Origin of the sequence: Paenibacillus massiliensis subsp. panacisoli DSM 21345, from assembly GCF_000426545.1 — a bacterium.
GTDB classification, from domain to species: domain Bacteria; phylum Bacillota; class Bacilli; order Paenibacillales; family Paenibacillaceae; genus Paenibacillus; species Paenibacillus panacisoli.
Genome location: NZ_AUFO01000023.1, coordinates 1 through 57,671, shown reverse-complemented (window position 1 = coordinate 57,671; position 57,671 = coordinate 1). Strand labels below are relative to the sequence as shown.

The following is a 57,671-nucleotide window of genomic DNA, read 5'->3' as shown; positions in this document are numbered from 1 at the left end:
CATCAGCTAGTAATACCTCCAAAGCGTGGTTGATGTCGGTCGGAGTGAACGAGGACATTACCTATGAGGAAGTAAAGGCTGACCCGAACAAGCTGTTGTCCGAGGAGGGAGCGTTACAGGCTTTGAAGGAAAGCAAGGAACAGCCCATTACGTACACGGTTCGTGAGGGGGATACGTTGTCTTCCATTGCAAGCCAATTCGGAATGACAGCTTGGGAGATCAAGCAGAACAATCCGGGGACCCGGGAGAAATATTTGCAAATTGGGGATACTCTGCAGGTGACTGCACCTAAGGCTCCCTTAACTGTAACTACTGTGGAGAAGATCGTGGAGCAGGTCACGATTGAGCCGACGATCGTCACTCGTGAGAGTGATGAGCTCAAGGCCGGTACCTCCAAGGTCGTGCGCCCAGGCCAAAGTGGGCTGAAGCAGATGGACTTCCAGATTACGAAGGAAAATGGCCAGGTTATTAAAGAAGAATGGCTCGGTCAAAAGGTGATCAAGGAATCGGTCCCTGAGGTCGTACTCAAAGGAACCAAGGTTGTAGGTGAAGGAACAGGACAATTTGTATGGCCTGTATCCGGTGCAGTCCTGACGAGCAGCTATGGCAGCCGCTGGGGTCGAATGCATGAGGGGATCGACATGGGAGGAGGCCGTGATATTAAAGCCTCGGATGAAGGTGTCGTGACCTTTGCAGGTCAGCAGAACGGCTATGGCAATGTAATTATCATTGATCATGGCAATGGCTATCAGACCTTGTACGGGCATTTGAACAGTATTGGGGTTCGCTCAGGCCAAGTCGTTCGACAAGGAGAGTCGATAGGTGTCATGGGTAACACAGGACGCTCTACTGGCACGCATCTTCACTTTGAAGTCCGTAAAAACAACGTTCCTCAAAATCCCATGACTTATCTTCGATAGGGAGCAATGGGTCAATTTCACGATACGAGGAATTGGCATGAATCACACAAATCACAGTAATTACCCTAGTTAGTTGGACAATGTGCTGTATTCGAACTATATGTATCCAGCCATCCTACTCATGATCGGTTACGAAATTATACATTATAGCGTACACAATAAGACAAGCCTCTGAACGATTCCGTTCGGAGGCTTGTTTCTCGTTTATATTTAACGCTGCCAATTCGATTCCCCATTCGATATGCGTAGACCTGATCTCGTCTTTAGGCAATACAGGCTGTGTCCGGATTGGGCCTTACAATACATTAATTGTTACTTCGATGTTGCCACGTGTAGCACGGGAGTATGGACATTGCTCATGTGCTCCTTCAGCCAGCTTAATGGCAGTCTCGCGATCTACACCTTTGACGAGTACATCCAGATGTGCAGCGATGCCAAAGCCGCCGTCTTCTACTTTGCCGATGCTGACAGTTGCAGTAATCTCAGTACCCTCATGCTTAATACGTTGCATACGTGCTACCATGTTCAGTGCGCTATCGAAGCAAGCAGAGTATCCTGCTGCGAAGAGTTGCTCCGGGTTCGTACCTTCACCGCCAGCACCGCCCAGTTGTTTAGGTGTATCGATATCAAGACGCAATGCTGGAGATTCGGATTCTACGAAGCCATCACGGCCTCCTACAGCTTTTACAGTGGTATCATAAAGTTTTTGTTGAATTTTCATCATGGTGAAAACATCACCTTTCCAATTTATATTTTATACAATTTAATTTAGCACAACTTAATTTAAAAAGAAAGTCTTTTTTTGTTATAGGGAAAAATTTAGTTCATCCGTTGGCATGAATTGATCTCCGTGAGCATGTTGAACATTATTGAACATCAAGGAACATCACTGAACCTCGATGGACCTCAATGAACCTAGATGAATTAGCCTATAGCAGAAATCACCAGCGTTCAGCAAGAGTCTGTACTGGATGTATCCGCGGATGCACTATGTTAAAATGGGATGAGATATACTGAGCGGCTTACCGCTCTTCGAATCGGATAAGAGTCTCGCACAGGGATAGCTATATCTCGCACAGGGGCAGCCATATAAAGTGGATTATAAGAATGAGGTGAACACAGGTGAAGCAGGGAACCATTCTCGTAGTGGATGACGAACAACCAATTGCCGATATACTGAAGTTCAATCTGGAGAAGGAGGGCTACACGGTTCTCTGCGCCTTTGACGGCAATACAGCTGTGGATGTGGCCTTAAGCCAGCATCCTGATTTGATTTTGCTGGACTTGATGCTACCAGGCATGGATGGGATGGATGTATGCCGTGAGGTGCGCAGCCAACAGCTTCAGATGCCGATCATTATGCTGACTGCCAAGGATGATGAGATCGACAAGGTGCTCGGGCTGGAGCTCGGGGCGGATGACTACGTGACCAAGCCCTTCAGCACGAGGGAATTGCTTGCCAGAGTGAAGGCGCACATGCGGCGACAGCGTGGCAGTGCGATATCACAGGATAACAAGCCGCCTGAAGAGCGACAGGGCTTGCGGATAGCCAATCTGTTCTTCGACACGGATATGTATACGGCTTATAAGAACGGAGTGCAACTGGACCTGACCCATCGGGAGTATGAGCTGCTCTACTATATGGCCAAAAATGCCGACAAGGTCATGACTCGTGAGCATCTGCTGCAGGCTGTATGGGGATTCGAGTATTACGGAGATGTACGTACCGTCGATGTGACGATTCGGCGGCTGCGTGAGAAGATTGAGGAGAATCCCAGCAAGCCAGAGACAATCTACACAAGGCGTGGGCTCGGATATGTCATCCATAGCGGCAAGGGTGGAGGCTACGGATGAGCTGGCTGTCCTTCTTTCGGACGATTCAGGCTCGTCTCATCATCATCTACGTACTGCTGATTCTGGTCGCTATGCAGTTGATTGGCGTGTATTTTGTCAGTTCCATGAAGAATTCGCTAACGAGTAACTTCACACAGGATCTGCAAGCACGTGCGGAAATGCTGGCTGTATTGGCCGAGCAGGATTTGGCTGGTGGAGATGGCCAGACGGAGGAAGACAGTGTGGAGAGCTTGCGTGCACGGGTCGATAATCTCTTTGATTTCAGTGGAGCCGAGATTCAGGTGCTGGATTCCAGTGGCAGAGTCTTGATCACGTCACAGAACTCGCATGCAGATTATGTCGGGCGCAAGAACACGCAGACCGTGGTTAGCAGAGCTCTACAGGGTATACGCAATAATGAAGAATATATGATTGACGAGGATAATGTACGGAAAAAGGTCGTGGCCAAGCCAGTAATCAGCAGTGGCAAGATTGTTGGTGCAGTGTATATCGCTGCCTCCATGGCGGATCTGTACGATACGATGAAGCGAATCAACAGCGTGTTCATCTCGGGTATGCTGATTGCGCTGGGACTGACAGCTGTACTGGGTGTGGTGCTGGCGCATACCATTACTTATCCGATCAAGGTCATGACACGTCATGCTACTGCTGTTGCCGAGGGCAGCTTCGATCGGAAGATGCCTGTATTCGGAAGCGATGAGATCGGGCAATTGAGTCACGCTTTCAATTATATGACCAGTCGTCTGAGGGACGCACTGTCGCAAAATGAGGAAGAGAAGGAGAAGCTTGCCTCGATCCTCACCAATATGAGCGATGGTGTCGTGGCAACCGACGAGAATGGCCGGGTCATCCTGGTGAACCGCCGTGCCAGCACGATGCTGGGTATCAGTGATCGTGAGATTAGCGGCAGGCACATTGCTTTACTACTGGGGCTGGACCCGGAGGAGACGGATGCGCTGATTACAGGCATGCCGGCCTCTACGCTGCTTCAATTGGAGCCTGCAGGTCAGGGCGAGCCATTGGTCATTCGAGTGACTTTCTCACCTATTCATCGTCGAGAGATTGGGATTACGGGGACGATTGCGGTACTGCAGGATGTGACGGAGCAAGAGGAGATGGAGGCATCACGGCGGGAGTTCGTGGCGAACGTATCGCATGAATTGCGCACACCACTGACGACCATCAAGAGCTATGCCGAAGCACTGGATGATGGAGCCATGACGGAGCCTCAGCTAGGCGAGCGGTTCATTGGGGTCATTCGTAACGAGACTGAGCGCATGATTCGACTGGTGACAGACCTGCTGCATCTGTCTCGGCTTGATTCCAATGAGGCGCCACTCCGTATGCAGACAGTTGATGTCGTAGAGATGCTGGAGGACGTAGCAGACCGCTTCTCCTTCCAGATGCAGCAGAAGCATATTGAGTATCAGGTACAGGTCGAAGACAGCATCACTCAGGTCGTGGTGGACCGGGATCAGATGGATCAGGTGCTCGATAATCTGGTATCCAATGCACTCAAGTATACACCAGAGGGTGGAAGCATCCGTATGGAGGGTGTCAAGAGAGAGGGGCTGCTCTCCATCTCGGTACAAGATACGGGCATGGGGATTCCGAAGAAGGATTTGGATCGTATTTTTGAGCGGTTCTATCGTGTAGACAAGGCCAGATCACGTAATATGGGAGGGACTGGACTAGGCCTATCCATTGCCCGGGAAATTGTAAAAGCCCATGGTGGCGATATATACCTAGAGTCTGAACTCGATCAAGGTACCCGTGCGACCTTTACTCTGCCGATGCCGGGCGAAGGGAGGGAGTCCTCATGAAGGAGCAGCTTAAGTCTATGGTTCTGTTCCTGCTGGTCCTCAGCAGTCTGATTCAGAGCTACTTCCTGATCTATCGCCTCCCTGGCGGAGATTCAATCGTCAGCTCAGAGACCAATTATGTCAAGACCGACAGCATGGGGCAGGAGCAGCGTATTGAGCAGTTAATCTTCCCCAACAAAATTATCGTTCATATGGGCGAGGATAAGCACACAGTCTTTTATCCTGAGACGACCTTCTACAAGCTAATCTTCACCCGGCTAGAGAGCCGAAGCTTCCAAAGCTTCGAGCGTCGAAGTATTCAGTCGGCTAACTGGAGTGAGGTTCGTCGCAAGTATGAAGGGATCGAGATGGTGTTCAGCGGAGGCGTACCCGTCACGCTGTTGGAGCGAATGATGCGTTTGACGGCAGACCCCGTATTCCAGGCCGAGACGATTAACCGAATCTGGGTGTACACCGATGAGAAGGCCACAAGGACACATGCGCTCTTCTTCAGTGCGAGGGGAGACGTAGTGTACGAGGCTAATGAGGTTGATCTGACCGTACAGGATGTACAGCAGCATGTGAGCTTCGGACAGAATGCGACTCCGTATGAGCTGATATCGGGGCAATATTATATTCCAATGGACCATATAGAGATGCAGGAGCCGATCGTGAATTCGGGATTGTTCACGACAGAGCAAATGCAGCGGAATCTCTTCTTCGATCCGGGAATTACTCGTAATATTCAGGAAAAAGACGGCTCCGAGATCTATACGGACAGCAAGCGTAGTCTACAGGTAAAGCAGAGCCAGCGGTGGATGGGCTATACCGATCCAGCAGCACCTTCCTCAGAGCCTGGTAACCCGGTTAGGGATATTCTGGCTGCTGTAGACTTCGTCAATCAGCATGGGGGCTGGGATGGCGCCTATCGGCTCATCATGAATAACGCAAGTGATGTCTCGGGTGAAGAGTATCGAACGAATGTCTCTTTCCAGCAGTATTACGGGTCCTATCCTGTGTTGGACAGGCCATCATTCAGGTTCGGTACGATCCGGCTAGAGGTGCAGCAAGAGACAGCATCAGTCTATGAGAGGTCTCTGCTCTATCTGAAGGGTGGGGAACAATCGAATGCATCCATGCTGCTGCCGGGTGGAGAGGAGCTACGTGCCAGGCTGAAGCAGCTCGCTGGCAACAAGACTATTCTGGATGTCACACCTTCGTATTCACCTGAGCTGACAGAGGACGGCAGTCTGAAGCTGGTTCCTGTATGGCGTATTCAGCTGCTGAACGGTGGAATACAGACGATCCAGGCTACGCCTGCACCACAGCCGCCGGTGAGTGGTACGATCCCTTAAGCGAGAGATCGGTGTAGTGAAGGCTCGTAAATGAAGTACACACGAAGGACTGGAAAGGGAGGTAACGGGAATGGATTGGAGCCGCGCCAAGAATGTATTGATCTTCACCTTTTTCCTGCTGAATCTGGTATTAGCCAATCAGCTATGGAATGATGCGCGGGAGACGGTCGGACCGAATCTGGATTTCACTTCACTGGATGTAGGCACACAGCAGCTGATGGAGCAGAAGAGCATCCAGGTGCTGGCGCCCATTCCCGGCGATACCCCCGAGCTGTCCAAGCTGTCCTATACGTATCTGAATGGAGAGGCGGGCAAACGTACAGAGCTGGCAATGCCTGTCGATAGCCGACTCATGTTCAACCGCCCAGAGCTGATTCAGGAGCTAGAGGACGAGATTCAGGATATCCGCGATTACGAATATGATCCATTGGCAGAGCTGGAATTGGATGTGCAGTACGGCGTATTCGTGCTTCATCCACTCGTGGAGAACCGCTATCCTCTGTTCAATGTGAATCTGGAGCTGTATTATAGCAATCAGAAGATACGAGCATATCGTCAGACACCCGTAGAGATGCAGTCCTCGGGAGAAGCAGAGAAGGTGCTTCCGGCCTCAAAGGCCTTGGGAAGGTTAATTGATAATTTTCTGCCAGCTGGTGCAACAGTCAAGGATATTAAGCTTGGCTATTACGGTAGTGTATTTAATTCGGACAACCAGGTGGCGGCACCCGTATGGCGCTTCACGCTGGAAGACGGCAAGGTCTATTACGTTCAGATGAACGGGGATGTCATTAGTCCGAAGACAGAACAAACGGAGGGGTTATAGTTACATGGGCATGTCATTTACGGTCCTGTCGAGTGGATCGACAGGCAATGCCACCGTCATCAAGAATGAGGATACTGCGCTAATGATTGATGCAGGACTCAGTGCGAAGCGTATTGAGGAGCTGCTGAAGGAGCGGGAGCTAACCGGTGAAGATCTGAACGGCATTCTGGTGACCCATGAGCATTCAGATCATATTAAGGGTTTGGGGGCGATTGCCCGCAAGTACAAGCTTCCCATCTATGCTAATGAGAAGACTTGGGCGGCGATGAGCAAGCATGTAGGGACACTTGAGGATATTCAGCGTGTCATGCTGGAGACTGGAGCTACGCGTGAGTTCGGCTCCTTGCGTGTCGAATCCTTCGCGATCTCGCATGATGCGGCCGAGCCCGTCGGGTATAACTTCTATGACGGGGAGTCAAAGCTAAGCGTGGCGACTGATCTCGGCTATGTGAGCGATAAGGTGAAGGAGGCCATCTCAGACGCAGATGTGATGGTGCTGGAAGCGAATCATGATGTGAATATGCTGCGGATGGGCCGCTATCCATGGAATATCAAGCGTCGAATTCTTAGTGATATCGGGCATTTGTCCAATGAGATGGCCGGAGCGATCCTGAGTGAGCTGTTAACCGGAGTTACCAAGCGCACATACCTGGCTCACCTGAGCCTGGATCACAATATGATGGATCTGGCAAAAATGTCGGTCCGTAGTGCCATGGAGGACCGTGGATGCTTTTATAAGGACACGGAATTCCAGCTACGTGATACGTATTATGACCGACCTACACCGTGGGATAAGGTGAGTGAGTCATGAAGCTGTCGAGCTCGGCAGCTTTTTGCTCTAGCTCCTCGCGGGTAATCAATCCCTTGTCGGCAAGCAGCTCGATCAAGGTGCTGAGCGCAAGGGTATTGCGGTAATGCTCGTCCTTCAGATCGGCTAGCTTGGCGATCATGTCCACCTCTTGTATGGCTGAATAATGGGATTTCATCAGCTTCCTCCTTTTTGAAAAATCCTCTTCCAACGACAGGGCTTGTCCAGGAAAAAAACAAGGTCTGTCCTGCTCGAAGAGCTCTGCTCTTTTGACCTATCGTATGTTACAATACAGGTACTTCACATAGATACACGAAATGATACGCGAGCTACGGAGCATTCAACAGTTCGAAATTCATGGATACAAGGCTTGGGTTGTTCAGAAAGTAGCCTCCCTACCCCTGTATCATGTGCTATGCGAGTCGCATCATTCAACAAGACAATAACAAGCTGACAGGAGGAACTGTGAAGATGGCTCAGGTATGTATGGAGTTATCCGAGCCAGTCCTTGTGTCTTATTTATATTCTAGTCCACATGGGTTGAAATCATTCCTCTTATATCTACTTCTATGCGATATTCTATTCCCAAAAAGATTGAAAGGATGGCCGTGGATGAAGAGAACGTCGCAACTCTATGTAATCGTATGTAACCCTATGTAACCCATTCAAGGGAGGTTTTGTAATGCAGGAGCTTGCCGAAGCAGGGAGTCCGTTCACACTACATACGCAGCAGCTTCCTACTGGCATGCTGTTCACGATTCGACCGATAGCCGATGAGGTACCAAAGTTATCCCTGCATCGCAGTTCATCTGACCCGAGCAGAGGAGAGGTCCAGCTATGTATATACGAGTATACGGCAGATGGACTTTACCATGTACATTATGTGACCATCGACCGGATGGGTCAGCTTCTACAGGTCCGACGTGAGCAGGAAGGAGTTCTGCCAGCCTTTTTTACTGCGCCCGACGGTACTCGTTGGGTCTCTCTCTCAGACACGCAGTCGGAAGGGGCTAAGGAAATCGTATTGCCGCTGGACGGACGTGAACGCATTACCAAGCGAGTGACGAGCAGAGAATTCCCGGTCGATGCAGATTTATCCGTGCCTGGCAGCGTGTTGCTCTATAACTATGATATGTTCAACAGCAAGAAACCCCCTAGACTGTGCAGTCTGGAGTTCAATGATGAGGGGCTCTATCAGAAGCGAAAGATTCACAAGATACCATTGCCTTCCACGGATCTGGTCCTTCGAAATGAAGAAGGAATTCACCTGCTCTATGAGCAGGAAGGACAACTGCAGCATAGCATTGTGAACGAGACAGGCGAGGTGCTCCATACGAGAAAGCTGATGACAGATGAATTCATAGCCTATCCATTGAGCATCAGCATGCACCGTGATTCGATACTGCTATCCTATGAGGATGAGCGCGTGCGACTTATGGTGGCAGATGCGACGGGAGCGATCATCCGCTACCAAGAGCTGCTCGGGCTGGAGGAGGGGCAGGTAATATACTCGTTATTTCGTCCGGTCATGCTTGATGATCAGACATGGGTGGTTCGCTTCACCTCCGAGCAGGGAAATGGCTGGTTCGTGATCCATGGGGAGGAGCTTAAAGCTTGTTATGTACGCTCTCGGAAGCGGCATGCTTATGTGGAGCTTCTCAGTCAGGGAGAGCTACCGGTGCCGGCAGAGGATATGATCATTCATGACGTCGTGCGCTGGGATGCGTCTACCTATGGAATGGTTATGTACTCCAAAGTGAATCCGAGAGAAGCATATGTGCTGATCCCTTGACATGCAGCTATAGCGAGGCCTCCAATAGAATGCAGGGTAGAAGTTATCTAATAGCTCTGTCATGATAGCTCTATCATGATGGATACCTCCTCTTTTTTCCTCTACCCAGTGCTTAATTCGACGTGTATGCTGATACGTATAAGTCTGATATAAACGCTGAATGACATCTGTTCTGCCTGAACACTTATGAGCTTGCAGACTATGAGCATAATGATGGGTTAAGAGAAAAGTCTGGTGACTTATTTTTCACAGAAGACAGCCTGTGTTTAGCTAATGTTTCTCGCAATAATTGTATTATTCAGCTTGGCTGAATACTTATACACTCTGTTATCCTAAAAAATGATAGACAACGGGCCGCTTGGGTGACCTGTTTTGTGGTGATTAATATAGTAGGTTGTTGGTTTGGTTAAGAGCATGTAGCTCATAAATTGTGGGAGAACAGGCGGGGCTCTGGTGTGTGAAATGAAGGGAAGTGGATCAGCATGGGGTTGTTTGACGATGATTTCTATTCGACAAAGGTATCGAGTCGCACGACAGATATCACTCCGAGCCAAGGACAGGAGCGGCAACAAAGCAGATTCACGAGAAGGCGCCGTCCACTGCCCACCTTGTATGTGGCCATCATTAGTGGTCTAGTGGGAGCTGTAGTGGCTGTGTTGCTATTTAGCTTCATCTCAGGTGTGCCTGGCAGTACAGCCTCCAGAGCAGCGAAAGACTCGAGCTCCAATCTGATGTCTGGTGATCCGTATGAGAGAATTGTGCAGGCTGCAGCCAAGATTCGACCATCGGTAGTCAGCATTGTGAATCACCGCTCAGAAGGTGATCTGTTCGCGATGCAGGAGTCCGCACTGGGTTCAGGTGTCATCTTCCGCCTACAGGGCGGAAAGGCATATATTATGACGAACAACCATGTCGTCGAGGGCTCCAATCAACTGGAGGTAGTCACCGTGGATGGTGAGACCAAGAAGGCGAAGGTCATCGGCAAGGATCGTATTACCGATATTGCCGTCTTGTCGGTGGATGATAAAAATATTCGCACGGTAGCCGAGATCGGGGATTCCAACAGGCTACGGCTTGGAGAGACTGTCATAGCCATTGGTAATCCGCTGGGACTGGGAGATACTCTTACCTCAGGTATAATCAGCTATACGAACCGTATTATTCCGGTCTCCATCAATCAGGATGGAGTCTACGATTGGGAGCAGCGTGTCATTCAGACGGATGCAGCTATTAACGAGGGGAATAGCGGTGGAGCACTGGTGGATCTGAATGGGCGCGTCATCGGGATGAACACGATGAAGATTGCGGATATGGGCGTCGAGGGATTGGGCTTCGCTATTCCGGCCAACGAGCTCATGATCACGGTCGATGATCTGATTGATGATGGCAAGATTGAGCGTCCTTACCTAGGGGTCTACACCGTTGATCTTGAGAATCCTTATGCTCCGCTGGATGAACAGCAGCGTAAGGAGCTGGAGCTGCCGGATCACGTGGAGAATGGGGTTGTCGTCTTGGAGTCGCATGGTCCTGCGAAGGAAGCAGGGCTCAAGCTCAATGATGTCATCGTCGCCTTCGACGGTGAGCCGATTGACTCTACGCTGGCACTGCGCAGATATCTGTATAACGAGAAGAAGATTGGTGATTCACTGGATGTTACCTTTTACCGGGCAGGCAAAGAGCAGAAGGTGACACTTCAGCTGAGCGATAAGCCGGAGGAATAAGTGCAGTGATCAAGTATTACCACGAATCATCGGGATACACAGGAAGAGGCCTATTCCGGGCGACCGGATAGACCTCTTTTTTGTGTGAGGATGTGTACGCTCTATGCAAAGTAGTATGAAAAGCCAATAGCTCCTGCTCCGGTATGTGTGCTGATAATCGGAGATGTGTAGTTAATGACCGTATCCGTGTAACCGCTGGCCTCGGCGATGGTGTGGTGGAGCGACTCTGCCAGCCGCAGCCCCTCGGCATGAGCGATGCCTGCGCCTTTGACTGTCTTGCCCTTGGTGTCCTCCAGCCATTGCTTGGTCAGGTATTTGACGACCTGAATGTGACTTCTCATATTGGTGGCAGGCACAAGCTCGCCTTCACGCAAAGCTGCGATCGGTTTAATTTTCAGCAGGGTGCCGATTAAGGACTTGGCCTTACCAATTCGCCCGCCCTTGACGAGATTCTCCAGTGTATCCACCATGACGAACAAGCGAGTATTACGACGGATCTCGTTCAAGCGGTGAATAATCTCCTCAATCGCTATACCCTGACGCGCCATCATGCTGGCCTCTACGACCTGGAAGCCCAAGGCATGGGAAATGAATCTGGAATCGACAACTGTAACATCCGTGTCAGTCATGGCTGCAGCCATCTCGGCCGCTCGGACAGTACCACTCATGTTGCCGGTCATATGAATGGATAAGACCGTATAGCCTTCGCTCCCCAAGCGATCATACAATTCTACGAATCGGCCCACAGCCGGCTGTGAGCTGGTTGGTAGCGTAATCGCTTTCTTCATTTGTTGGATGAATTGGGCAGGTGTAAGGTCTACACCATCCAGGTAATCGGTTCCGTCGATGGTGAACGATAGAGGAATAATCTCGATGCCATACTCCCGGATCAGCTCTGCGTCTAAGTCCACGGTTGAATCGGTTACCACTTTAATTTTGGTCATTCTACACTCTCCTACTTCACTTCGTGAGCCAGTGCTATGCTTATATACTGTCCATAAGTCCAATCAATGAAGCTCGCATGGGATCTTCCGCAAGTCACTTGTTGGGCTATGTCTGAGCCGTCTAATTTCTACTATATATTGCACTACCAGCGGTATTAATCAGATTATGAAAAAGTGCTAAAATATATGGTTATAAATGTCTGGAATGGCTTCTATATCAGCAAGACAGAACATGTGCAGCAGCATGAATCAATTGGCTTTCGTCTAGTATAAACGCTGGGGAATACGCATTCAAATAAGCTCCCTTTCTGGATGTGAACAGCGTGTGACAATGTTAGGATTTGACGGCAGGTAAAATTTGTTATAACATTCACTTAATATAATTAATGGAAGCATGATGATGGTGTTTGTTGAAGTAATCAAGGGATGTTCCGGGGAAGTCTATTCACTGGATTAGGTAGCATTAGCTCTGCACCGTCCTAGCTGCATCATGAAGTATCTCTCTATTAAGCATAGGATCAAGAATCGCTGTGTTTGCTGCTGTATCTGGCTCAACTATCATTCATCCTATAAGTAACAGGTGTTCATCTGGCGGCTGACTAGGATGGTAGTGGAGAAAGGGTGGATGGAGACATGATGGGATTGAACTTAAGTGAGCTCAGAGAGTTAGATGGATTCGAGAAGCTGCTAATGATGGCCTATTCCTTGAAGAATTGGGAAGAGGTCGTGGAGATTGCAGATCAGATGTTCAGGGCTGTCCATGAGACGCTGGGAGATTTGCGTACAGGGTATGATCTGGGCAAGTCTCGCACACTTCCGCGTACGAAGCGATCATTGGTCTACTATTATGGCTATAGCCTGATGATCAAAGGGATGGCTCTACGTCGACTGGGTCGTGTCGAGGAGGAACGAGTATGCATTCAACATTATCAGGATCTGGGGTGGCTGGTAGCTCTGGTCTCTGAGGGCCAGAAGGATGCAGACGAGCTTAGAATTCTGGCAGAGGGCAATCGGTATGCGCTGGATATTCTTCAGAATCAGTGGCACATCCTGCCTCAATACGTCAAGTACATGGAGGCCAATCCTCAAGAGACGGTGCCTGTGATCCGTACCATACTGGAGGCAGCTATCAAGCATGAATATAATGTAGATGCTGTGTTAATCCGCTTCGAGGATCATCTTCATCAGATTGACCTTATGGACACTTCGCTCAAGATGTCCCAGTACACGACTGTGCTGAATCTGCTCATGCTGTACTATTTCCACAATGAGAATTACGGCAGAGCGATCGATTATACATTGCATACGCTGGAGCTATTCATTCGCTATAATGAGTCCGTTGGCTTCCGGAAATGTGTAGCTTTCATGGAGTCATTCCGTACACATGCTTCACCAGTACAGCTCGAACGATATGCTCATCTGCTGACATCACTATTGTCACGGGAGCTTGATGAGGACGATGGTGTTGTCTTCGACGGCCAAAGGCTGCGAGCATTATAAAGTCATTAAAGCAAGCTGGGATTCGGCACCAAATTGGTGCCGGGTCTTTTCTTTCTGGGGCAGGTATGGTAGAAATGAGAGGTAGCAGGTTGGCATGGCTGCCACATATCTGTAATGATGTGCTGCTATGAAATGAGGTATGGAATACAGAAAGGGATGCTAATATGTACGTCGTATGTAAAGAACACTTGGAGCAGGCACTGGATGACTTTGTGGATGAATATGAGGATGCCCCGGACGTGGTCGATCTCAAGGAGACGGAATTCTCCGATTGGGACCCTCCTGTTCAATGTGCACATTGTCAGAATAAGGGCGAGTATCTGGTAGTATGACGGGCCGTAGCTAACGGCGAATTGGGATGGTTACAGGCGAGATGAGATCTATGAATGAGGAACGGTTCATATAGATAGAAGAAGATATAAGCCAGCGTGTGGAATGACGAAGGGGAGCGTAAGCAATTACGCTCTTTTTGTTCCATAGAGGCTGGTTAGTGCCTTGACTAGATCAAATAGGAGTGTAGAGTCACTCCAAGCGGGGAGTCCTGTCGACCACTGTTAAGCTTGCTGTTCTTTTGACCAAAGTTGATAAGCAGATGAACAGCAAGCTTAAAGGCGGACACTCCGTTTCTCTAGGACTTCCCCGCTTTCCGCTAACGATGTTCTATGTAGATCATTAAAACCCGAAACCTTATTTGGTCAAAGTACCAGGCTAGGCAACTCACTTTAGTTGCTAACCTGAGGTGCTGCCTAGGTGAGGGTCTGCTCGGTATGCATGATGTTATAATTCAAACATACATAATAAGTTATAGATAAATCCACAAAAGCGGGGGAGAAGCAAATGGAAGCAGGAGCACTGGAGTGGCGGGAGTTCCCGGAGCTGGAGACACCTCGTCTGCGGCTACGTCCAATCACGGCGCAGGATGCGGAGCCCTTGTTCGGCATATTTGGATCGGAGCAGGTCATGCGTTATTACGGACGTCATCCCATGATCGAGCTGATGGAGGCCGAGGAGATGATTGAGCGTTTTCGGCTGCTGTACCTTGAGCTACGGGGCATACGGTGGGGGATTGAATTGAAGCAGGAGCGACGGTTGATCGGGACTGTGGGCTTTCACTCGTGGGTGCATGGCTACCAACGGGCAGAGCTCGGTTATGAGCTGGAGCCGGTTGCACAGGGACAGGGCTACGCGACAGAGGCGGTAGAGGCTACGATCTCCTATGGCTTCGGGCCGATGGGACTGAATCGAATTAGCGCACTCGTCTACCCGGATAATGAGGCTTCGGCCCGCTTGCTACAGCGGATGGGTTTTCGGCTGGAGGGGCTACTGGAGCAGTATGCGTTATTTTGCGAGCGCTATGAGGACCTGCATATGTTCGGATTGGTGAAGCAGCGGTGGATGGCGGAGTGTGAAGACAAGCGGATTGGTTGAAGGAGTAATAGAGCGCTCAAGAGAGCGAAGGAAATGAAGAAGAAGTATAAGAAATTATTAAGAGAGAAAGTAAACTTAAAGAGAGATAAAGAGAGATAAAGAGAGATAAAAAGAACTCAAGAGCGATAGTGAGAATTCAAGAGCGATAAAGAAAACTCAAAGGAATTTATAAGAATAAAGGAATATAAAAAGAATTAAAAAGAATTAAGAAGAAGTAAAAGTAAAAATAAAAGGATTAGGATACCAGGTGTATTTTATGGGCGTATGATCATGATTTTGGGAGGGTGAGCACATGGATTACAGGCTGCATTCGTTATACCGCCCCTTACAAATCAATGGTATGGTCACGGGCAAGGGGTATGCTGAATGCCACCCTTCTGCTTCGTTACTCCCGTATGTGGCTTGCTACTGGGAATCAGGCGCTCATGAGCAGCTTATGAATGATTTCGAGCAGTTCGCTGAATGGATTCATGGTAGTCCGCAAAGGCAATCGGCTCCAGGTGAAGTTTACCAACGAAATCAACAGGAAGGCTTGGCTGTATCCGCGAGGGTCCTGCCTGACGGCTGCTCGGATATTCTGTTGACCTACGACCCAGTCAGGGAAGAGCTGGACATGTCGTATTGCGGGAATTATACCAAGCCGTTTGCGTTTCATGAAGAACCTGCTACAGAAGTAGATACAAGGAGTAGGGGAGCGGGCTATACGTTTGGGGTGCGCTTTTTTCCAGGAGGGGCTAGGGTCTTCCATGGTATATCTCTGGATGAATTCACGGATCAACGGATACCACTGGAGCAGTGCTGGCCAAGAAGTGCAACGGAGCTACGCGAATTGGGTGAACGGATGCTGGAGACAACAAGCTTCCGGGAACGTGCTCGGCTCATGGACACTTACCTGAATAGCTGGATCAGCAGTACACTTCTGCATGGGCATATGGCTGAAGGTGACCTCATGAAGAATGTGCTGCATCGTATATTTACGAGTGGTGGGCAGACTAGCATTCAGGAGTTGGCTGCGCAGGAGACGGTCAGTGAACGGCAGCTGCATCGGTACTTCAAGCCGTGGCTCGGCATTAGCCCGAAGCGCTTCAGTGAGGTTGTGCGCTGCCAACAGGTGCTGGCCTCTATACAGCAGGGACATATCCAAGACTGGGCAGAGCTGGCTGTGGCACATGGCTTCTTCGATCAGGCGCATCTGATTCGGCATTTTCGTGCCTGGTATGGGGCCACCCCCGGTGTAGCTGCTGCTGAGCATAAGCAAAAATTGTCCGTTATGTACAATACGTCCCGTGCTTATTCGGGTACACTACAAATATAGATTGTTAGACAAGCTGTACAATACGATCCATGGAGGATCGATAACAAAGGAGATATGATAGATGAGTGGAACTTTTCAAATGCGAGATCATTTGCTGCAGGAGCTAGAGACCGGAGTGCGTACAGGAGCCGAGCTGATTCGTCGTATCCGTCCTGAGGATTGGGCCTATCGACCGCAGGATAATATGAGGTCTTTACAGGAGTTAGTGCATCATTTCGTACAGATTACCGCCTCTGATCTGGTCATTATGCAGGAAAAGGGTGAGGCAGAGGTTGGCGAGGTGGAGAATCGTCTGTCGGGGCAGGATGATCCTGAGCAATTGGCGACAATTTTGCGGAGCAACTTTGAGGGCTACAAGGATTATATCGTGTCGCTCAGCGAGGAGGATCTGCTTAACCGTTCGACCAAGGCGTTCTATGCAGAGCATGGTCATCTACAGGCACAGTGGCAGATCGAGACACTGACGCATGTATTCCACCACCGTTCGCAGCTGTACAACTATCTGAAGCAGTTGGGGCATGAGCTACATTTTTCGATGCTGTATATGTAATCTATATAAATTGAACAGAAGTGGTAAGAGTTCGGGTTCGTGCAACTGCGGTGAACGTTTGAACCTCCGGCCGCTGTTGTCTCCAGATTTCTTTCATGTAAACGGCTTATAGCCGTAGAAATCCAGAGACAAAGGCGTTCGCTATCGCTCCTCCAGTTCCAAACTTCCCCTCCGTTGCTCATTCCCTTTCTCAATTTTACAGGTTCAATCTATATAGAGGATTTAATTCGTAGCTGAGTTATGTGGCTTATTACAGTGCGCGATAAGCAATTTGATTATGTGCGTATGTAATGTCTGGGGTATGCAATCGCAGACTATTATGAGGGGCACCTATTGGTGCTCTTTTTGCTGTGTGGCGTGCCCAGCTAAGCACGCATCTTCTAGCCGGTGGAAGTCCGGTCGTGGGAGGGGCCAAGCCCCCACGTAGCTAGGATACTTGCGTATGGCGAAATCTGTGCGTAAAAGCGTATCGACGAAAGTACCTGACAGAGACAGGGCGAGCAACATGTCAGGCCGTAACATGAAGTGAATCCTGCCGCGTCGTCAAAAAGGCCTCGCAAGAGGGAAAAGAGGAAGCCGAGTCCCGCGCGCATGGACGAAGGCCAAGGAAGCTGTAAGGAACTTGGAACAGCAGTGAAGAATCCTCCGGCGTATGGGGAGCGGCATGGTATGAAAGAGGATGCAGTGAACTGGGGAGACCCTCCCCTGCACGGGATTTTTTTTTTGTAACCGTAAAAAGACGATCTATAAACCCGAAAGGTGAAATGAACCGTCTGCAGGAAGGGAGTCCGAGGGGCGAATAGTACCGAAGAACGCAGGACAACACAACCTGCGGGAGGAAAGGCGCCCTACTTTGTTCATGTTTCTTAAGGAGGTACGAGTCAGTGAATGCCAAACGGCTAACGACACCCAAGGAAAACGTTCAACAACTCCAAGAGAAGCTAGGTCATGCGGCCAAGGAGAGCAAGAAGCGAAGATTCCACGCGCTGTACGACAAGGTCTACCGGATGGATATCATGTGGGAAGCATGGCGCAGGGTGAGAGCGAACAAAGGATCGGCAGGCATCGACGGTGAAACGATGGCTGACATTGAAAAGCAAGGAGAACATCTCTTTCTGCATGAATGCCATCGACTGCTGAAAGAAGGCAAATATCACCCACAGCCTGTCCGGCGGCAATACATTCCGAAGAAAGACGGGAAACGAAGACCGCTAGGGATTCCAACCATTCGAGACCGCGTCATACAGATGGCAACAAAACTAGTAATGGAACCAATCTTTGAAGCGGACTTTCAGGAATCCTCATTCGGATTCCGTCCGAAGCGAAGCGCTAAGGAAGCGCTTGAGCGTATCCGAAAAGCATGCAACCGCAAATGGAATTGGGTGGTCGACATCGACATCCAAGGCTACTTCGACAACATCAACCAGGAGAAGCTCATGAAACTGTTGGAAATGCGAATCAGCGACAGGCGTATCCTGAAACTGGTGCGGAAGTGGTTAAAGGCGGAGTCATGGAAGAAGGAACGATAAGGCGCTCGGATGTAGGAACACCGCAGGGCGGGGTGATCTCTCCGCTACTGGCGAACATCTATCTGAACTACTTCGACATCCTGTGGGAACGGCATGGTAGCGGGATCGGAGAACTGACGCGATACGCAGATGACTTCGTCATCGTGTGTAGGACGAGGAAAGACGCAGATCGAGCGCACGAACTAGTACGCACGATCATGGAGCGACTGGAACTTACGTTACATCCGACCAAAACCCGCATCGTCGGCCTCTGGACGGGAGAAGAAGGCTTCGACTTTCTTGGCTTGCACCATCGCAAGACGAAAACGGAAACGTCGAAGGGAAAGGTGTACTACACCACCCAGCAGTGGCTAACCCGAAAAGCAGAAGAACGCATCCGGGAAGTGATAAAGGAAAGATTGGCGCCGCCGAGTATGCGACATAAGTCATTCCAGGAACACGTAGAATGGCTGAATCCGAAGATTCAAGGCTGGCGGAACTATTACTACACGGCCTACAGCCAATTGAAAATGGCAAAGCTGAATTGGTACATCTTACTGAGACTCGCAAGGTGGTATGCGAAGAAGCGACAACGCTCAGGCTGGATCAACTCGATCCGGGAGGTCAGATTCTTGTCTACACAGTATGGACTCAAATCGCTATTGTAATCTGCATGCGCATGAATGACGAACATCGGAAAGCCGTATGAGGGAAAACCTCACGTACGGTTTGATGAGGAGGGGCTGGGTCTCACGCAGCCTTTCACTCTAGATGAGGCCTGCGGTTAGGGTAAGAGCCTTGAGGCTTGGATACACTTGGACAAGGTAGACAGCAGACGGTATAGTATACGTATCTTACGTGAACGGATTCAAGGAGGAAGCTATGCTGGTTGAAATTATTGGAGTAGGTAAGCTGAAGGAAAAATATCTGGTCGATGGCATCAATGAATATGCCAAGCGGCTGAAGCCATATATCAAGTTCCAGATCATTGAGGTACCGGATGAGAAGGCTCCTGACCATCTAAGCGATGCCGAAGTGCAGATTGTAAAGGATAAAGAGGGCGAGCGTATTCTCGCCCAGATCAAGCCGGATGCGCATGTGGTGGCTCTAACGTTGGATGGGAAGCTCTGGAGCTCCGAGGATCTGGCCTCCGAGCTAGACAAGCTTGGTACCTACGGTACGAGCCATGTGGTGTTCGTCATCGGTGGGAGTCATGGTATTGCTGATGCGGTCCTACGGCGGGCTCAGCAGAAGCTGTGTTTCGGGCGCATGACGCTCCCACATCAACTCATGAGGCTGGTGCTGGTGGAGCAGGTGTACCGGGCGGTGAAGATTAATCGAGGTGAACCATACCATAAGTGACGGCTAAATTTTTAGACAGCAATCATTCAAGAATTTTGCATCATCGCCATTGCGATCAACCAGAAGGGACATTTGAGTATTACTGACATTAGGGAAGGCATGTCGTTTGATAAAGTGGTTATTATTGTGGAAATCGTAAGGCTCCGATCAATCAAACAGTAAGATGGTCTGCAATTTTAAGGGTTCTGGCGATCTGAACCCAGCGGGGTACTGGTGTTACAAGGTGGCAGGGTGCTTATGAACGCACTGTCTGATTAAGCAGTTGGTTAATAGAAAGGATTTGAAATGGATGGGACAAGAGGTAATCGCCTTGGTATGCGGCACATGCAAAAGTTTATCGGAGCGCGTGAAGATGGAGAGTGAGCTTTTTGATATCGTTGGCTTCGAAAATGATATTATGGAATGGTCTGATTACGAAAATAAAGTCCCCCCGCTAGATGACCCCCGTTGGATGCGGTCAGATCGCCCTCCTTTGCAAGGCCAGGTTAGAACAGTGAAAGTATATCATCCTTTCCATATGATGATAGGAGAACCCTTTTGGATGTTGTATACCCCAGTATCCTCCAGCCTTAATGGATGGGATTCTCATCCCGAAGAGATTGAGCAATCCTCTTTTGTTCGATGCTCCATCGAACGTGTACTAGAGCGGAACGATTATAAAGCGTGGTTGCGAGTTAAGGTTTTAGAGGTATTGATGATTAAGGATTACAATATGCGTTTTCCGGTCAGAGATGGGAGTAACGGGTACTTGGGGGATTTTGAGATGTTCGGAAAGCCCTATATATTCAATTACAGGGATTGGTTATTTATAAGTGCTGGCGCACAAGGAGATCTCGGCGTATGGGGACTCGTAAAACGAATGGATAGTCAGTACCATATGCTAGTATATGGAGACTGGGGCTTTCATAGGAGTAATGCTTTTGGAGGCAATATCCTACTGCCTAAGCATCAGATTAAGGGATGGATTGAGCAGGCAATGCAGAATGATCGCTACGAGACGGTAGAGTAATAGGATTATGTTGGGAATCTGTGTTACGCTCTATCCGTTTTAGATAATGTAGATATGCCCTTTGAAGGAGATTTGTGACATTTCTTATGACTCAGGGATCGCACAAGCCCATATGTACTGAGGCGGCTGATTGTTTCGTAGCTCTAGTTCCAGCCTTGTCTTACGGGAAAACCATCCTACAAAGGATGGCCTTTAAAACTTGCCGCCACAGATAACAGGGAAAACCATACCATAAATGACGGCGAAAAAATAAGTGAAAAGTTCGCCTCGCCATATATTCGCCCTATTCCCAGTCTTCTTAATCAGTGATAATTACTCTAAAGGGTAGATGAGCATTATAGACAGTAATACTTTTATGAAACAGGGGGCGGGGACGTAATGCCTTTTACACACCAAATCAAGATTGACTTTCATAGAGATTGGGCCAGATTACTAAAACATAATATTGAGTTACAAGGATATAAAGTCAGTCAAGGGACATCGGACGAAAATATAAGCTTACAATACTTCAATTTACAACGTCGTTTGGTTACACCTGTCCCGAGAGAGGTGTTATTCTCTAATAACTTTACTTGTCCGGTTCAGCTTCAAGCTGGTCTGGATTCTGTCGTAGAGAAAATAGCCAAAGGCGAGTCTATAAAATCTAATTTAAGTAAAAAAATCGTGAATCTAGAATATAACGATGATTTATTGAATGATTGGGGAGTTTACCACCTACATTTGGGGACTTCTTTAGACAATGAAGGATTTGTCGAGCGTACAGGCCCTCTGCTCTTGGCAAGGTTCGACAACGATAGAGCATATTTAATTAATGTCATGCCACACGGAAGTTGGACTAAAAAAGAAATAATTACTACAGTTCATAAGAATTGGCCAGAATCAATAGCTCAATTTAAGATGAAGATGTCAAGACTAGAGAAAGAGATTACAGACGAGGATCGAAAAAGCTTGAGAAGGTTACATACTATTACGGCGGTAGAGGTGGGGGATGGAGTTATCTATGGCCCTTTAGGGGGAGGCTATACAACTTCAGGATTGAATGCGGAAGTTCTTCGAGTAAGCGATTTTTGTTTTAATCAACTTAGTCTTTATGAGATCTGGATAAAGGAAAATATATCAATTTTGAGAAAAGAGTTAAAAGATCTGAATGCTAACTTTGGGGCAGTATTAATCTTTTCACTTGAAGTTATAGATAATATAGCCTACGCGCTTGAAATTGTCTCAAAAGTTCGTTTTAAATTAGGGCCAGTGCTACCGTAATAAAAATGATTTATGATATATCTGTACCGACTAACCAACTACATCGCGGCTGCTCACGCGCCGACAGGGGGGCTCTCTTTTGGCCGCTGATTTATTCGCACCATATGATGCGTTGGACGCTGTTGGAGTAGATGTATCGGGCGATTAGATTAATCGGAGGGACAGTGTCATAAGTGACGGCGAAAAACTGGTTTTATTAAGGAAATATAAGCGTGAAATGCATGCCTCTGATACTTTATTGGGCCCAGAGGTTTTTTAGTTGTCTGTACCCACAATTTTCCATAATATGATATGATGTTGGAAGGGAAATAAGCAAGAGAAATTAAACATACAGTCTATAAGACCTATACATATTAAACGGAAGGGTGTTTATGTTGATTTATCATGGCGCAAGATGGTGGAAATTTGATTTCCATACACACACTCCTAAATCCATAGATTACGGAAAAGGATCAAATTACACTGTACTTCAACAAAGAACTCCACGTGAATGGCTTTTGGATTACATGGGAAAAGAAATTGATTGTGTCGCCGTGACAGATCATAACTCAGGGCATTGGATCGATGTATTAAAAAATGAATTAGCTACTATGCGAGAAGAACAGGTTGAAGGTTTCAGGGAAATAACAATATTCCCAGGCGTAGAGATTACAGTTCATGGGAATATCCATCTTTTGGCTATATTTGACCCGAGCGAAACTTCTGAACATATAAGCAATTTACTTGCCAGATGTGAATACTTTGGTCAATCGGGGGACTCCGACCAGTGCACTAGAAAATCTTTCAATGAGGTTGTTGAGATAATTCTTCAAATGAAAGGTTTACCTATTCCGGCCCATGTAGATACAGTAAGAGGATTATTTGTTGAAGAACAAGGAAACTCGCTAAGAACATGTTTAACAACTGATGGGCTTCTTGCTATTCAGGTATGTAATATTAATTACAATAAACCACAAATTTATATTGACTCTAAGCTAGTATTTGCTGAGATAGCTGGCTCTGATAGTCATCATCCTGATTCGGCAGGATCGTCTTTTACATGGGTGAAAATGGAGAGCCCAAACTTAGAAGCACTACGCTTAGCATTACATGATGGCGAAGATGGTATTATTAGAAATGATGTCTTAACTACAAATCCGAATGACGTCAGAGAACGATTTTATATTCAATCAATAGAGGTAACTAATGGGGCGAAAGCAGGAAGAGGCAGAAAATTAAACATTAGTTTTAGCCCTTGGTTAAATACAATTATTGGCGGAAGAGGATCGGGAAAATCCAGCATCATTGAATATATGAGGCTCCCCTTCAATAAGGTTAATGGTCTACCTGAGAAAATTGACGAACAATTTATCGAATTTAATAAGATTCCAAAAGAACGTGGTAAAACAGGGATGCTTACCGATTCCACAGTCATTCGTGTGCAGATGCACAAGGATGGAAGGGAGATTGCTCTTAAGTGGGAGAACAATAAAATTATCGAGGAACAACTTAATGAAGACGGAGTATGGGAAAGGAAGGTAGAAAGTAGTAATATAGACTCTCGGTTTCCTGTTAGAATATTTAGTCAGAAGCATCTTTATTCTCTAACTGAAGATCCCAATCATATATTAAAAATTATTGATGAACAATTTGACAAAAATAGCTGGATAGAAGAAAAAGAAGAGTTAACAAAAAAATGGATGCAGTCCCGCGCTAAACAGAGGGATTTGAAATCGAAAATCAGTGAAAAAGGGAATATAAAAGCGGAGCTTGAAGACACCTTGGCAAAAATGAAGGTTTTTGAAGAATCGGGATATAAAACTCTGCTTGAAGAATATCAGAAAACGCAAGCAACTAATAATACAATCCTTAACTCAGTATCAAAAGTCGATACATTTATGGTCACACTTAAAGATATTATTAAGGATGCCCCGCCCTATCTCTTTGATGAAGAGTGTTTTTCTTCACTAGATAAAAATTCTATAGATATGTTGAGAGTTCAATCAATAGAATACGAAGCGATTAAGAATACATTAGTTCAATTGGTTTCTAGAACAAACCAATTGATTGAAAAAACAAAGGGAGTTGTAGACTACATTCCCTGGCAACAAACAAGGATGGAGAATGAACAAAAATATTCAGAGTTTGTTCGTAAATTAGAGGAACAAGGGGAAAAGAACCCTAACGCTTATGGGGAATTATCTTCAAAATCACATCTTCTTCAGCAAAAACTTAAAGATATTGCAGCCCTTGAAGAGCAATTTACAGAACAAGACAAAATAGTAAAGCAATATTTAAACGATATTCATGCACATGAAATCCAGTTAAGAACACAAAGAAATAATGTAATTAGTCGTTGGCAAGGCACAAATTCTAGTGTAAAGATGTGTCTTTCAATAATGGGTGACCTCGATAACGCAGAAACGAGCTTTCGTAGCTTAATAAGAAGACCTGGGACAGAATTTGCAAGAGACATACTTGAACGAGATGATGAAGGGAACCCAATAAGAGGGTGTTTGTTAAACATAACAAATTCCACATCTGCATGGGAATCTAGGCAAGAATTAATAATTAGACTTTTAAGGGCAAATGAAGAGGAGAGTCAAAACTTCAATAAGCCTTTTGTAAAACATCTGACATCTCTAAAGATTAATACGCCAGAAGACATAGATAGACTATTTGTTTGGTACCCTGAAGATAAAATCAGTTTAAAGTTAGTTACCAATCGTAAAGAAGAAGATATTGAAACGGGCTCTGCCGGTCAAAGAACTGCTGCAATGCTTTCCTTAATGTTATTATTAGACGACTCACCAATAATTATTGATCAGCCAGAAGAAGACTTAGATACAAAAAGAATTACTGATTTAGTGGTTACTGAATTGAGGAGATTTAAAACTAAACAGCAAGTTATTGTTATAACTCATAATCCGAACATTCCTGTTAATGGTGCAGCCGAGAATATAATTCAAATGAACTTTGAAAATGGACAGATATATAATCAGGTAAGCGGAGCACTACAAAAAAACGACGTTCGTGAAGCGGTTTGTAATATCATGGAGGGAGGGAAAGATGCATTAGATAAGCGTTACTTCAGGATTTCAAGAGCAATGGAAAAATAAAATACTTATACAGAGATATATAATCTATAGATTTTAACTGGTGTTGAAAATGCAGATATAAGATTTTTGTTTTCCTCTTTGTAAGCAGTATATAAACCATCAAGGGGTGAATAGAATTTCTCTGCTTTTTCAAGACTGTCCCATAAAGAGATGTGAGTCGCCATTTCCTTTTGCTCAAGAGATTTAATTTCTTCAATAGACATTTTAATGAACATATATGTCCTCCTCGATAAATGTTTATTAATATATTATTGATTTGAATAAAGATATATTCATGACGGATTGTAATATGAAGTGCGACACCTACTGGAAATAAATAAAAAAGGGCCCATGGCCGGATTCGTGTAGAATGAAGGTTCCTACACCACGCATTCACACAAGGAGAATCCACCATGAGCTACACACATCTTAGCATAATCGAGCGCAGCAAGCTAGAAATCCTCCACCAGCAGGGGAAAAGTACCAGAGCGATTGCCAAGGAACTTGGCAGACATCATGCCACCATTGGCCGTGAACTCCGCCGAAATGCAGCAGAACACCCGTACTGCGCGGAGAACTCGCAAGAGGGCTATGTCCAGCGCCGTAAGGCGTCAGTTTCCGGAGGTAAGTGGAATCTAGAACTGGCGAGTCGCATCGAAGAAAAGCTTCAGGCGACCTGGTCTCCGGAGCAAACCGTAGAGCGATTGCGTCAGGAGGGTCAAGCGATGGTATGTTTTAAAACGATCTATCGCTGGCTGTATACAGGCCGTTTGGTAAAAGGCGTGCTTACGGTTTTACGGCACAAAGGTAAACGGCAGAGACCTGCAGAGACACGCGGCAAGTTCGCTGTGGGTAAGGCCATCTCTCAGCGTCCGAAAGTGGTTCGTTCCCGGGAGACCTTCGGCCATTGGGAGCTCGATACAGTCGTCTCAGGCCGTGGGAAAAGCAAGGGCTGCTTGGCCACGTTTATCGAACGCAAAACCCGCTTGTACACCGCCATTCGGATGCCAGACCGTACCGCGTTGTCCATGGAGATTGCCTTTGGTGTAGCGGCCTCACAGTATCCTACCCATGCATTTCAAACCGCTACCGCAGACCGTGGCAAGGAGTTTGCCTGTTACGCCAGCTTGGAAGCTACTCATGGCGTACAGGTGTATTTCGCAGATCCGTATTCCTCCTGGCAACGCGGCTCGAATGAGAATGCCAACGGCCTCTTGCGAGAGTTTTTCCCCAAGGGGACCGATTTCGCGCAAATCACGGATGAAGCTCTGGAAAACGCTCTGCACTTGATCAACCAAAGACCACGTAAATGTCTGGACTGGAGGACCGCTCACGAATCCTTTTCAGAGGAACTGTCGCACTTGGCTTGACAATCCGTCTCATAAAAAACTATTTTGATATTTAATATCACGCCTTCACCGTGCCCAACCCAAGGGAGAACGTCATCATAAGCGTTCTCCTTTTCTTCATACACGACCTTCCATTGCCTCTCTTGCGATCTGCTGCGCATAGGCTTCACCCAAGCCAATCGATTCGTAATAAGCTCGTGTCACATCCTCCATGCGCCGGATCACGGCATCATGCTGCTCGACTGGAATGAATTGTAGAATCGCCGCTGTGATTGCCTGTTCACGCGCATCCTCACGAAGCTTGATTTCCTCCAGCCCATAGTACGTATAACCTCCGGTTGAGCCATTGGTGAGCTTGTGTTTCATCTCCATAGCCTTAATGGCGGTGGCAGGGCTAATCACTTCCATTTTGCTCAACGTGTCGAAGCCCTTCTGAATTACTTCATCAAGTAGCTCCAGATCGTGTCGGATGCGTTTCGGGGATTCCTGTTCACGCACCTGTTCCGTCGCGTTCGCCATAATCTGCTTGGCTCTCGCACGATCTTCGCGGCGGTTCACCTTGTTCTGTTCGCCGCCCTTCTTTGAAGCCTCTTCCAGCGCCTTCCTTAGTGAGTCCTCTGTCTTCGGTTGAAGCAGCTCGTTGGTGAGATTGTTTACTACGCCTTCCCTGCGCCGCTTCATATAGGTGTACATCTCCCATTCCATTAGCCCATTCCTCCATTCCCCGATATTCGGATTCGAGTAAAGAATAGAGGAGGAGCGGGACTAATTACAAACTTGACTTCGGTGAACGATTAGGAAGGATTTATGGAGAACTTCCCTCTCTGCTTCCGCTTACGTGGTTTTTGGCAGTAGTTCGTTAAGCCCAACTTGCAGGCTTAAGAACTCCAAAAACGCAAGTCACTTTGAAGCTCGGAACGCCGCCTCGCGAAACACTTAGGTGTGAAAAATAGAGTAAACAAGCTTAAGTTTTGTTGGAACAAAATTGAAGTTATTTCCATAGTCGTTTATAATTACGCGAGAGAGAGGGGAGTAGACACTATGATCACAGGAAGCAGAAGTGATATGCTTGAAATCATATTGGATTTAGAGGGTTCTATTAGAGAATGGTTAGTGGCAGAGCGTACAACCAATGATAGAATTATTGGTTACCGTGAAAGGATGGCCAAGTTCGGCGCTAAAGAATATTACGAAAGGCAGATTCTTGAAGAAGAGGAACTGCTAATTAAGGTACAGGATACCCGCAAGAAAAGGGAGTCTTTTTTAGAGGAATTAAAAAAATCGTACAATAAGCAGTATGGAGAGTCGTTTCCCATTTAAGGAGATCCAAGGAAAAGGCCATATGTAACCAATTCAACCGATTGGGTATATATGGCCTTTTATATGCCCTAAATGCTGATAACCAAGATGGCTTTTTAAGATTATAGTATCTAAATTGGTAAAGCATTTGGGAACTACGCGCCCGCAGAGCATTTTTCGCCGATAGACCCGTTAAGCTGACCGTACCACAAGTAGGGCGAAAAATTAATGTTATGCTTTCTTAGGGAGCGGGACTAGTTACTTTATATATGTTAAAATGTTCCTTATACTAATATTTCTTAAGGAGAGCATCTAAATGACGAATGCCCCTGCTGCCCCTGTAAGCAATCAAATTCAAGAAATCAGAGTAGATTCTATCTCAGGATTTGCTGAAGCATTATCATCAATTACTTCAGAAGGCTTTAGCTTTTTTAGAGGACAGAGTTCGATTAATAGAAGCCTATTGCCCTCACTTTTACGGTTGGATAAATTTGATAACAGAGCGTACAGTGATACTTGCGATCAAAACTTTATGATCCAATTCAAATCACGGGCAGTTTCGTATCTGGAAACTGTTCCGAACGATGACTGGGAATGGATGCTGACAGCACAGCACTTTGGACTTCCAACAAGACTGCTAGATTGGTCTCAAAGTGCATTGGTTGGTTTGTTTTTTGCTGTTGAAGATGACAGATATACTTATGAAAACGAAGAAGACGTTCCTGTTGTTTGGTGCTTAAACCCCTTTGAATTAAATGCTAAAGCACCCTTCACGATTGAAGATGGAATTTTAAGTTTCTCCCAAAATTCAAAAGCTTTTATTCAGACAGGTCTTGAAGAGTTTTACGGTATTGGAAAGAGAAAAGAACGGATTGTAAATCCAATTGCAGTTATAGGGCCTAGGAGTAATAATCGAATAAATGCACAGAGGGGTGCATTTACCCTTTTTCCTTTGAACTGTCAGGCTATGGAGGATTATGTTGATGCTAATCGTTATTTGGTAAAGATTATTATCGATAAGGATAAAAAGCAGTTGATAAAAAAACAATTGTTTGATATGGGAATATCGAAAGTGAGTGTTTACCCCGAGCTTCAATCAATTTCCACAGATATATTGTACGAATATAATTCTTAAGGTGGAGTATTCATGTCTAATATATGGGAAGTAAAATCGACTTCTGATTCCAAAAAGCTACAAAGTGTACGTGAAGAAATAGAAGCAGGTATAAAAGGGGAGGGTGGGATAAACTTGGACCCTGAATATCAGCGGGAGTATAAATTTACTGAGAAAGACGAGAGTTTACTAATCGAATCAATTTTAATAGGCATACCTATTCCCGTTATTTATCTATCTTCTGACATCACTAAAGTGCCGCACATAGCTAATGTAATTGATGGCCAGCATAGGTTACGCGCGGTATATCGTTTCCTAACTGATAAATTTAAATTAAAGGGTCTTGACCATTTAAAAGATTTAAACGATCGCAAGTTTACTGAACTTCCGCCAGAGACTCGTAATAAACTTCTATTCCAATCTCATTTAACTTTTGAAAATATTCATGTTCAAAACAACCCTAAGCTTGAAATGGAGATTTTTAAGAGATATAACCAAGGCACTCATCCATTAAGTAAGCAGGAAATACGTCATGCAGTCTATAGAAGTGAGTTTAATATTTGGTTTAATAAACAGATAGATTCTTACTTAGAAGATGTTAAATTAAAGGAAATTTATAATATTACCAAAACCAGATACGCTGACAAGTCAGTTCACGAGTCATTGTATATAATGGCCTCAATTCTTAAAGATGGTTTGAAAGAAGAGTATGATACATCGCCTCAATATGCAGAAAATTTTATGAAAGAGGCCGCAGAGCAAAATAATGATAAAACACTAATAGCCTTTTTTTCAAACACACTTGGAAAAGTGAACCAATTCTATACAAAAGTTTACGATGAACTTTCGATTAAGCATCCCTTATCCAAGGAGATCTATGGAGTCCAAAGTAAAAATCAATATTTACAAACACCAATATTGATGATAATATCTGCTTTTTTAAATATACTTATTAGCGAAGAACATGATCTAGTGTCTGATAGAAACTTTAGCAGGATTGTTTCGAGCATATCTGATACTTTAAAAGTATCGTATTTGGAAAACTCACTGTATAAGGGCTCAAATACAAGACCCTCATTACTCATTGAAACCAGGGACAAAATGGTTTCGAACTTTAAAGGGGATTAAAAAAATATTATATGAAGATAATCATACCTTTTGATTATCTTTATTTGTTTATTTGCTGAATATCCATTAGCTGAACCATACCATAAGTAAAAAAGTGTTTAACGGAAACAATAAAGGAGCATGTCACGACATGCTCCTTTCGTATTTTTCGCCGATAGCTCCGTTAAGCTGAACCTTATCACAAGTGACGGCAACGGAATTTGAAAAATTTAAGCAAATACATGCTTGCCTGTGACTGAACCATTTGCTTTTTGAATTCTGCTGTAAACGTACGTCGTTGTTGTTTTGGCATTGTAGAGTTCCGCTCCTTCACTTGATAGGTTTATTCTACAACCCCTTATTTTTTCTGACCAACTAAGTGTAGCCGATCCGTGATTCATTTTCTTGCCAGAAGAGGGAAAGTAAAGTCAGTACAAATATTTATGAATGTTATTCAGAAAAATCGTCTCTAGCCAAGTAGAACTAGAGACGGATTATTATCTCAGTTATGCTACTCTGAGTTTATAAAGGCTTTGCTCGCTAAATAGCAAAACAATAAACTCAGGTGATAAAAGGACATAGTATTTGAAACTAACTAAAAAACAGCAAACCGTTCTCATTATAAAAATTTGAATAGTAGTATCTATCTTATGCCTTAGTCACGGCTCCCGAATGAACCCACATATGTAAGAATATCGCTATCAATAATTTGACTTGGAGTGACAAAAGCTTCTTTATTTGGTGTATAGTAACCTATAATATAATCTGTATTATAATTCCCATAATAGAATGCTTGCCATATAAATTTTGAGCAGTAATTAGGATTAATGGTCTTAAGTTGGAAGTTGTCCCAAGAAGCCCAAGGAATATAGTAATTTGTTACTGAAGAATAATTATCTTGTGCCCAATAAGCTGCATTACGGCCATGAGTGGCTCTATAGACTGCAATTGATTCACCAGGATCATGTCTTCTTTGATAATTATAAATAGTATCTCTTTTTCCACCTTCTCCTTGATTTTTATCGGTTACAGGATTAACATGATAAATTCTGTAGTCAGGTCCCATGATTCCAACATGCCCGACAATCTTTGTACTCCCACCAAGCGCTTTGGAAGAATAAAGGACATCTCCAACTCTGACTCTAATATTTGTTCCCGGATATGTTGAATCTGGATCTAATGCTGAAGGTGAAATTCCGTAAGTGTCATCAGTGGCACTTACAGGAGGGTAGACTTCATCAGAGAAATCCACTAAGGAGGAGAGTTCATCTGAAGTTCCTACCAAAGGATAAGCTTCAGAAGCACTTGCAGAAGTAGAATTCATAAAGGTCCCTAGAATAAGAAACAAAAGTAAAAAATGAAGAAATAATTTTGATGTTTTCATCACAAACAATTACACTCCCTTTCTATTGGATTTTAATTCCAATTATATACAAAATAAACATGGGAGTAAATAGTATAATAGGGTATAATTATATAAAAAGGGATATTGTTGTTTTGAGTAGAAAGGGGACAGACAAATGAGTTTATATAGTAATAGAGCTGTTCAGATATTCATCACACTTCTCTATCCAATTATTGCGTTTGTGATATTAAGTAATGGTCGTATGATAGGTTCGTGGATTATTCCAGCAATCATTGCCTTTTTATTTTGTCTCCTATGGAGAAATATTGGTTATTTAATGATTTCTAATGTTCTATTGTGGATTATTACAATACCTTTGTGGTGGTTGCTAGTTGAGCGCTCCAGAGAAAGCCAGGGAGCTGATATTTTTATTGCTTCCTTACCATTCATTGTGTTGGCATATGTATTTTTTGTTTTATTACCTGAAATTATAATTGTTTCTCTTAGGAATTCTATTTTAAGTACTTTTGCAAGACGTGGTGACAAGTGAATTTTCCATTGTTATGCTTACATAGTAAGGTGGGACTTTTAGCGATGTATTGATTATAGATATGGTGTAGACTGAGAGACTTCTCAGTCTTTTCTCGTTGGCGAAGCAACAAACAAGGTGAACCGTATCACAAGTGATGCATCTGCAAGATGAACTGAACTGCCCAGTCAAGTAAACAGTGAAAAAAAGATCGTTAAGCGGCCTTCGTCCTGAATTCGATGGGACGAAGGCCGTTAAGTTTTGTATGTAATCATTCACACAAGTCGATCACGCATCTATACTCGTAGACAAGCTTTTTTTCTTAATAGAGTCTACCATGTGCACCCAACCAATTAATCCACATAAGACAAAACCAAATGCATGCAGAGATCCGTATATGGGAATGAAATCGAGTATGGTTAAGGAAAACATGTTTCTCAGTAGCGGATAGAAAATGGAAATGACGATAACCGTGTAAAAGGCTAAGCAGGAAAGGCCTAAAAAGAAGGTTGCCTTATTGCGTAAAGAGTGTCTCCTCAAGTAAGTAAGGAGATAAGTGGTGTAGACCACAATATTACAGGCGAACAAAGTGACACCAATGTACTCTATTGGCTTGGAGAAGATCATACCAAAAGCAATCAATATGGGGCCGATGATATCGATGGCAACGACCCAGGGGTACCAGCTTTTCTTCGACATGATCCGTCCCAGTGCACCAATAAAAATCGGAACGATAGCAGATGAAAAATGAAAGTGGACGGAGCTTAACGCATGCGTTGCAGGATTAGCCTGGAAGAGGTTCAATTGATATTGATATAAGGTAAACCAAATGCCCCCGATAAAAAAATAAACGAGTCCCGCGCCAATCGCTATTTCCGCTGATTTTCCCTTGTGAATTACAATATTTATAAATCCATAAATACCGAGTAGCAGTGTGAACAGTAGCCACCCAAGGGAGAGAATCCCCGGTATTGCCGTGATTTCTAATCCCCATATCTTACTGCTCATTACGGAAGTCAGGGCAAGAAGCGCTGCGGGAAATTGAAGCCATGTAATAGAGGCATAAACGATTCGTTGATGTTTATTCTTTTCGTCATAGTTCAAAAATAAGATTACAAGCGGTACAATGACGAAAGACGCAAACAGTAGAAATTTGTCAACAAGTTCGAATTGGAAGTAGTCCGAATAAAATATAAGAATAGTAATGATTCCACCGGGGATCGCTGGTACTAATAATGACTTCATCAGTTGCTTCAGAGAACGATTCATGGCGCCCCTTTCTACCTATTTTTGGCGTATAATCTGCCTACATCTGGTTATGTAGCATTCTTTAGTATAGAGTAGGTAATTCTCGTTTTAGTTTAACATGGTGAACCGTACATAAGTAGGGGGAAATGAAGCACTCCGTTATGGTACATTTGTATGCGATAAGACTTATAACGAAATTAAGTTATTGATATATCGCACCAAGGACATATTATGACACAGTGCTTTCATAAAGGAGTTGTGGTGTCCAATGAATAAGAATGAAAGTTCAGAAATGAAACGTTCTTCAAAGGCAGAAAACATCCTAGCACAGATCAATAGTACAACTAAGCTAGGGGACTTACGAAAAATCGCGAAGGACATTAAAAAAGATCACGAATTAGCTATGGAACTTTGGTCAACCGAGGATTTTTTGCCCAGACTATTGGCAATCTTGATTATGGACAAAAAACTTCTTTCAGAAGATGTGCTGAATAAGCTTGATCAGGATATGCAGATTCACACTTTCGATGAGCGAAATCACTTAATGGATTGGTTAATGGCTAATCAGCTCACCAAAGACAAGAAGACAATTGCATGGATGGAGTCATGGGACAATAGCCCTTCTGCTCTTCAAAGAAGAACTTTCTGGTATTATCAAGCGCGATTGAGATGGACTGGACAAACACCGCCTGATAACACCGAAGACTTACTAGCAGCAATTGAAGCTAATATTATGCAGGAAGAACCGGAGGTTCAATGGGCGATGAATTTCATTGTAGGGTGGATCGGCGTTTATGATCAAAAGTTTCGAGCACGGTGTATTGAACTTGGTGAGAAAACGGGTCTTTATAAAGATGAAATGGTCTCAAAGGGCTGTACTCCCAATTATTTGCCGGAATTCATTGCGATTGAAGTTAACAAACGAAATTCGTGAGAAAGATTTTTAATGAAATAGGATAATAGGTATCTCAAAACTTTCAGAGGGCAGGATAAGTCGTAATGAACAATAAAAACAAACAACGCTACCGCTTTAGTGAAGCACCTATATGGAATATTCAGCGGAAGTACTATGAAGATAAAGGAACAAAAGCTTGGAATAATGATCAAGTGCCTCAATATATAACGAGTAATCCGATGATCGCTGCTTCCTATGCCGAAATGATATTCGGGTTTCTTCAAGATCGGGCGAATAAGGGATATAGTTCGGAACCTGTTGTGATTGTGGAGCTTGGAGCAGGAGCGGGGCGTCTTGCATTCCATGTGTTAAGTGAGCTGTGTCAGCTAAGAGATTATGCTGGGATTTCATTACCTTCGTTCCGTTATATTATGACGGATTTGGCGATAAACAATGTTCTAGCCTGGAGGGAGCATCCTGCTTTTCAATCGTTTATTACCGAAGGATTACTTGATTTTGCGCAATTCGATGCTGTTCATGATACGGTTCTGAACCTTGTTGTATCGGGCACAACGATTAGGGAGGCAGATGTAAAGCAGCCCTTAATCATTATTGCCAACTATTTTTTTGATAGCATACCTCAAGAGTTGATTTATGTAGGAGATGGTCAAATTTATGAAGCTGATGTTTTTGTTGAGTATCCTGAGCAGGAGGCTTCACTTAAACCATCTGATTTATTAAACCAAATATCTTTGCGTTATGAGCATAGGCAGGCGCCCGAGTATGAGCAAGCAACCTTTCCATATCGTGATGTCATAGCAGTCTACCAGGAACAACTAGAGGATTCTCATATTTTATTTCCTGTCGCTGGACTCAACTGTTTGGAACGTTTGAATCGGTTATCTCAAGCAGGATTCTTATTAATAACAGCAGACAAGGGGGATCACCTGCTTGATAACTGGAAATTTGCAGAACCGCCAGAGTTGATCCTGCACGGAAGTTTTTCTTTAACGGCCAACTACCATGCGATTCAGCATGTTTTTGAACAAAGGGGGGCCATGGCGTTATTTCCTCCACATCATTATAAAGATATAAATGTGGGCTGTATTCTCAATGTGGATACACCGCTGGACTATTTCAATACAAGATTAGCTTATCGTCGAAGTATTATACGCTTTGGCCCAGATGAGTTTTTCAGTTTGAAAATGGGGATAGATCGCAATCTAGATAACATGGGACTACAACAAATTTTAAGTTTTTGGCGTTTGGGTGGATATGATGTTGAATTTTTCATTCAAAGTACGAAGCGGATCTCGAGTCTGTTGCAGGATGCAGACGATGGAGAAAAGCAGGATATTTTGAGCGGTATACAGCGTATGTGGTCCTCGCACTACGTAATGGAGCAGCGCTATGATTTAGCATTGGATGCAGGATTACTCCTCTTTGAGTCGGACATGTACGAGGAGGCCAAACGGTTTTTGGAAATTTCAATAGATCAAGAACAAGGTGAGATCGTATCGACCGTATTTTATTGTCTGGCGATTTGTTGTTTCGAGTTAGAGTTAGACGAAGATGCTCTGGGATACTTGCGGAAATTAATAGAGCTTGAGCCGGATCATGAAGAGGCATTGGCATTGTTAAGCAATTTTGAGTTGAATTAGATCAATAACTGAATTGAACTTGGTGGTAAACAGTGTTACTCTGAACAACGGCAAACTCAACATTCATGTTCCGCCATACCGCCAATACTAGCCACCATTTTAGCTATAAAGAAAGGTAACATTATGATAAAAGTGGATAACCTATCCTTCTCGTTTCCGCAAAAGGAACTATATAAAGACATTTCATTTACGCTTGAAGAGGGACAACATTGTGCTTTTATAGGAACAAGCGGCAGTGGGAAAAGTACACTGATCGATATCCTAATCGATCCAGAAAGATATTTGTTCGATGGCAAATTAGAGATAGACCCCAATTGCAGAATCGGGTATGTCAGTCAGTTCTCACAAATAGACAACGCGAAGGAAATAACTGTTTTTGAATATATAGGAGAAGAGTTTATTAGGATACAAGATGAAATAACAGCGATTTGTACGGAAATGGAAACATCAACGGATATGGACTCGCTTCTGGAAAAGTATCAATTAGCTTTAGACGCATTCGAATCCATGGGTGGCGATGATTTTGAAAGCAACATGAATAAGAAGCTAAATCTAGCTAACCTCATGAAGCTAAAAGATCTCAGGGTATCCGATCTGAGTGGTGGAGAATTCAAGCTTATTCAAGTGATGAAGGAGATGCTGAGTAGTCCAGACTTAATGATTATGGACGAACCAGATGTATTTTTAGACTTTGAGAACCTGAATGCACTGAAAAAACTCATTAACTCCCACAAGGGAATGCTGCTGGTTGTTACGCACAACCGATATCTATTGAATCATTGCTTCAACAAAATTATACACCTGGAAAACATGGAGCTCCAAGAGTTTGATGGGCGATATATAGAGTATAACTTCTCTTTACTTCAGACTAAAATGGAGTCGCAGGAGCTTGCAGTCGCTGAACAGGAAGAGATTGAACGAAACGATACGATCATTGATAATCTTAGAGCAATCGCAACTTATAATTCAGAAGCATCCAGAGGGAGAGCGTTAAAGGCCAGAGTCAAGTTTCAAGAAAGATTGGAAGCGCGTAGAATTAAAGCACCGTTTGTTGATATTAAGCAGCCGAATATTCATTTTGGTATAGATCATGAAATGGAAGACACCGTGGTTGTACGTGTCAATAATTATAGTGCTGCCTTTGATGAGTTGCTTCTACACCATGTTAGCTTTGAAATAAAATCTACAGATAAAGTAGCCATTATCGGTGCAAACGGTACCGGCAAAACGACGTTACTCCGAGAAATCTTCAAAAATAATCATGATTCCATTGAAATACATGCTGATGCGAAAGTGGCTTATTTATCTCAACACCAAGGCGAAACGCTTAAGGATTCGAACACCATACTGGATGAATTCATTGATGCTGGATTTACAACTTATGATGAGATTAGATCGTATCTTTCAAGCTACGGCTTTGAAGGAGAAATTCTTAATCAGAAGATCGAATCTTTATCCGGTGGAGAAAAAAACATGCTTCAATTGGCTAAAGTGTCTGCCAGTCAAGCAAACGTACTGCTTCTCGACGAACCGACAAGCCATTTAGACATCTATTCACAGCTCGCACTGGAGAAAGCAATTGAAGACTACAAAGGTGCGGTTCTGATGATTTCTCACGATTTCTATTCTGTTGTAAACGGTATGGACTATGTGTTAATCATTGATGACAAGACGATTAGAAAAATGAGTATGCGGAAATTCAGACAGATGATTTATACTAGTCATTTTAATAAAGACTATTTAGCAACGGAACAAAAGAAAAAGTCGATTGAAATGAAAATAGAATTGGCTTTAAAAGATACTGATTTTGAACTTGCAAAAGTATTGGTTGATGAGCTGGAGGAACTGATTAAGCTGCTTTAATAACAAAGCTCTGATTGGAATGATGCCCTAGGATCAGCTCGCAGTCATGAAGGTGCATTATACGTAGAAGGTGTGGATACCGTAGTTTCAATCTATCTCGCGAAGAAGTCATTCCAATTGTGCGAAAGGAAAGTGCACGTTTGGGAATTCGAGAACCAAGAAAAGGAGTAGGCCCTGAGCATATTAAGCTAAGGGATCTGCTCCTTTTTGGCTCAGCGTGGTATGAGCTTCACCTGAGAGCCTTTTCCACTTGTCTGAATGCCCGTTTCCTTACTTCCGACTTCCTTAAGTTCACTCAATAGAAGCTCCAGCACTTTCTTGGCTGCTGCTCCCTCCTTCGCACCGGAGGCCTTAACTACAAGCTGCACTGGCTTGCCGGAGCGCAGATGCTTATCCGCTTGCCGCAGCTTCGTGTCGTAATCATGCTGTTCGATGTGAGCAGTGAAGCGCAACTCCTTGACTTTTTCTTGTCTGCCGTTACCGCCAGCTTGCTGACTTTTACCTGCTTTGCGTGCAGTCGCTGACTCTTTCTGTGCCGTTGCCTTAGCTTTGCCCTTAGCCATCAGGCTGCAGGGCGGGGGACTGCTCATCAGTGAGGTGCAGACCAGATCGACTTTTTTGGACTTGGCCATAGCGAGCGCCTCCTCTCTGGTGACAATGCCGATTGCTTCACCATTCAGTCCGGTAAGCAAGACCTCGGACGCTCTAATTTGTTCGTTAATTAAGACTGCCACGGTAACTCAACCTCCTGCCATATCAGGTGAACGCAAAAATGACAACGCCATCCTGATGTTCAGCCTGTATAATTCCTCATATGGTTAATCATATACGGAAGCTGCTGGGGGTTCAAATTATGGCACAATCGTTTCCCGAATGCACCTGCAGGCCGTAAGCCTTCAATGGCAATCTGTGGGTTGTAAAGACAAGCTTGCTGCTCATTTGTAGCCACCTTTAATAGTTAATTTATACTTCGTAGTGTACTCCAGTTAACCTTTCGGATCATAGCCAAAGCTTCTCCGCAAGCAGCGTATCCAATGCCTTTCTGGGGAAATCTATACACTTCCAATAACCAATAAAAAATGCTAACCAGTGAAGATCGGTTGACCTAAAATAAAGTCCCTAAAAAGCGAGTAAAATAACATGCTGATGTATAATTTACCTTGCTTAGGGAAGTTTTGGGGGACATACTTACTTTAGAGGCAAAATTGGCCGTCACAGTGATTTGCTGAAGCTAACTCTACAATCTGTTGTCTTAATGGATTTGTATATAAATGTAGCATTCATGTTGAATAAGTTTATAAAGGGGCATGCACTATGTCTTTAAATAATCAAGAGCTTCACAAGGAATCGATTAAATACCTCACAACTGCGCCGATTCGCGAAAATGATCCTAGGATAATGAGGGCATTAGATGATGTAGTCTATGAGTTTTTAACAAAAGAAGAGGCAGACTTAATAGAAATCTTGTATTTTAAATCTAAGAATGCCGCATGGCGAAATAAAATTCTGAGAGGTCTCATCCAATGCAAGGAATTAGGGTTGAAAGATTTTTTTCAGAAAGCTTATAAAAAAGAACGATACTTAGATATGAGACTACTCACGATCCATGGACTGGCCCAATATGCTACCGAACAAGAGATCGACAAGGTCATCAATCATTTCTTAGAGCTCTTAATAAAAAGAGCAGAGACAACTCCTTATAACTACTATGAATATGAGTTTCTAAGATCTGCTTTCGGGTTTCCTCTTCTAATTGAAAAATACGGGTATTCCTGTTTTAAAAAGATATATCAACAAGTCGAGAAACAATATCAGGATATGCCGGAAGCATTTAAGGGGCATTTGACCTTTGATGAAGATGGGAAGCAAGTTTCGTTGAGAACGCCGATGAAAACAAAGCAAATGATAGATCGTTTTTATGAATCTCAAAATCTTCGATAAGCTGAGTCCAAGAAGTTGAAAAGCAGCGACGACTATGACTGTATCGCAAAGGTACCTCTTTTCAACTGAACCATTTAAATCGCAACCTTGCTCTTACTGAACACAAAGAATTGTTGGTTATCGATGAATCAGGGATTGCATCAGAGAGTATGTTTAAAAGCGTTACAGAATTTTGCGAGAAAATTATTCCTTATTTATTGGGGAGTACTATGATGCGGAGAAAGGTAAGATGATAGACATGGATGATATTGAGCTTCCCTGTTTCATAGGCGGGACAGCCGACTTGAACCTACTTACTCTAACGTGAGGATGATCTGCATTGAAAATTTTATTAGTCGAAGATGATAAGACGATCGCGTCGGGACTGGAATATTCGCTGCAGCAAGATGGTTATATAACCGTTCTCTGCCATGATGTCGCTTCAGCCCAAAAGGTGCTCGCCGAAGACATCGATCAATTCACTTTATGCTTGTTCGATTTACAGCTTCCGGACGGAAGCGGTTATGAATTGTGCAAGATGGTGAAGGAGCGACGAGACATTCCAGTCATCTTCTTAACGGTGATCGATGATGAGGTCAATGTCGTGATGGGACTCGACATGGGAGCGGATGATTACATTACCAAACCTTTTCGGGTTCGTGAGCTTCTCTCCCGGATCAAGTCCGTCTTGCGAAGATACCAGAAGCCGTCCCACGCTGGAGCGATCATCGCTATCGACAATGTTCAAATCCATACGCTGGAAGGCAAAGTACATAAAAACGGTTCCGAGATTCCGCTAACCGCTTTGGAATATCGCTTATTGCTGATCTTTGGCAACCACGTTGGACAGGTCCTCACTAGGAATCAGCTCTTGGAGCAAATCTGGGACGTGGCCAGCGATTTCGTGAATGACAATACGTTAACGGTCTATATCAAAAGGCTGAGGGAAAAGCTGGAGGACAATCCAGAGCAGCCGACTTTGATCAAAACGGTACGCGGTTTAGGCTATAAGGTCGGTGATTAGATGCTGCGCAATCGGGAGATTCAAATGTTATTGCTCGTCATGGGCTCGATCAGCATAACGGCAATCGTCGTCGCTGCTTTTATTTCGTCCGTCGCCGCGACATTCGTTTTTATTGTATCCATGCTGCTTATTGGCACGAGTGTGATATTCACGAGATGGAGATACCACGAGTTAGCGAAGCTCTCTGTCTATTTGCGGGAAATAAGCAACGGCAATGAGTCCCTTGATGTTCGAGATAACCAAGAAGGCGAGTTAAGTATTTTAAAGAATGATATTTACAAAGTAACGCTCATGCTATCGGAGCACCGGTCGCTATTGCAGCGGGACAAAATTCAACTGACGGATGCCATATCCGACATTTCACATCAGCTCAAAACACCGCTCACCTCCATGACGGTAATGGCTGATTTGTTAAGCGCCCCTGACCTGCCTCCGTCCAAAAGAACGGAGTTCACCCATCATATTCGCATCCAGCTTGAACGCATCGACTGGCTTGTTTCCTCCTTATTAAGGTTATCAAAAATGGATGCGAAGACCATCCAATTCAAAAAAGATCGAATACCCATAAAGAACCTTATCCAAAAGGCATTAGAGCCGGTTATGATTCCGATGGATATTAAGGGACAGACAGTTTCCATCGCGGGCGATGACCATGTCGCTTTTGTCGGAGATTTCAATTGGACTGCTGAAGCGGTCATCAATATTTTGAAAAACGGCGTGGAGCATACGCCTGAAGGCGGAGCGATCGCCATCACATTTTCCGACAACGCGCTATTTACGGAAATCGTCATTGCTGACAACGGAAAAGGCATTCCGAAAGAGGATTTGCCTTATATTTTCAAACGTTTTTACAAAGGAAAGAACGCTAGCGAAGGAAGCATCGGTATAGGGCTTGCGATGGCTCACAGCATCATTTCCAGCCAGAACGGTGTGATCGATGTGACGAGCGATAGCGAGAAGGGTACGCAGTTTCGAATTAAATTTTATAAGCACGTGATTTAACGGCACTCTGTAAGTGACTGAATTGTCACCTCCATCGTCACTGGAAAGTCATTTTAGACAGTTAAAATGATATTCATCAGATGAACGATGGAGGTAAGACCATGCATTTGAAGCAACAGCGCAAGATTATTTTTGCAATTACTATATTCTATACTCTTTTGATTCTTTATTTTTTGTTTTTTGCCTTCGGTAGAGCGGGTAAGGTGGATCAAATCACGGAGTACACCTTTATTTTTTTACCGAACAGTTTTTTTAGGCTGCCAGGTCTATCCGATCTGTTACATCCTACGCTGATGGATGTTGTGGATTTCGGGAACATCGCAGCCTTCATCCCCTTTGGCATATTAATTCCGTTGTTATATCGAACCAGCTTTGCTCGTTTCATGACCTTGTTCATCTTGTCCATTCTCGTGTTGGAGACCATTCAGGCACTAACTTTCCTTGGTAGCTTTGACATGAACGACGTCATACAGAACTCATTGGGTGCAGCCGTCGGATTCGGGGCATACAAACTTGGCTTTCGCACAAAAAGCAACTGGAGAAATATTGCCTCTACGGGCATTTATGGCATTGTTTTGATGCTCGGCGTGTGGGGGGTCTTCGGGACGCTTGACCAAGTGTTCACCAAAGAAATTGGCCCCTTTGTGGCGATAAATGAATTGATGGATAGTACCGGAAATCCATTAACGGGAACCAAACCGTCCAGTCTTAAGATTGGCGGTCAAGACGTGGAACCCCAATATAATGTGTATAGCATCGAAGGTAAAGAGAAGGAAACGTACACGTATACGTTCGGCAATAAGGGGGAGTTGTATCTTAGCTTGAATTATGGAATTCCCGATCAGAAGGATTTCCAGGGCAGCATCAAGGTTACCGTCGACGGGCAGGAGTTCCTGTCCGTATCCGCAGAAGATCAACTCCATGAGCCGGATATGAGGATCATTTATCTCCCCCAGGCAAATGAGCTTACGATAACTATTGAGGGGAATGAAACCCTTTGGGATGTTGGATATAGAGCGATGGTATATACCTGGAATTAAGTATTTAGGAGAGCCCATGCTTCCGAAGTGAGTTTTGTACGAGGTTGATTCAAGAAGTAACGCTCACAAAACTTTTAGGGGGTATAACAATGGAAATTTTAAAAATTGAGCATCTGTCTAAAATATACGGCACAGGCGAATCGGCGGTGAAGGCGCTTGATGATGTTTCCTTTTCGATCCCAAAAGGCGAATTCGTCGCGATTATTGGCCCGTCCGGATCGGGGAAATCGACGCTCCTTCATATGCTGGGCGGCGTGGATCGGCCGACTGCCGGGAAAGTATATGTGCAGGATACAGACATGTATGCCTTGAACGAAACGCAGCTGGCCATCTTCAGGCGCAGGCAAATCGGCCTGATCTACCAGTTCTTCAATCTGATTCCCGTCCTGACGGTGGAAGAGAATATTACGCTGCCTCTCTTGCTGGATCAACAAAAGGTAGATCAAAAGCAATTAGATAGCCTTGTGAATACGTTGAATTTGCGGCATCGATTAAACCATCTGCCGAATCAGCTATCCGGCGGACAGCAGCAACGTGTCTCGATCGGCAGAGCGCTCATCGGCAATCCTGCGATCATGCTGGCCGATGAACCGACCGGGAATCTGGATAGCAAGAATAGCAGCGAGATCATCGACTTATTAAAAATGCTGAATAAGACCTATCATCAGACGCTGATCGTGATCACGCATGACGAACGGATCGCCTTGCAAGCCGACAGGATCATTTCGATTGAAGACGGGAGGATTGCCAAGGACGAGGTGATCAGGCGATGAATATTGTCAATACATTAACCATCCGGCATCTGAAGCAGAACAAGAGACGAACGCTTGTAACCATCCTCGGCGTCATCATTTCGGTGGCCATGGTGACCGCTGTCGCTACGCTTGTTTTTTCCTTTGCGGATTTAATGATCAGACAAACCATCGCGGATACAGGGGAGTGGCATGTCCAATATCAAGATGTAACCAAGGAACAGCTTGCGGCGATACAGGGTGATGACGCAACCAAAACCGTTGCCATCACAAGAGACCTTGGCTATGCCCTATTAGAAGGGGGGCAAAATCCCAATAAGCCGTACTTGTTCATCAAGGAATATGATGCGTTAGGTTTCGCACAATTTCAGATTGAACTAAGCAAGGGGCGTCTTCCGCATACGGACAAGGAAGTTGTTATCTCCGAGCCTCTTGCAACGAACGCCAAAGTGAAGTATGAAATCGGCGATCATCTAACCCTTCGCGTCGGCGAACGATTTGAACAAGGGGGCGATCATCCCCTGGATCAGACCGAACCGCTGCGTAGGGAAGATGGCACTTTGACCGAAACGTTGCAGCATATCAAGGTAAGGGATTATACGGTGGTAGGCCTCATCAAGCGTCCCGTAAGGGAAACGGCTTGGGCCCCGGGTTATACGGTCATTAGCTATGTCGATGATCATATCATTGGGGGAAACGATCGAGTCGATGCGTCGGTGGTTTTGCAGCGAGTCAATCCGTTCTTGTTCGCGCATGCGGAGGAGCTGGCTGAGAAAAACCAAATTGAAACCGTCCAATACAATAATGATTTGCTTCATTATTATGGCTTGTCCAGCAGCGGAGCTTCATCCAGCATGATGTTTTCATTATCGGCGATCATTATGGCGGTTATTATGATTGGCTCAGTTTCGCTCATCTATAACGCTTTTGCGATATCTGTCTCGGAACGTTCCCGGCATTTAGGGATGCTCGCGAGCGTGGGGGCAACGAAAAGGCAGAAGCGAAATTCAGTACTTTTTGAAGGGTTCGTCATTGGCTTGATCAGCATTCCCATTGGCATCCTATGTGGCCTTGCCGGAATTGGGATCACCTTTTGGTTCATGAACACGATGATTGAAGGGTCATTATGGACCAGTGAAAAGCTGAGGCTCATCGTCACGCCGCTTTCACTCTTGATAGCTTGTCTTGTTTCAATGCTGACGATTTTCGTTTCGACGTATCTCCCAGCAATCAAGGCATCCAAGGTATCTGCTATGGACGCGATTCGCCAAACTACCGACGTAAAGCTTACAGCAAAAGCTGTGAGAACGTCGAAGATCATTCGTAGGCTCTTTGGGATCGAAGCAGAAATCGGGCTGAAAAACTTAAAAAGGAACAAACGGAGATATCATGCTATTCTTTTTTCGCTTGTCATCAGCATCGTTTTATTTTTGACAGTATCGTTTTTTACGGCAGGCATGACACAATCCCTGGAACTGTCGCGGGAAGGCGTCAATTACGATATTGAAGTGTCGTACAGTAATGGAAAAAGAATAGATGACCGGTTGATGCAATCGATTGTATCTCTGGATGGAGTCACGGAATACAACGTGATTCACGAGTTAAATAAGAACGCTTGGGTCGATGCAGCGAGCATCGCTGATGAATTGCAAGAGACGGTTAAGCAGGATAAGAGTATGCTGCAAGAAGGGAAATACCCTTACGATATTAAAATTCATGCATTGAACGGTTCGAGTTTGCAAGCCTATGCCAAAGTGGTTGGCGTAGATTACGAACAGCTTACGGATCCGGATCATCCCGCCGCGATCGTGATGGATACGATTCATTACAAAGATATGGGCACGGGGAAATATATTCAGACGAAGGCCATATATACGAATGTCGGCCAAAGTATCGAGCTAACGAACTTCTATAAAGAGAATGGGGAAGAAACAAAGGCAGACAAAGTGATATTTGCCGCATTGACGGATCAAGCCCCTATGGGGATGAACCAGATAGGTGTAGGCGGGTTAAATATGATCGTGTCGGAACGCGTCATGAATCGACTGGCAGGCGACGAGGACCTAGCTAACGCCTCGACGTACCTCCATTTGAAAAGCATGGAACCGATGAGAACGCAGCAGGAAATTGAAGAGATGCATGAGACCAATCTGAATGTCTACAATGTATATCAGTCCAGAAAAAGCGAAGAACAACAGATTCTATTGATGTCCGTCTTTTCTTACGGTTTTATCGTATTAATCTCTGCGATTTCCATTGCGAACATTTTTAATACGATCTCGACGGGGTTGGCTCTTCGCAAACGAGAGTTTGCGATGCTGAAATCCGTAGGCATGACGCCAAAAGGCTTTGCGAAAATGATGAACTATGAAAGTGTTTTTTATGGGGTCAAGTCACTGTTGTTCGGCCTTCCCATTAGTTTCGCCGCGATGGTTCTGATCTATAGAGCATTTGCGAACAAATTTAGCTACGGGTTCACCCTCCCTTGGATGAGCATTCTGTTTGTCATTGTCGCCGTATTTGTCATTGTCAGTTCCGCGATTGTTTATTCCGGCGCGAAAGTAAAAAAGGAAAACATTATTGATGCATTAAAGCAAGAGAATATATGATACGGAGACGGAGAAAGGGACTGGTTGTGCCAGCCCCTTTTTCAATTCTTTTTCTCCAACTCTACCTTTAATTTTGCATTCTCTTCCAACAGCTTTTGAACGTCTGGAGCATCCTTGCCGGAAACCCAGCCATACAGATCGTCTCTTGCTGCATACACCGGCAATTGATCACGAAGTACCATTTTAATGTGCTGTACATCTTCAACATAATAGATAGGGACTTGTGCCATGACCGCTTGCTTAAACTCTTGAAACTCCTGATAGTATTCAATTGCTGTGAAGTCATATGGCTTTTGTCTTAATGCTTCATCCGTGACAACAAAAGCAAATCTAGGTTTGCCCGCTTCTCCGGCATACTCGTATTCCCACTGCGTATAGCTCTTGGATTCATCATCAGGAAGCGTTAAACCATAGAATCCTCCGAGAATCAGGATATAGACATCGGACTCGTCGATCCATCTCTTCCTAATATTTACCGGACATTCCTTGAAAAATTGCTCGATTCCCGCAGGGATATGACCGGCTCGAAGTACGGCTTCAACAGCGGTATGTCTTTCCTCAATAAGATCGTAGTAAGTAGACGATATGTAAATTTGTAATTTTTTTCTCATAGCCCACCTGAATGAAAGAATTAGTATAGATAGAATGGTTTAATTAACACTTTGTTTGGAAATGCGCCTTTCCTTCCAAGATTGCACGCAAAAACTTTTTCGACTTTCTCAATCGTTTCTGGATATCATCAATTTCATTGATTTTTTGTTCTACCATTTTCTTCTTTTCCTCATATGACAAGTTAATTTGTTGATTTACTAGCAAACTTAACTCTTCTATAGAAAAGTTTGCGGATAAAAGTACCTTTACATCATCTAGAAACTCAACAATTTCTTCTGAATAGAAACGATAATTATGTTCATCTCTTTTAACGAATTTGTCTGGAATTAGGTTTTTTCGTTCATAGAATCTCAATGTTGATATGGGAAGACCAGTTAATTTTGAAACATCATTTATTTTCATAGAGTGCCCTCTTTTTTTATTGCTATAAACCTAGGTTCATAGTTCATAATACGGCTATGATAACGGACGACATGGACAATGTCAAAAAAACTAACGTTATCCAAAGGAGAGATTCTATGTTTAACAATATTTTAAACAACGATTTCGCCAATATAGTCAAGGGACGACGTTCTGTCCGTAAGTATGATGAGAACGTTAAAATATCGAAAGAAGAGCTGAGTGAAATAATTTCGGAAGCCAGTCTGGCTCCATCCTCTGCAAATATGCAGCCTTGGCGTATAATGGTGGTAAATACCCCGGAAGGAAAAGAAAAACTAAGACCTCTTGTGCGTTTCAATACATTACAAAATGATACTTCAGCAGCCATGTTATTAATTTTCGGTGATACCCAAAGCTATTTATATGCTGAAGAAATTTTCAATACAGCTGTAGAACAAGGAAAAATGCCAGCAGATGTACGAGATCGTCAACTCGAAACAATTCTGTCGATGTATCCGGCTCTATCAAAAGAATTGAAAGTTGAAGTTGCAAAAATCGACAGCAGCCTCTTTGCAATGCAGTTCATGTTAGTAGCCCGTGCACATGGGTATGACACGAATCCAATGGCTGGCTTTGAAGCCGATCAGTTAGCAAGATCATTTGATTTAGATGAAGAACGCTATGTTCCAGTAATGATTATTTCAATAGGAAAAGCTAAAGAAGAGGGGTATGAGTCGGTTCGGTTAGATTCTGACAAGATTACATTTTGGAGCTAAAGCATTTTCGCTGAGACAACTGCTTTTTCATTTTCGCCGATTTCATTATTTATTGCGGGGGGCTCTCTTTTTTAGAGACCCGCCGCAATTTAACTTTTGGGGAGGGTCTAATTCAACATGAAAGTCACTGTTCTCTAGTATAAAGAGCTGCTCATCTATAAGTTGGTCCATCAATTGAATGCCATCAAAGCGCTCAAAATCCAGATCGCTATCCTCCGTATTAAATACGGTAAAGTAAGCTCGTCATTCCCTTTTTAGATCGGTGTATTTGCTGTTTATTCTTTCCTTTTTAATGGTATCAAGTGTAAAATTTAAGAAAATATAATAAGGAGTCATTATGAGCATACATGACGGATACACCAATAACAGTGAGGGTGACAGACCTGTAAATAAAACCGGGCTACAGTATTTGGCCAAGGTGTTATTTTCCACTGGGGTTCCTAAGGTGTTTTTAGGTATAGCCCTTATTCTAAGCATTGTCAGTTCATTGTCAGGATTAGTTGTTCCGATCGTTACCGGAAATATGATTGATCAATTTCGTTTGGAATTATTAGATGCCATTATGATTATACAGCTTGTTTTAATCTTTATTTTGCAAGCCGTATCGAGTGGATTTTCGTACTATCTATTGGCATATGTCGGAAGTAGAATGGTCAATCAATTGCGTAAACAGCTTTGGGAAAAGATGCTTTATTTGCCGATGCGTTTCTTCGATCGCAACCGTTCTGCAGATCTTATGAGTCGTGTGGCAAACGATACAAATGAGATTAAATCGCTCATTACCAATCATTTAATCCAATTTATATCCAACTCCATTACATTTATTGGAGCATTGGCGATGTTGTTTTATTTGGATTGGCAAATGACGTTAATCATATTGCTGGTTCTACCTATTAGCCTGGCTGTATTGATGCCCATGGGCAATAAGATATACAAGATCTCGATGCAACTACAAGCGCATTTGGCAGCACTGTCCTCAACGCTGTCTCAAGTCATTGGAGAAATGAGGCTGGTTAAGGCCTCTAATTCGGAGCGAAAGGAATGGAGAAATGGCGCAGCTAACATGGACGATTTATATCAATCAGAAATGAAAGAAGCTCGGATCAATGCTGTGCTGATGCCATTGATGACGTTGATCATGATTGTGCTGCTGGTCGTCATTATTGGTTACGGCGGCGTGCGTGTTTCCTCTGGTGCTCTTAGTGCAGGGAAGCTTGTATCGTATATTTTGCTTTTGTTTCAAATCATGATTCCTTTTGAACAGTTTGGAACATTTTTTTCGAATTTGAAAAAGGTAATGGGCTCAACGGAGAGACTAAGACTCATCCTGGAGCAGCCTCAAGAAACGGATAACAAAGAGTATGTGGTACCAGACAAGCATAGCATCTTGGAATTCCGCGAGGTTCGTTTTGGTTATGAAGAGGATAAACCCATTTTGCTGAATGCCACTTTTACTATACCGGATCGTAAAGTAACGGCCTTTGTGGGTCCTAGCGGAAGTGGGAAGACAACGATCTTTTCGCTGATCGAGAGATTTTACGAACCAGATACCGGCAGAATACATTGGGGCGGTGCGGCGATTGATTCCTTTGCTCTTCATGATTGGCGTAAGAAAATTGGTTATGTGTCACAAGATAGCTCCCTCATAGCAGGTACCATTCGAGATAATATTATCTATGGGCGGGAACACGAAGTAAGTGAAGAGGAGGTCATGAATGTAGCACGACTTGCCTATGCCCATGATTTCATTGAGGCCTTGCCAAGAAAGTATGAAACAGAGGTAGGTGAGAGAGGAATTCAGCTATCAGGCGGGCAGCGCCAGCGTATAGCAATTGCTCGTGCTTTGCTGCGAGAACCGGATATTTTGCTGTTAGATGAAGCAACTGCTAGCTTGGACAGTGACTCGGAGCATGAGGTCCAAAAGGCGCTTCAATTTTTGATGCAGGATCGTACAACCATTGTCATCGCACATAGATTATCGACCGTTGTTCATGCAGATCAAATTATAGTGTTTGAGTATGGTCAAGTTACAGGAACTGGAACACATGAAGAATTGCTTCAGACACATCCTTCTTATACGGCTTGGGCACACAAGCAGTTTCAAGGTATGAGGGCTTAACTCGAACATATCCTTCAGCTGGACCTTAACCAACAGAGGATATTTGGCTGTGCAGCGTGATGATGATTCGTAGGTTAGGGTTCGAGATTCCGAAGAGAAGCGACCCTACTAAAGAAGCGATCGCACGCAACAGTCCTGCGTTTGAAGCGAAGCTGAAGAATCGTCGAACAGTCAAGAAGGACCAGAGATCCCGTGCGAACCAGGAGGTTCTGAAGCTACATTTTAACGGGGGAAGAAAAAGAAGATCAGAGCAGTAGACTTCGTCGTTCCATCATTGCTATTATAAAACCCCAAGGAGCCATGATAAAAAGCGCTTCTTGGGGTTGGTTGTGATTCCTCAATCTTCTACTTTAGGCACGATTACCGCGTCGGCAATTATCTCTCCACAGGGGAGAATTGGTGTGTTTTCCTTGTTCGCTGTCCTTGCACGGTGGCTAGCACTACGCCGCAAATGATGAGAACAGAACCCGCCACTTGCGTCAGGGAAATCGGGGTGCCAAGCGTGATATAACCTAGAACCATGGCAACAAACGGCTGTAAATTCAGAAACAGCGATGCTTTAGCCGCCCCTACCTTGCGGATCTGCGCATTCCAGATGACCGCGCATAAGCCCTGAATAAGCAGCGCCGATCCGATTAGGAGAGCCCACCACCAGAAACCGGGCTGGGCCTGTACGTGAGGCTCGCTCCAGACCGCCACCGGGTATACCAAAACGCAGCCCAAGACTGTCGTATACACCGTTGCGACCAACGCATCCATACGTTCCGTCAGCTTTCTCATGAGGATCATAGATCCTGAAAATGCCAGCATGCAGATAAACATGATCCAGACGCCTTCGGTAATGGCTAGGCCCTTGCTTCCGCCAGGTCCAACCACGAAGAAGACACCAGCAAGAGCGACAATCGAGCCTGCCGCCATGCGTTTCGTTAACGGCTCTTTCAAGAATAAGCGAGCAAACAGCGCTGTAAAAATCGGAGCTAACGACAAGATGAGCGAGGCCGTCGTTGCGTCCGTTGTCCGAAGCCCTGTAAAGAAAGAAACTTGATGCAGCAGCATCCCGATCAGAACAAATGGCATCAGATACACGGAGTCACGGAGCGTAATCTTCGTTAAGCGACGGGTTGTAACCAAATAAATAAGCAGGAACACAGACGACACTATAAGCCGGTATGCAGACAGATGTAAGGCGGGAAATGCCTGCAGTAGCAGCGAACCTAAGACGAAATTGCTCCCGTAAAGGGTTGCGCACAACAAGAGAAGCCAATACGTTCGCAATCAGATGCGCCTTCTTTCATAGAAATACGAATAGTGGAGCAGATTTAAATGCGCTTGATTGCGATAAGCTCTATTTCAATCTTGGCGTCTCGTGGAAGTCTAGACACTTCCACAGTTGTTCTGGCAGGATAATGATCGCTGAAATATTGGCTGTACACCTCGTTCATCTGTTGAAATTGCTCTAAATCGGTCATGAAAACGGTGGTTTTTATAACGTCTTCTAAAGACAATCCTGCTTCAGCTAAGACGGCTTGCAGGTTGTTTAAGATTTGCTGGGTCTGGTCAACGATGCCTTCTTTCAGCTTTCCTTCGGCATCAATCGGAAGCATGCCCGACGTATAGACCGCATTTTCTAAAGCGATGGCTTGCGAATAGGGACCGATAGCTGACGGTGCCTTTGTTGTGGTTATGGCAATGTGGCTCATTGTTATTACATTCCTCTCTTGCAGTGACATCTTATTTGGCAGGTGCGTACACTTCATCCAAGAAGCCGCGTATGGCTTGGAAAGCCTGAAGTCTGTTTTTCTCCAGTAAAACCATGTGCGTCCCTTCCCCGATTTCGACCCAGCGGCGATAGGCAGCTCCCGTCAGGGAAGTGAAGAAATTTTGGGCTAATTCAAGGGGCACATCAATATCCCACTCGGCATGCACAAGAAGGACGGGAACGGTGATCTCCTTAGGGTCATAGAAAGCTTTGCCCGCCGTCCAGTATTCACGGATATCGAGGATCGGACCATTGGTCGCCCGAATATGCTCAGGATGATCGGTTAGGCTTCCTGGATCGGAAGCCAGCGTGGCTTGGACCCATTGCTCAAACCAGCCCTCTGGAATCAAATCACCACGTTTATGCTCAGGTGCCGCACTCAGCCAGCGTTCCTTCGTGCTGCCAGCAGCCACAAGGCGATACGAACCAAGCGGACCCCCAGTATCGATCGGAATCGGTTTGGAGCTCAGCCATTGCGGAGCCACAAGCGTAAGCTTGGTTACCTTATCGTTGTTTTGACTGGTATAAGCCCCCGCAACCGTTCCACCCCAAGACATGCCCAGGACATTCACCTTCGTTAAATTCCGGCGCTTCAGAACATAGTCCACAGCTGTGCCTAAATCCCGGACTCCTGTTTCCGTACGGACAAGCGGTGGATTCAGGTCAGCAGGCTGCTCCATCTCAGGTGGTCTTGTCGAGCCGCCGTAGCCGCGGACGTCCACAGCGTACACGTCATATCCATGGCTGGCGAGATAGTCCAGAAAAGTGAAGCCATCCAGCTCCACATCGTACAGACTGCCAATGGGATAAGTAGCGCCATGAACCATCACGATTGTTTTTTCATTAGAGAAGGTGTTCATGGAAGCTGGTCGTTTATTTCGTACATAAAGTTCGATGCCAGTTGTATCACTCGGGATACGAAGGTCTTCGGTCACGATATGTACATCAGGAAGAAAACTAGGGGTTGTCATAAACTCAGCGCCTTTCGATTGTGTTGGTGTCAGGTCGTATTAAATAAAGTCCCACTTGTATCCGTCCCCGCTTCGAGTCACGTATCCCGCCGCGCTTTCTGGAAAATGCGTGCTAAAATAAATGACTGGACGATCTGCGATGTCCTCCAGTACCCGTCGTCGTGAGGCTCGGGCTTGATCGGCAAATTCGCAGTACATGGAGTTCCATTCAGGGTTAAACACCTGGAACGGATGGTGCATCACATCGGCGCCAAATAAAGCTTCTTCTCCGCCAGTGTTAAGACGGATGGACATTTGGCCGATACTATGGCCGGGCGTCGGAATGAATGTGAACATATCAAGAAATTCCCCGCCCTCAGGGTTAATTGTCTGCGTTAAGCCGGCTTCAACAACAGGCAATACACTTTCTTCATAAACGTTAAAGTTGGCTTCGTTTGCTTTGTTGTGGCTGGCCTTACTTGAGTAATATTGCTGCTCCGCAAGGGGGAATACGTATTTTGCATGTGGGAACGTCGGTACCCATTTTCCATCAATGAGCTTCGTGTTCCAACCGACATGGTCGACATGCAGATGCGTCAGCAGGACGTAATCGACTTCCTCTGGTGTTACTCCGGCCTCTTTCAACCGCTCCAGATAAGGGAGCTGGAGATTGGCGAGGTCCGGATTTAAAGGCAAGCTTTTATTATTTCCTGTAGCCGTATCGATAAGGATTGTATGCTTCGGGGTCTTCACCACCCAGGTTCCAATGCTAACGATAAGCTGAGAACTGCCATCGATCAGGCCATCCGGAAGAGAGTTCCGATTCTCCTCTAGGAACTTGGGGTCCCATGATCCCGCAAAATACACCTCTGGTGGGATACCGTCAAGTATCATTTCCGTAACACGTGTAACGGTAACATCACCTACTTGATAGACCTTGGGAATGCTCGTAGTCATTCTTTATGCCCCTTTCGTCCTTCTGACATATTTCTATGAATCTGAATAACAAGGAACGGCTTTCCGTTGCCATCATGTAATTAGTGCCTCGTAATGCTTAGTAAATTTCGCTGAAAATGAAAAAATTCTGTTGAGATGAACGATGTCAGATACCCGGGTAAAATTCGTTCGTTAACCTTGATTAAATACTAGTCCAATAATAGCGCCAAATCAACGTTTTTACACCGTAATCCTGCTCTGGTGAAGGGGCTTGATATTGCTCGGATTTACGCCTATTATAAAGTTATAAATTTCGCTGACAGCGTAAAAATATCGAAAATTCAGGAGGCTTGCATATGAATTCGATCGGCGAAGCCATTCGAAGCACGCGAAAAAAACAGAATTTAACGCTTAAGAAGGTAGCTGAAGCAGCCTCTGTATCTTTATCTTTTCTCAGTGAAATTGAGCGCGATAAGGCGAATCCGTCGATCAGTGTTCTGAAGCGCATAGCGAATGCATTAAACGTGAATTTTTCCGATTTGTTTGGTGAGGAGAAGCGAAGCATTGTCGTTAGGAAAAATGAGCGCAAACTTTTGGTGCATTCCGAGGGATCTCGTATTACCTGGTACGCGCTCAGTCAAGGAAGCAGCAACCGAATGGGACCGATATGGGGAGTGTTGGAAGAAGGAGCTGCTTACGGCAATATCGGCGTTGGCCATAGCGATGGCGAGGAATTCCTATTTGTTCATTCCGGGCGATTGGAGTTTGTGCTCGGCAATGAACGTTATACGCTCGAAGAAGGGGATAGCATCTATTATGATGCCAGAATCCCCCATAGCTATAAGAACATCTGGGAAGGCGAAACGCTGCTCATAGCAGTTGCTACGCCGCCTACTTTTTGATTAAGTCATTAACGGATCATGAAGAGAAGAGGGTGCGTGGTTGGCTTTGACCTATGTTTTAGGTGGAGAGTCTGTCGATCGGATATTTTTGTATGTCTATGCTCTAATCGCGCATCATATTGAGACATCCCATGGTTCACCGAGGCTCAGCGTTATGGGGGACTGTTTTACATGTTACAACGAGTGCTGTCTTGGGCGTTTGTTTGGTAGAAGTCTCTTCATGCAAGCGGACGATCAGCTTCGAGATTCCGTTCAAGCAAAGCGCCCACCCGCCATGCCATAAAGGTAGGAGGGAGAGGCCTTCCATTCTTAAACCACCATTCTACTACCCCTACGATGGCTGATCCCAGAAATTGAATATCAACATTCATACCGTCTGATGATCCCTTGTTACCCCCTTTGGACATGATAGCCTCCTTCTCTAACTCCTGGAGAAAAAATTCAAGGAATCGATTGCGAAAAAAAAAGGCCCCCCATACTCGCTAGCAATGCCGAGAAGAATAAGTGATGACGTTCAAAATACTCGAACCATAACAACCCCATATCTCTATAATCCGCGTCAGGGTCTACCGAATTGCAAAGTTCACACATCTCTTCAATATGTTCTTCAATGAGCTTGTCCAACAGGTCAAATTTGTCCATGTAGTGAAGATAGATCGTTCTTCGGCTAACATCTGCTTTGTCGGAAAATAAATACACAATTCTAAAGGATTTGTGAACTAATGCGCGGAACCTGCCTTTTTAAGAATTGTAGACTTTCTATTTCTGCATACAATTATACATAGTTGTTTCTTAATGCACTATTGTGCAATTTAGTGCATGCATAAGTGTGAAGTCAATCATGTCACCAGTCAAAGGGGAGCATTTCAATGAAAATTGCGATTATTGGAGCAACAGGGGCCACGGGGAGGAAAGTGATGGAGCGGGCACTTGAGTTGGGACATGAGGTTGTGGCCGTGGCTCGTCGGCCGGAAGTCATTACTCCATCTGAGCGGCTCATCATCCGGCAAGGAGATGTATTTGACGCCCCTAGTCTGGTCAAAGCCATTGCCGATACAGATGCAGTAATCAGCTGTATCGGTCCAACTAGTAACTTCTTGCCGGGTACGGCTATGGCGAAGGGAATTCTGAATGCTATTGCGGCAAACTTCTCACCGGGTACCGTCATGTCGGAGGGAATCCCAAATATTCTTGCGGCCTGTCAGCGTACAGGTGTCAAGCGCTTCGTCATGCAAAGCGGCATTGGGTTGAGTGAAGGGAAGGAATTCACCAGAGGTAATCGGTGGGCGATTGGTATTCATCGGCGCATCTTCTCGAAGGCGGTTAAGGATAAGACGATTGCCGAGCACGTGGTGGAGCGAAGTAACCTGGATTGGGTCATTGTACGACCGCCGGGAATGAACTCCGGGGCGGCCACTCTGAACTATACAGCAGGTCCGTTAGCACGCATCGCTCCGTTCCGGACTTTAACCTTCGAAGACTGTGCCGACTGCCTTGTGCGGGCAGCGACTAGTGAGCCAACATGGATCAGGAAGATTGTTAACGTTGGACGGTGAATAGACGAACACCTTTAGAGGAGGTATGATGAGTAGGATGGCTTGAAATTCTGAATAGGAACGCTCATTGTACGTGCTGAAGGAAGGAGCAAGATCCATGGAAATAACCGCACAAGAGGTGGCGGAATGGATGGTCAAGGAAATCAGGTTCACGGGTACGCTGTATCAGACCGATGCGATTGAATATGTGAAGACCAACTTCGGTGAGCAATTCGTATTCGTGAATGAAAATGGAAATGCATCGCTGTCCAAAGAGGTGAAGAAGGCTTTCCGCAAGCTCCACGGCGGCAGAGTTGCCTGGGACCGCGACAGCTTCATGTGGGCTTGGACCTAAGACGCTTATTACGGTCGGTGTATTACCGTGTATAACGCGGCATTCAAATCAACTCTCCATAGAGGGTGCCTCACAGTCCTAAGTGACGGCGAGACATCCTCTTTCTCATTCTTGGATTAAGGGACCAGACTTTGGGCCAATATAGAGGAAGTAATTGAGGGTTTATTTCTTTTAACACATTGTATGTTGACGAAAAGGGGTATACTAGCTATTATAGATATGCAGAATCTGTAATAGAGGTGATTATAGATGAAATACTCCAAGGCCACCGATTATGCTCTCCATACCATGCTCTTTCTTGCTGTGGCGACTCCACAAAAAGCTATTGGTGTACAGCAGCTAGCAGAGCGACAAAATGTGTCTCCAACGTATTTATCCAAAATACTGACCAAGTTGGTGAAGGCGGGCATGATTGAATCGACAACAGGGGTACACGGCGGATATCGACTTAAACGAGATTGGGAGAACATTTCGTTTCTTGATATTATACAAGCCATTGAAGGCTCGGCTTCCTTATTCGATTGCAGCTTTGAACATGGAGCAGGCTGTCCGATTCAAAAAGTGGTGCTATCAGCAGAAGAGAAGATGGAAGAGCATTTAAGAAATCAGAAGATGTCAGATCTTGCGCGCGGTATGAATATCGAGATATAGAACATATATTTTTTTAGGATAATTAAGGACAATATATATCTTTAAAGGATTTAATAATAAGGGGGTCGAGAAAATGAATGTATACTAAAACCAGTATGAGCTGATCCAGCGCACAAGGGAATCATTGTTCCGGTATTGCGAGACTTTATCTCCCGCTGATTATGTTACAGAAGTTGAAGCCCTGGGTGGAGCTTCTATTCGCAGTCTGCATGCTCATGTCGCCGATTGTTATCGAGTATGGTTGGGGAATCGTGCACTTGGTAAGTCACTTCCCAAAGTAAAACCAGAGTCCATCGGCAATGTGGAGGACATGCGCGAGGTATTTAAAACTATCGACGCCCTTACGTATGAATTTCTAAATGAGTCTAAAGACAAATGGGAGCCTTCCAATCAAGCATCTGGACAGAATGACAGCGTAGAGGCCAGCGAATTATGGCTATTTACGCACACCATTACCCACGAATTTCATCATAGAGGGCAAATTGTAAAAATGGGCAGAATGCTCGGGTATCCCCCGCCGAAAATGAATCTCGCTAAGGTCTAGAATAAATGCAGTATATCAAGGCCCTTCTTACTCTGAAGTGCACCCCTTAGAATAGACATTGGAAAAACCCCTTGGTTTAACCGATGAATTTCTAGGGGGTGCATTTTTAATGGCTATTAAAGGTCAAAAGTTTAAGACGTATTCCGAGGAACTCAAGGTGGAGGCAATTCGCCTGCACGTAGAGGAAAAGTGGACGTATCGGCAGATCAACGATCATTTCGGAATCCAAGATCAGGGTCGGATGAAGCGTTGGATGCGAAAATACCGTGAGAAAGGTGAGTTTGGTCTATTGGATCAACGAGGAAGGCGGAAAGAATATTTAGATCAGGAGCGATATGTTCAGCAGTTGAAACGGGAGAATACGAT

Annotated in this window: 57 protein-coding genes (1 of these 57 running past the window's edge); 42 read left to right on the top strand and 15 right to left on the bottom strand. The window is 44.9% G+C overall.

The window, feature by feature from the left end; translation table 11 throughout:
- Positions 1–920, top strand: partial view of a M23 family metallopeptidase gene (locus K331_RS0118495; RefSeq protein WP_028591479.1) — the 3' portion only. It extends 631 nt beyond the left edge of the window; 920 of the gene's 1,551 nt are visible here — the last part of the coding sequence; its start codon lies off the left edge, out of view; it ends in the stop codon at positions 918–920.
- A 295-nt stretch (positions 921–1,215) separates the two neighbouring features.
- On the opposite strand, the gene K331_RS0118490 is transcribed toward K331_RS0118495, so the two are convergent.
- The gene (locus K331_RS0118490) at positions 1,216–1,644 is read right to left on the bottom strand and encodes an organic hydroperoxide resistance protein (RefSeq protein ID WP_018883706.1); all 429 of its coding nucleotides are present in this window, start codon (positions 1,642–1,644) and stop codon (positions 1,216–1,218) included.
- A 398-nt stretch (positions 1,645–2,042) separates the two neighbouring features.
- Here K331_RS0118490 and yycF point away from each other — a divergent pair, with 398 nt between their 5' ends.
- The 5 genes from yycF to K331_RS0118465 all read left to right on the top strand — a co-directional run bounded on the left by yycF (position 2,043) and on the right by K331_RS0118465 (position 7,565).
- On the top strand, positions 2,043–2,774 hold the full coding sequence (gene yycF / locus K331_RS0118485) for a response regulator YycF (protein ID WP_018883707.1): 732 nt from the start codon (positions 2,043–2,045) through the stop codon (positions 2,772–2,774).
- Positions 2,771–4,597, top strand: coding sequence for a cell wall metabolism sensor histidine kinase WalK (gene walK, locus K331_RS0118480; protein ID WP_028591478.1), 1,827 nt, complete (start codon positions 2,771–2,773; stop codon positions 4,595–4,597). Before yycF ends, walK begins: the two co-directional genes overlap by 4 nt.
- Positions 4,594–5,931, top strand: coding sequence for a YycH family regulatory protein (locus K331_RS0118475; RefSeq protein ID WP_028591477.1), 1,338 nt, complete (start codon positions 4,594–4,596; stop codon positions 5,929–5,931). Before walK ends, K331_RS0118475 begins: the two co-directional genes overlap by 4 nt.
- A 70-nt stretch (positions 5,932–6,001) precedes the next feature.
- Positions 6,002–6,754 carry a two-component system regulatory protein YycI gene (yycI, locus tag K331_RS0118470; protein WP_028591476.1) on the top strand — a complete coding sequence of 251 codons (753 nt, stop codon included), beginning with the start codon at positions 6,002–6,004 and terminating at the stop codon, positions 6,752–6,754.
- Positions 6,755–6,758: 4 nt separating this feature from the next.
- Positions 6,759–7,565, top strand: coding sequence for an MBL fold metallo-hydrolase (locus tag K331_RS0118465; RefSeq protein WP_018883711.1), 807 nt, complete (start codon positions 6,759–6,761; stop codon positions 7,563–7,565).
- Here K331_RS0118465 and K331_RS0118460 read toward each other — a convergent pair.
- Positions 7,534–7,740: a hypothetical protein gene (locus K331_RS0118460; protein WP_028591475.1), complete on the bottom strand. Its 207-nt coding sequence runs from the start codon at positions 7,738–7,740 to the stop codon at positions 7,534–7,536. The two genes, K331_RS0118465 and K331_RS0118460, sit on opposite strands and share 32 nt — an antisense overlap.
- 504 nt (positions 7,741–8,244) lie before the next feature.
- Between K331_RS0118460 and K331_RS0118455 the strand changes: the two genes are divergently transcribed.
- Together K331_RS0118455 and K331_RS0118450 are read left to right on the top strand one after the other, a co-directional pair.
- Entirely contained in the window at positions 8,245–9,354 is a 1,110-nt protein-coding gene (locus K331_RS0118455) for a hypothetical protein (protein WP_028591474.1), read from the top strand.
- A 482-nt stretch (positions 9,355–9,836) separates the two neighbouring features.
- The gene (locus K331_RS0118450; protein WP_028591473.1) at positions 9,837–11,075 is read left to right on the top strand and encodes a trypsin-like peptidase domain-containing protein; all 1,239 of its coding nucleotides are present in this window, start codon (positions 9,837–9,839) and stop codon (positions 11,073–11,075) included.
- Between the two features lie 101 nt (positions 11,076–11,176).
- Here the strand turns inward: K331_RS0118450 and K331_RS0118445 are convergent, their stop codons facing one another.
- Positions 11,177–12,019, bottom strand: a complete 843-nt coding sequence (locus K331_RS0118445; protein WP_028591472.1) for a DegV family protein — start codon at positions 12,017–12,019, stop codon at positions 11,177–11,179.
- 633 nt (positions 12,020–12,652) lie between these two features.
- Here K331_RS0118445 and K331_RS0118440 point away from each other — a divergent pair.
- From K331_RS0118440 to K331_RS0118390, 11 genes are all read left to right on the top strand, one after another.
- Positions 12,653–13,519 (top strand): hypothetical protein, encoded by an 867-nt coding sequence (locus K331_RS0118440; RefSeq protein ID WP_028591471.1) that lies wholly within the window; start codon positions 12,653–12,655, stop codon positions 13,517–13,519.
- Between the two features lie 164 nt (positions 13,520–13,683).
- Entirely contained in the window at positions 13,684–13,851 is a 168-nt protein-coding gene (locus tag K331_RS31605; protein WP_081750228.1) for a CxxH/CxxC protein, read from the top strand.
- A 505-nt stretch (positions 13,852–14,356) separates the two neighbouring features.
- Positions 14,357–14,947, top strand: a complete 591-nt coding sequence (locus K331_RS0118430) for a GNAT family N-acetyltransferase (RefSeq protein ID WP_018883718.1) — start codon at positions 14,357–14,359, stop codon at positions 14,945–14,947.
- Positions 14,948–15,239: 292 nt separating this feature from the next.
- Complete coding sequence (locus K331_RS0118425; protein ID WP_028591470.1) at positions 15,240–16,262, top strand: AraC family transcriptional regulator; 1,023 nt, start codon at positions 15,240–15,242, stop codon at positions 16,260–16,262.
- Positions 16,263–16,323: 61 nt separating this feature from the next.
- On the top strand, positions 16,324–16,812 hold the full coding sequence (locus K331_RS0118420; RefSeq protein WP_018883720.1) for a DinB family protein: 489 nt from the start codon (positions 16,324–16,326) through the stop codon (positions 16,810–16,812).
- Between the two features lie 884 nt (positions 16,813–17,696).
- A complete protein-coding gene (locus K331_RS32975) occupies positions 17,697–18,341 on the top strand; it encodes a reverse transcriptase domain-containing protein (RefSeq protein WP_264177763.1) in 645 nt (214 codons plus the stop codon).
- Positions 18,323–18,988, top strand: a complete 666-nt coding sequence (locus K331_RS32970) for a reverse transcriptase domain-containing protein (RefSeq protein WP_264177762.1) — start codon at positions 18,323–18,325, stop codon at positions 18,986–18,988. The genes K331_RS32975 and K331_RS32970 overlap by 19 nt, the downstream gene beginning before the upstream one ends.
- A gap of 214 nt (positions 18,989–19,202) precedes the next feature.
- The gene (gene rlmH / locus K331_RS0118405) at positions 19,203–19,682 is read left to right on the top strand and encodes a 23S rRNA (pseudouridine(1915)-N(3))-methyltransferase RlmH (RefSeq protein WP_018883721.1); all 480 of its coding nucleotides are present in this window, start codon (positions 19,203–19,205) and stop codon (positions 19,680–19,682) included.
- 541 nt (positions 19,683–20,223) lie between these two features.
- On the top strand, positions 20,224–20,691 hold the full coding sequence (locus K331_RS0118400; protein ID WP_226383633.1) for a hypothetical protein: 468 nt from the start codon (positions 20,224–20,226) through the stop codon (positions 20,689–20,691).
- Positions 20,692–21,069: 378 nt separating this feature from the next.
- Positions 21,070–21,951, top strand: coding sequence for a hypothetical protein (locus K331_RS29905; RefSeq protein ID WP_051289910.1), 882 nt, complete (start codon positions 21,070–21,072; stop codon positions 21,949–21,951).
- A gap of 374 nt (positions 21,952–22,325) precedes the next feature.
- The gene (locus K331_RS0118390; RefSeq protein WP_404821510.1) at positions 22,326–25,049 is read left to right on the top strand and encodes a TrlF family AAA-like ATPase; all 2,724 of its coding nucleotides are present in this window, start codon (positions 22,326–22,328) and stop codon (positions 25,047–25,049) included.
- A 5-nt stretch (positions 25,050–25,054) separates the two neighbouring features.
- Here the strand turns inward: K331_RS0118390 and K331_RS0118385 are convergent, their stop codons facing one another.
- Complete coding sequence (locus K331_RS0118385; protein WP_028591467.1) at positions 25,055–25,264, bottom strand: hypothetical protein; 210 nt, start codon at positions 25,262–25,264, stop codon at positions 25,055–25,057.
- 177 nt (positions 25,265–25,441) lie between these two features.
- Between K331_RS0118385 and K331_RS0118380 the strand changes: the two genes are divergently transcribed.
- Complete coding sequence (locus K331_RS0118380) at positions 25,442–26,398, top strand: IS30 family transposase (RefSeq protein ID WP_028591466.1); 957 nt, start codon at positions 25,442–25,444, stop codon at positions 26,396–26,398.
- A 96-nt stretch (positions 26,399–26,494) separates the two neighbouring features.
- On the opposite strand, the gene K331_RS31075 is transcribed toward K331_RS0118380, so the two are convergent.
- A complete protein-coding gene (locus K331_RS31075; RefSeq protein WP_051289909.1) occupies positions 26,495–27,082 on the bottom strand; it encodes a hypothetical protein in 588 nt (195 codons plus the stop codon).
- Positions 27,083–27,418: 336 nt separating this feature from the next.
- Between K331_RS31075 and K331_RS0118370 the strand changes: the two genes are divergently transcribed.
- The 3 genes from K331_RS0118370 (at position 27,419) to K331_RS0118360 (ending at position 29,918) form a co-directional block, all read left to right on the top strand.
- Positions 27,419–27,697: a hypothetical protein gene (locus tag K331_RS0118370; protein ID WP_028591465.1), complete on the top strand. Its 279-nt coding sequence runs from the start codon at positions 27,419–27,421 to the stop codon at positions 27,695–27,697.
- A gap of 295 nt (positions 27,698–27,992) precedes the next feature.
- Positions 27,993–28,811 (top strand): FRG domain-containing protein, encoded by an 819-nt coding sequence (locus K331_RS0118365; protein ID WP_051289908.1) that lies wholly within the window; start codon positions 27,993–27,995, stop codon positions 28,809–28,811.
- 12 nt (positions 28,812–28,823) lie between these two features.
- Positions 28,824–29,918, top strand: coding sequence for a DUF262 domain-containing protein (locus K331_RS0118360; protein ID WP_028591463.1), 1,095 nt, complete (start codon positions 28,824–28,826; stop codon positions 29,916–29,918).
- A gap of 634 nt (positions 29,919–30,552) precedes the next feature.
- Here K331_RS0118360 and K331_RS0118355 read toward each other — a convergent pair.
- Positions 30,553–31,281 carry a hypothetical protein gene (locus K331_RS0118355; RefSeq protein WP_028591462.1) on the bottom strand — a complete coding sequence of 243 codons (729 nt, stop codon included), beginning with the start codon at positions 31,279–31,281 and terminating at the stop codon, positions 30,553–30,555.
- Positions 31,282–31,417: 136 nt separating this feature from the next.
- On the opposite strand from K331_RS0118355, the gene K331_RS0118350 reads away from it, so the two are divergent.
- Complete coding sequence (locus tag K331_RS0118350) at positions 31,418–31,792, top strand: hypothetical protein (protein WP_028591461.1); 375 nt, start codon at positions 31,418–31,420, stop codon at positions 31,790–31,792.
- Positions 31,793–32,059: 267 nt separating this feature from the next.
- Here the strand turns inward: K331_RS0118350 and K331_RS0118345 are convergent, their stop codons facing one another.
- Positions 32,060–33,040 (bottom strand): YndJ family transporter, encoded by a 981-nt coding sequence (locus K331_RS0118345; protein WP_028591460.1) that lies wholly within the window; start codon positions 33,038–33,040, stop codon positions 32,060–32,062.
- A 247-nt stretch (positions 33,041–33,287) separates the two neighbouring features.
- On the opposite strand from K331_RS0118345, the gene K331_RS0118340 reads away from it, so the two are divergent.
- From K331_RS0118340 to K331_RS0118330, 3 genes are all read left to right on the top strand, one after another.
- Positions 33,288–33,953: a DNA alkylation repair protein gene (locus K331_RS0118340; RefSeq protein WP_028591459.1), complete on the top strand. Its 666-nt coding sequence runs from the start codon at positions 33,288–33,290 to the stop codon at positions 33,951–33,953.
- 65 nt (positions 33,954–34,018) lie between these two features.
- Positions 34,019–35,575 (top strand): SAM-dependent methyltransferase, encoded by a 1,557-nt coding sequence (locus tag K331_RS0118335; protein ID WP_028591458.1) that lies wholly within the window; start codon positions 34,019–34,021, stop codon positions 35,573–35,575.
- Positions 35,576–35,698: 123 nt separating this feature from the next.
- Complete coding sequence (locus K331_RS0118330) at positions 35,699–37,438, top strand: ABC-F family ATP-binding cassette domain-containing protein (RefSeq protein WP_028591457.1); 1,740 nt, start codon at positions 35,699–35,701, stop codon at positions 37,436–37,438.
- Between the two features lie 212 nt (positions 37,439–37,650).
- On the opposite strand, the gene infC is transcribed toward K331_RS0118330, so the two are convergent.
- Positions 37,651–38,172, bottom strand: a complete 522-nt coding sequence (gene infC / locus K331_RS0118325; RefSeq protein ID WP_028591456.1) for a translation initiation factor IF-3 — start codon at positions 38,170–38,172, stop codon at positions 37,651–37,653.
- A gap of 580 nt (positions 38,173–38,752) precedes the next feature.
- On the opposite strand from infC, the gene K331_RS0118320 reads away from it, so the two are divergent.
- The 6 genes from K331_RS0118320 (at position 38,753) to K331_RS0118295 (ending at position 45,785) form a co-directional block, all read left to right on the top strand.
- Positions 38,753–39,379 (top strand): hypothetical protein, encoded by a 627-nt coding sequence (locus tag K331_RS0118320; protein WP_028591455.1) that lies wholly within the window; start codon positions 38,753–38,755, stop codon positions 39,377–39,379.
- Between the two features lie 319 nt (positions 39,380–39,698).
- The gene (locus K331_RS0118315) at positions 39,699–40,382 is read left to right on the top strand and encodes a response regulator transcription factor (RefSeq protein ID WP_028591454.1); all 684 of its coding nucleotides are present in this window, start codon (positions 39,699–39,701) and stop codon (positions 40,380–40,382) included.
- Positions 40,383–41,384 carry a sensor histidine kinase gene (locus K331_RS0118310; protein WP_028591453.1) on the top strand — a complete coding sequence of 334 codons (1,002 nt, stop codon included), beginning with the start codon at positions 40,383–40,385 and terminating at the stop codon, positions 41,382–41,384.
- Between the two features lie 101 nt (positions 41,385–41,485).
- Positions 41,486–42,424 (top strand): VanZ family protein, encoded by a 939-nt coding sequence (locus tag K331_RS0118305; protein WP_028591452.1) that lies wholly within the window; start codon positions 41,486–41,488, stop codon positions 42,422–42,424.
- 89 nt (positions 42,425–42,513) lie between these two features.
- The gene (locus K331_RS0118300) at positions 42,514–43,197 is read left to right on the top strand and encodes an ABC transporter ATP-binding protein (RefSeq protein WP_028591451.1); all 684 of its coding nucleotides are present in this window, start codon (positions 42,514–42,516) and stop codon (positions 43,195–43,197) included.
- Positions 43,194–45,785 carry an ABC transporter permease gene (locus K331_RS0118295; RefSeq protein WP_028591450.1) on the top strand — a complete coding sequence of 864 codons (2,592 nt, stop codon included), beginning with the start codon at positions 43,194–43,196 and terminating at the stop codon, positions 45,783–45,785. The genes K331_RS0118300 and K331_RS0118295 overlap by 4 nt, the downstream gene beginning before the upstream one ends.
- A 41-nt stretch (positions 45,786–45,826) precedes the next feature.
- Here K331_RS0118295 and K331_RS0118290 read toward each other — a convergent pair whose 3' ends face one another.
- Both K331_RS0118290 and K331_RS0118285 read right to left on the bottom strand, forming a co-directional pair.
- Positions 45,827–46,396 (bottom strand): DUF4062 domain-containing protein, encoded by a 570-nt coding sequence (locus K331_RS0118290; RefSeq protein WP_028591449.1) that lies wholly within the window; start codon positions 46,394–46,396, stop codon positions 45,827–45,829.
- Positions 46,397–46,439: 43 nt separating this feature from the next.
- The gene (locus tag K331_RS0118285; protein ID WP_028591448.1) at positions 46,440–46,799 is read right to left on the bottom strand and encodes a MerR family transcriptional regulator; all 360 of its coding nucleotides are present in this window, start codon (positions 46,797–46,799) and stop codon (positions 46,440–46,442) included.
- Between the two features lie 116 nt (positions 46,800–46,915).
- Here K331_RS0118285 and K331_RS0118280 point away from each other — a divergent pair, with 116 nt between their 5' ends.
- From K331_RS0118280 to K331_RS0118270, 3 genes are all read left to right on the top strand, one after another.
- The gene (locus tag K331_RS0118280; RefSeq protein ID WP_028591447.1) at positions 46,916–47,554 is read left to right on the top strand and encodes a nitroreductase family protein; all 639 of its coding nucleotides are present in this window, start codon (positions 46,916–46,918) and stop codon (positions 47,552–47,554) included.
- A gap of 337 nt (positions 47,555–47,891) precedes the next feature.
- Positions 47,892–49,673: an ABC transporter ATP-binding protein gene (locus K331_RS0118275; RefSeq protein WP_051289907.1), complete on the top strand. Its 1,782-nt coding sequence runs from the start codon at positions 47,892–47,894 to the stop codon at positions 49,671–49,673.
- 59 nt (positions 49,674–49,732) lie between these two features.
- Positions 49,733–49,930 (top strand): hypothetical protein, encoded by a 198-nt coding sequence (locus K331_RS0118270; RefSeq protein WP_028591445.1) that lies wholly within the window; start codon positions 49,733–49,735, stop codon positions 49,928–49,930.
- Between the two features lie 118 nt (positions 49,931–50,048).
- On the opposite strand, the gene K331_RS0118265 is transcribed toward K331_RS0118270, so the two are convergent.
- The 4 genes from K331_RS0118265 to K331_RS0118250 are packed head-to-tail and all read right to left on the bottom strand — an operon-like array spanning position 50,049 to position 53,339.
- The gene (locus tag K331_RS0118265; protein WP_028591444.1) at positions 50,049–50,948 is read right to left on the bottom strand and encodes a DMT family transporter; all 900 of its coding nucleotides are present in this window, start codon (positions 50,946–50,948) and stop codon (positions 50,049–50,051) included.
- A 44-nt stretch (positions 50,949–50,992) separates the two neighbouring features.
- Positions 50,993–51,373: a RidA family protein gene (locus tag K331_RS0118260; RefSeq protein WP_025679382.1), complete on the bottom strand. Its 381-nt coding sequence runs from the start codon at positions 51,371–51,373 to the stop codon at positions 50,993–50,995.
- Positions 51,374–51,404: 31 nt separating this feature from the next.
- Positions 51,405–52,403 (bottom strand): alpha/beta hydrolase, encoded by a 999-nt coding sequence (locus tag K331_RS0118255; RefSeq protein WP_028591443.1) that lies wholly within the window; start codon positions 52,401–52,403, stop codon positions 51,405–51,407.
- Between the two features lie 39 nt (positions 52,404–52,442).
- Entirely contained in the window at positions 52,443–53,339 is an 897-nt protein-coding gene (locus K331_RS0118250) for an MBL fold metallo-hydrolase (protein ID WP_028591442.1), read from the bottom strand.
- 335 nt (positions 53,340–53,674) lie between these two features.
- Between K331_RS0118250 and K331_RS0118245 the strand changes: the two genes are divergently transcribed.
- Positions 53,675–54,220: a helix-turn-helix domain-containing protein gene (locus K331_RS0118245; protein WP_028591441.1), complete on the top strand. Its 546-nt coding sequence runs from the start codon at positions 53,675–53,677 to the stop codon at positions 54,218–54,220.
- Positions 54,221–54,438: 218 nt separating this feature from the next.
- On the opposite strand, the gene K331_RS32755 is transcribed toward K331_RS0118245, so the two are convergent.
- Positions 54,439–54,627: a TetR-like C-terminal domain-containing protein gene (locus K331_RS32755; protein ID WP_028591440.1), complete on the bottom strand. Its 189-nt coding sequence runs from the start codon at positions 54,625–54,627 to the stop codon at positions 54,439–54,441.
- Positions 54,628–55,089: 462 nt separating this feature from the next.
- On the opposite strand from K331_RS32755, the gene K331_RS0118235 reads away from it, so the two are divergent.
- The 5 genes from K331_RS0118235 to K331_RS0118215 all read left to right on the top strand — a co-directional run.
- Positions 55,090–55,776, top strand: coding sequence for an NAD(P)-dependent oxidoreductase (locus K331_RS0118235; RefSeq protein ID WP_028591439.1), 687 nt, complete (start codon positions 55,090–55,092; stop codon positions 55,774–55,776).
- A 97-nt stretch (positions 55,777–55,873) separates the two neighbouring features.
- A complete protein-coding gene (locus K331_RS0118230; RefSeq protein WP_028591438.1) occupies positions 55,874–56,110 on the top strand; it encodes a DUF6953 family protein in 237 nt (78 codons plus the stop codon).
- A gap of 249 nt (positions 56,111–56,359) precedes the next feature.
- Positions 56,360–56,761, top strand: coding sequence for an Rrf2 family transcriptional regulator (locus K331_RS0118225; protein WP_028591437.1), 402 nt, complete (start codon positions 56,360–56,362; stop codon positions 56,759–56,761).
- Between the two features lie 100 nt (positions 56,762–56,861).
- On the top strand, positions 56,862–57,305 hold the full coding sequence (locus K331_RS29890) for a DinB family protein (protein ID WP_226383634.1): 444 nt from the start codon (positions 56,862–56,864) through the stop codon (positions 57,303–57,305).
- A gap of 109 nt (positions 57,306–57,414) precedes the next feature.
- Positions 57,415–57,671: helix-turn-helix domain-containing protein (locus K331_RS0118215; protein ID WP_028591436.1), on the top strand; the 257-nt coding region annotated here is incomplete at its 3' end.

What these genes read in the sequence shown, in the direction of transcription:
- K331_RS32755 (WP_028591440.1), bottom strand. Translation starts at nt 54,627, where the DNA reads ATGTCCAAAGGGGGTAACAAGGGATCATCAGACGGTATGAATGTTGAT.
- walK (WP_028591478.1), top strand. Translation starts at nt 2,771, where the DNA reads ATGAGCTGGCTGTCCTTCTTTCGGACGATTCAGGCTCGTCTCATCATC.
- K331_RS0118260 (WP_025679382.1), bottom strand. Translation starts at nt 51,373, where the DNA reads ATGAGCCACATTGCCATAACCACAACAAAGGCACCGTCAGCTATCGGT.
- K331_RS0118235 (WP_028591439.1), top strand. Translation starts at nt 55,090, where the DNA reads ATGAAAATTGCGATTATTGGAGCAACAGGGGCCACGGGGAGGAAAGTG.
- K331_RS0118460 (WP_028591475.1), bottom strand. Translation starts at nt 7,740, where the DNA reads ATGAAATCCCATTATTCAGCCATACAAGAGGTGGACATGATCGCCAAG.
- K331_RS0118300 (WP_028591451.1), top strand. Translation starts at nt 42,514, where the DNA reads ATGGAAATTTTAAAAATTGAGCATCTGTCTAAAATATACGGCACAGGC.
- rlmH (WP_018883721.1), top strand. Translation starts at nt 19,203, where the DNA reads ATGCTGGTTGAAATTATTGGAGTAGGTAAGCTGAAGGAAAAATATCTG.
- K331_RS0118310 (WP_028591453.1), top strand. Translation starts at nt 40,383, where the DNA reads ATGCTGCGCAATCGGGAGATTCAAATGTTATTGCTCGTCATGGGCTCG.
- K331_RS0118345 (WP_028591460.1), bottom strand. Translation starts at nt 33,040, where the DNA reads ATGAATCGTTCTCTGAAGCAACTGATGAAGTCATTATTAGTACCAGCG.
- K331_RS0118370 (WP_028591465.1), top strand. Translation starts at nt 27,419, where the DNA reads ATGATCACAGGAAGCAGAAGTGATATGCTTGAAATCATATTGGATTTA.
- K331_RS0118385 (WP_028591467.1), bottom strand. Translation starts at nt 25,264, where the DNA reads ATGTTCATTAAAATGTCTATTGAAGAAATTAAATCTCTTGAGCAAAAG.
- K331_RS31605 (WP_081750228.1), top strand. Translation starts at nt 13,684, where the DNA reads ATGTACGTCGTATGTAAAGAACACTTGGAGCAGGCACTGGATGACTTT.
- K331_RS0118255 (WP_028591443.1), bottom strand. Translation starts at nt 52,403, where the DNA reads ATGACAACCCCTAGTTTTCTTCCTGATGTACATATCGTGACCGAAGAC.
- K331_RS0118475 (WP_028591477.1), top strand. Translation starts at nt 4,594, where the DNA reads ATGAAGGAGCAGCTTAAGTCTATGGTTCTGTTCCTGCTGGTCCTCAGC.
- K331_RS0118365 (WP_051289908.1), top strand. Translation starts at nt 27,993, where the DNA reads ATGACGAATGCCCCTGCTGCCCCTGTAAGCAATCAAATTCAAGAAATC.
- K331_RS0118425 (WP_028591470.1), top strand. Translation starts at nt 15,240, where the DNA reads ATGGATTACAGGCTGCATTCGTTATACCGCCCCTTACAAATCAATGGT.
- K331_RS0118320 (WP_028591455.1), top strand. Translation starts at nt 38,753, where the DNA reads ATGTCTTTAAATAATCAAGAGCTTCACAAGGAATCGATTAAATACCTC.
- K331_RS0118440 (WP_028591471.1), top strand. Translation starts at nt 12,653, where the DNA reads ATGATGGGATTGAACTTAAGTGAGCTCAGAGAGTTAGATGGATTCGAG.
- K331_RS0118245 (WP_028591441.1), top strand. Translation starts at nt 53,675, where the DNA reads ATGAATTCGATCGGCGAAGCCATTCGAAGCACGCGAAAAAAACAGAAT.
- K331_RS0118380 (WP_028591466.1), top strand. Translation starts at nt 25,442, where the DNA reads ATGAGCTACACACATCTTAGCATAATCGAGCGCAGCAAGCTAGAAATC.
- K331_RS0118295 (WP_028591450.1), top strand. Translation starts at nt 43,194, where the DNA reads ATGAATATTGTCAATACATTAACCATCCGGCATCTGAAGCAGAACAAG.
- K331_RS0118280 (WP_028591447.1), top strand. Translation starts at nt 46,916, where the DNA reads ATGTTTAACAATATTTTAAACAACGATTTCGCCAATATAGTCAAGGGA.
- K331_RS0118285 (WP_028591448.1), bottom strand. Translation starts at nt 46,799, where the DNA reads ATGAAAATAAATGATGTTTCAAAATTAACTGGTCTTCCCATATCAACA.
- K331_RS0118275 (WP_051289907.1), top strand. Translation starts at nt 47,892, where the DNA reads ATGAGCATACATGACGGATACACCAATAACAGTGAGGGTGACAGACCT.
- K331_RS0118335 (WP_028591458.1), top strand. Translation starts at nt 34,019, where the DNA reads ATGAACAATAAAAACAAACAACGCTACCGCTTTAGTGAAGCACCTATA.
- K331_RS0118305 (WP_028591452.1), top strand. Translation starts at nt 41,486, where the DNA reads ATGCATTTGAAGCAACAGCGCAAGATTATTTTTGCAATTACTATATTC.
- K331_RS0118450 (WP_028591473.1), top strand. Translation starts at nt 9,837, where the DNA reads ATGGGGTTGTTTGACGATGATTTCTATTCGACAAAGGTATCGAGTCGC.
- yycI (WP_028591476.1), top strand. Translation starts at nt 6,002, where the DNA reads ATGGATTGGAGCCGCGCCAAGAATGTATTGATCTTCACCTTTTTCCTG.
- K331_RS0118270 (WP_028591445.1), top strand. Translation starts at nt 49,733, where the DNA reads ATGATGATTCGTAGGTTAGGGTTCGAGATTCCGAAGAGAAGCGACCCT.
- K331_RS0118445 (WP_028591472.1), bottom strand. Translation starts at nt 12,019, where the DNA reads ATGACCAAAATTAAAGTGGTAACCGATTCAACCGTGGACTTAGACGCA.
- K331_RS0118490 (WP_018883706.1), bottom strand. Translation starts at nt 1,644, where the DNA reads ATGATGAAAATTCAACAAAAACTTTATGATACCACTGTAAAAGCTGTA.
- K331_RS0118350 (WP_028591461.1), top strand. Translation starts at nt 31,418, where the DNA reads ATGAGTTTATATAGTAATAGAGCTGTTCAGATATTCATCACACTTCTC.
- K331_RS0118230 (WP_028591438.1), top strand. Translation starts at nt 55,874, where the DNA reads ATGGAAATAACCGCACAAGAGGTGGCGGAATGGATGGTCAAGGAAATC.
- K331_RS32970 (WP_264177762.1), top strand. Translation starts at nt 18,323, where the DNA reads ATGGAAGAAGGAACGATAAGGCGCTCGGATGTAGGAACACCGCAGGGC.
- K331_RS0118430 (WP_018883718.1), top strand. Translation starts at nt 14,357, where the DNA reads ATGGAAGCAGGAGCACTGGAGTGGCGGGAGTTCCCGGAGCTGGAGACA.
- K331_RS0118360 (WP_028591463.1), top strand. Translation starts at nt 28,824, where the DNA reads ATGTCTAATATATGGGAAGTAAAATCGACTTCTGATTCCAAAAAGCTA.
- K331_RS0118400 (WP_226383633.1), top strand. Translation starts at nt 20,224, where the DNA reads ATGTTGTATACCCCAGTATCCTCCAGCCTTAATGGATGGGATTCTCAT.
- K331_RS0118290 (WP_028591449.1), bottom strand. Translation starts at nt 46,396, where the DNA reads ATGAGAAAAAAATTACAAATTTACATATCGTCTACTTACTACGATCTT.
- K331_RS0118355 (WP_028591462.1), bottom strand. Translation starts at nt 31,281, where the DNA reads ATGAAAACATCAAAATTATTTCTTCATTTTTTACTTTTGTTTCTTATT.
- K331_RS0118455 (WP_028591474.1), top strand. Translation starts at nt 8,245, where the DNA reads ATGCAGGAGCTTGCCGAAGCAGGGAGTCCGTTCACACTACATACGCAG.
- K331_RS0118420 (WP_018883720.1), top strand. Translation starts at nt 16,324, where the DNA reads ATGAGTGGAACTTTTCAAATGCGAGATCATTTGCTGCAGGAGCTAGAG.
- K331_RS0118330 (WP_028591457.1), top strand. Translation starts at nt 35,699, where the DNA reads ATGATAAAAGTGGATAACCTATCCTTCTCGTTTCCGCAAAAGGAACTA.
- K331_RS0118340 (WP_028591459.1), top strand. Translation starts at nt 33,288, where the DNA reads ATGAATAAGAATGAAAGTTCAGAAATGAAACGTTCTTCAAAGGCAGAA.
- K331_RS31075 (WP_051289909.1), bottom strand. Translation starts at nt 27,082, where the DNA reads ATGGAATGGGAGATGTACACCTATATGAAGCGGCGCAGGGAAGGCGTA.
- K331_RS0118225 (WP_028591437.1), top strand. Translation starts at nt 56,360, where the DNA reads ATGAAATACTCCAAGGCCACCGATTATGCTCTCCATACCATGCTCTTT.
- K331_RS0118465 (WP_018883711.1), top strand. Translation starts at nt 6,759, where the DNA reads ATGGGCATGTCATTTACGGTCCTGTCGAGTGGATCGACAGGCAATGCC.
- K331_RS0118250 (WP_028591442.1), bottom strand. Translation starts at nt 53,339, where the DNA reads ATGACTACGAGCATTCCCAAGGTCTATCAAGTAGGTGATGTTACCGTT.
- K331_RS29905 (WP_051289910.1), top strand. Translation starts at nt 21,070, where the DNA reads ATGCCTTTTACACACCAAATCAAGATTGACTTTCATAGAGATTGGGCC.